53 protein-coding genes, 1 tRNA gene and 1 other RNA gene (2 of these 55 cut by a window edge) are annotated in these 57,671 nt (G+C 54.4%); 39 read left to right on the top strand and 16 right to left on the bottom strand.

Annotation, left to right across the window (positions count from 1 at the left end; all coding sequences use genetic code 11):
- From IPH75_15435 to IPH75_15380, 12 genes are all read left to right on the top strand, one after another.
- Positions 1-1,129, top strand: the 3' portion of a protein-coding gene (locus tag IPH75_15435) for an outer membrane protein transport protein (GenBank protein ID MBK7143463.1). Its footprint begins 242 nt before the window's first position; only the last 1,129 of its 1,371 coding nucleotides appear in the window; its start codon lies off the left edge, out of view; its stop codon occupies positions 1,127-1,129.
- Between the two features lie 102 nt (positions 1,130-1,231).
- Positions 1,232-1,915: a tetratricopeptide repeat protein gene (locus tag IPH75_15430; protein ID MBK7143462.1), complete on the top strand. Its 684-nt coding sequence runs from the start codon at positions 1,232-1,234 to the stop codon at positions 1,913-1,915.
- Positions 1,915-4,056 (top strand): glycoside hydrolase, encoded by a 2,142-nt coding sequence (locus tag IPH75_15425; GenBank protein MBK7143461.1) that lies wholly within the window; start codon positions 1,915-1,917, stop codon positions 4,054-4,056. Before IPH75_15430 ends, IPH75_15425 begins: the two co-directional genes overlap by 1 nt.
- A gap of 33 nt (positions 4,057-4,089) precedes the next feature.
- A complete protein-coding gene (locus IPH75_15420; GenBank protein MBK7143460.1) occupies positions 4,090-4,506 on the top strand; it encodes a hypothetical protein in 417 nt (138 codons plus the stop codon).
- A gap of 8 nt (positions 4,507-4,514) precedes the next feature.
- Positions 4,515-5,315: a M48 family metalloprotease gene (locus IPH75_15415; protein ID MBK7143459.1), complete on the top strand. Its 801-nt coding sequence runs from the start codon at positions 4,515-4,517 to the stop codon at positions 5,313-5,315.
- Positions 5,316-5,832: 517 nt separating this feature from the next.
- Entirely contained in the window at positions 5,833-6,777 is a 945-nt protein-coding gene (locus tag IPH75_15410) for a PorV/PorQ family protein (GenBank protein ID MBK7143458.1), read from the top strand.
- 427 nt (positions 6,778-7,204) lie between these two features.
- Positions 7,205-8,068: a sugar transferase gene (locus IPH75_15405; protein ID MBK7143457.1), complete on the top strand. Its 864-nt coding sequence runs from the start codon at positions 7,205-7,207 to the stop codon at positions 8,066-8,068.
- Between the two features lie 145 nt (positions 8,069-8,213).
- The gene (locus IPH75_15400; protein MBK7143456.1) at positions 8,214-8,948 is read left to right on the top strand and encodes a PEGA domain-containing protein; all 735 of its coding nucleotides are present in this window, start codon (positions 8,214-8,216) and stop codon (positions 8,946-8,948) included.
- A gap of 9 nt (positions 8,949-8,957) precedes the next feature.
- On the top strand, positions 8,958-10,214 hold the full coding sequence (locus IPH75_15395) for a fibronectin type III domain-containing protein (GenBank protein ID MBK7143455.1): 1,257 nt from the start codon (positions 8,958-8,960) through the stop codon (positions 10,212-10,214).
- Between the two features lie 11 nt (positions 10,215-10,225).
- Positions 10,226-11,068, top strand: coding sequence for a hypothetical protein (locus IPH75_15390; protein ID MBK7143454.1), 843 nt, complete (start codon positions 10,226-10,228; stop codon positions 11,066-11,068).
- A 246-nt stretch (positions 11,069-11,314) separates the two neighbouring features.
- Positions 11,315-12,745: a sigma-54-dependent Fis family transcriptional regulator gene (locus tag IPH75_15385; protein MBK7143453.1), complete on the top strand. Its 1,431-nt coding sequence runs from the start codon at positions 11,315-11,317 to the stop codon at positions 12,743-12,745.
- 49 nt (positions 12,746-12,794) lie between these two features.
- Positions 12,795-13,910 carry a metallophosphoesterase gene (locus tag IPH75_15380; protein MBK7143452.1) on the top strand — a complete coding sequence of 372 codons (1,116 nt, stop codon included), beginning with the start codon at positions 12,795-12,797 and terminating at the stop codon, positions 13,908-13,910.
- A 133-nt stretch (positions 13,911-14,043) separates the two neighbouring features.
- On the opposite strand, the gene IPH75_15375 is transcribed toward IPH75_15380, so the two are convergent.
- Positions 14,044-15,609: a sodium-dependent transporter gene (locus IPH75_15375; protein ID MBK7143451.1), complete on the bottom strand. Its 1,566-nt coding sequence runs from the start codon at positions 15,607-15,609 to the stop codon at positions 14,044-14,046.
- A gap of 229 nt (positions 15,610-15,838) precedes the next feature.
- On the opposite strand from IPH75_15375, the gene IPH75_15370 reads away from it, so the two are divergent.
- The 14 genes from IPH75_15370 (at position 15,839) to IPH75_15305 (ending at position 34,328) form a co-directional block, all read left to right on the top strand.
- The gene (locus tag IPH75_15370) at positions 15,839-16,480 is read left to right on the top strand and encodes a hypothetical protein (GenBank protein ID MBK7143450.1); all 642 of its coding nucleotides are present in this window, start codon (positions 15,839-15,841) and stop codon (positions 16,478-16,480) included.
- A gap of 45 nt (positions 16,481-16,525) precedes the next feature.
- Positions 16,526-17,299, top strand: a complete 774-nt coding sequence (locus IPH75_15365) for an undecaprenyl-diphosphate phosphatase (protein ID MBK7143449.1) — start codon at positions 16,526-16,528, stop codon at positions 17,297-17,299.
- Entirely contained in the window at positions 17,300-18,859 is a 1,560-nt protein-coding gene (locus IPH75_15360; GenBank protein MBK7143448.1) for an HAD-IIIA family hydrolase, read from the top strand.
- A 5-nt stretch (positions 18,860-18,864) separates the two neighbouring features.
- The gene (gene amrS / locus IPH75_15355) at positions 18,865-19,851 is read left to right on the top strand and encodes an AmmeMemoRadiSam system radical SAM enzyme (GenBank protein ID MBK7143447.1); all 987 of its coding nucleotides are present in this window, start codon (positions 18,865-18,867) and stop codon (positions 19,849-19,851) included.
- A 123-nt stretch (positions 19,852-19,974) separates the two neighbouring features.
- Positions 19,975-22,776: a PD40 domain-containing protein gene (locus IPH75_15350; GenBank protein ID MBK7143446.1), complete on the top strand. Its 2,802-nt coding sequence runs from the start codon at positions 19,975-19,977 to the stop codon at positions 22,774-22,776.
- Positions 22,776-23,930 (top strand): PQQ-binding-like beta-propeller repeat protein, encoded by a 1,155-nt coding sequence (locus tag IPH75_15345; protein ID MBK7143445.1) that lies wholly within the window; start codon positions 22,776-22,778, stop codon positions 23,928-23,930. Before IPH75_15350 ends, IPH75_15345 begins: the two co-directional genes overlap by 1 nt.
- The gene (locus IPH75_15340) at positions 23,902-26,124 is read left to right on the top strand and encodes a HEAT repeat domain-containing protein (GenBank protein MBK7143444.1); all 2,223 of its coding nucleotides are present in this window, start codon (positions 23,902-23,904) and stop codon (positions 26,122-26,124) included. Before IPH75_15345 ends, IPH75_15340 begins: the two co-directional genes overlap by 29 nt.
- 284 nt (positions 26,125-26,408) lie before the next feature.
- On the top strand, positions 26,409-26,843 hold the full coding sequence (locus tag IPH75_15335; GenBank protein ID MBK7143443.1) for an Hsp20/alpha crystallin family protein: 435 nt from the start codon (positions 26,409-26,411) through the stop codon (positions 26,841-26,843).
- A 99-nt stretch (positions 26,844-26,942) separates the two neighbouring features.
- Positions 26,943-28,847, top strand: coding sequence for a molecular chaperone DnaK (dnaK, locus tag IPH75_15330; protein MBK7143442.1), 1,905 nt, complete (start codon positions 26,943-26,945; stop codon positions 28,845-28,847).
- A gap of 111 nt (positions 28,848-28,958) precedes the next feature.
- On the top strand, positions 28,959-29,207 hold the full coding sequence (locus IPH75_15325; protein ID MBK7143441.1) for a hypothetical protein: 249 nt from the start codon (positions 28,959-28,961) through the stop codon (positions 29,205-29,207).
- Between the two features lie 308 nt (positions 29,208-29,515).
- Positions 29,516-30,409 (top strand): J domain-containing protein, encoded by an 894-nt coding sequence (locus IPH75_15320; GenBank protein ID MBK7143440.1) that lies wholly within the window; start codon positions 29,516-29,518, stop codon positions 30,407-30,409.
- A complete protein-coding gene (locus IPH75_15315) occupies positions 30,406-30,933 on the top strand; it encodes a DUF4375 domain-containing protein (protein MBK7143439.1) in 528 nt (175 codons plus the stop codon). The genes IPH75_15320 and IPH75_15315 overlap by 4 nt, the downstream gene beginning before the upstream one ends.
- On the top strand, positions 30,920-33,523 hold the full coding sequence (gene clpB, locus IPH75_15310) for an ATP-dependent chaperone ClpB (GenBank protein ID MBK7143438.1): 2,604 nt from the start codon (positions 30,920-30,922) through the stop codon (positions 33,521-33,523). The genes IPH75_15315 and clpB overlap by 14 nt, the downstream gene beginning before the upstream one ends.
- 274 nt (positions 33,524-33,797) lie before the next feature.
- The gene (locus IPH75_15305) at positions 33,798-34,328 is read left to right on the top strand and encodes a hypothetical protein (GenBank protein MBK7143437.1); all 531 of its coding nucleotides are present in this window, start codon (positions 33,798-33,800) and stop codon (positions 34,326-34,328) included.
- A 6-nt stretch (positions 34,329-34,334) separates the two neighbouring features.
- Here the strand turns inward: IPH75_15305 and IPH75_15300 are convergent, their stop codons facing one another.
- From IPH75_15300 to IPH75_15270, 7 genes are all read right to left on the bottom strand, one after another.
- Positions 34,335-35,003 carry a hypothetical protein gene (locus IPH75_15300; protein ID MBK7143436.1) on the bottom strand — a complete coding sequence of 223 codons (669 nt, stop codon included), beginning with the start codon at positions 35,001-35,003 and terminating at the stop codon, positions 34,335-34,337.
- Positions 35,004-35,020: 17 nt separating this feature from the next.
- On the bottom strand, positions 35,021-35,884 hold the full coding sequence (locus IPH75_15295; GenBank protein ID MBK7143435.1) for a DMT family transporter: 864 nt from the start codon (positions 35,882-35,884) through the stop codon (positions 35,021-35,023).
- Between the two features lie 99 nt (positions 35,885-35,983).
- Positions 35,984-36,248: signal recognition particle sRNA large type (ffs, locus tag IPH75_15290), an RNA gene on the bottom strand.
- Between the two features lie 20 nt (positions 36,249-36,268).
- Positions 36,269-36,341 (bottom strand) — tRNA-Ala (locus tag IPH75_15285).
- A gap of 123 nt (positions 36,342-36,464) precedes the next feature.
- Positions 36,465-37,097 (bottom strand): hypothetical protein, encoded by a 633-nt coding sequence (locus IPH75_15280; protein ID MBK7143434.1) that lies wholly within the window; start codon positions 37,095-37,097, stop codon positions 36,465-36,467.
- A 71-nt stretch (positions 37,098-37,168) separates the two neighbouring features.
- Positions 37,169-37,822, bottom strand: coding sequence for a hypothetical protein (locus tag IPH75_15275; protein ID MBK7143433.1), 654 nt, complete (start codon positions 37,820-37,822; stop codon positions 37,169-37,171).
- A 48-nt stretch (positions 37,823-37,870) separates the two neighbouring features.
- Positions 37,871-38,344: a thioredoxin family protein gene (locus IPH75_15270; protein ID MBK7143432.1), complete on the bottom strand. Its 474-nt coding sequence runs from the start codon at positions 38,342-38,344 to the stop codon at positions 37,871-37,873.
- 152 nt (positions 38,345-38,496) lie between these two features.
- Between IPH75_15270 and IPH75_15265 the strand changes: the two genes are divergently transcribed.
- Entirely contained in the window at positions 38,497-38,997 is a 501-nt protein-coding gene (locus IPH75_15265) for a PTS sugar transporter subunit IIA (GenBank protein ID MBK7143431.1), read from the top strand.
- A 269-nt stretch (positions 38,998-39,266) separates the two neighbouring features.
- On the opposite strand, the gene IPH75_15260 is transcribed toward IPH75_15265, so the two are convergent.
- Both IPH75_15260 and IPH75_15255 read right to left on the bottom strand, forming a co-directional pair.
- Positions 39,267-39,695 carry a C40 family peptidase gene (locus IPH75_15260; protein MBK7143430.1) on the bottom strand — a complete coding sequence of 143 codons (429 nt, stop codon included), beginning with the start codon at positions 39,693-39,695 and terminating at the stop codon, positions 39,267-39,269.
- Positions 39,696-39,819: 124 nt separating this feature from the next.
- Complete coding sequence (locus IPH75_15255; GenBank protein ID MBK7143429.1) at positions 39,820-40,392, bottom strand: hypothetical protein; 573 nt, start codon at positions 40,390-40,392, stop codon at positions 39,820-39,822.
- 283 nt (positions 40,393-40,675) lie between these two features.
- On the opposite strand from IPH75_15255, the gene IPH75_15250 reads away from it, so the two are divergent.
- From IPH75_15250 to IPH75_15240, 3 genes are read left to right on the top strand one after another with little or no spacing between them, the layout of a single operon-like run.
- Positions 40,676-41,725, top strand: a complete 1,050-nt coding sequence (locus IPH75_15250) for a hydroxymethylglutaryl-CoA synthase (GenBank protein MBK7143428.1) — start codon at positions 40,676-40,678, stop codon at positions 41,723-41,725.
- A gap of 13 nt (positions 41,726-41,738) precedes the next feature.
- A complete protein-coding gene (locus IPH75_15245) occupies positions 41,739-42,902 on the top strand; it encodes a thiolase domain-containing protein (protein MBK7143427.1) in 1,164 nt (387 codons plus the stop codon).
- Between the two features lie 2 nt (positions 42,903-42,904).
- Entirely contained in the window at positions 42,905-43,300 is a 396-nt protein-coding gene (locus IPH75_15240) for a Zn-ribbon domain-containing OB-fold protein (GenBank protein MBK7143426.1), read from the top strand.
- Between the two features lie 155 nt (positions 43,301-43,455).
- On the opposite strand, the gene IPH75_15235 is transcribed toward IPH75_15240, so the two are convergent.
- Complete coding sequence (locus IPH75_15235) at positions 43,456-44,472, bottom strand: hypothetical protein (protein MBK7143425.1); 1,017 nt, start codon at positions 44,470-44,472, stop codon at positions 43,456-43,458.
- 260 nt (positions 44,473-44,732) lie between these two features.
- On the opposite strand from IPH75_15235, the gene IPH75_15230 reads away from it, so the two are divergent.
- The 3 genes from IPH75_15230 (at position 44,733) to IPH75_15220 (ending at position 46,449) form a co-directional block, all read left to right on the top strand.
- On the top strand, positions 44,733-45,143 hold the full coding sequence (locus IPH75_15230; GenBank protein MBK7143424.1) for a DUF1801 domain-containing protein: 411 nt from the start codon (positions 44,733-44,735) through the stop codon (positions 45,141-45,143).
- A gap of 78 nt (positions 45,144-45,221) precedes the next feature.
- Positions 45,222-45,695 carry a VOC family protein gene (locus IPH75_15225; protein MBK7143423.1) on the top strand — a complete coding sequence of 158 codons (474 nt, stop codon included), beginning with the start codon at positions 45,222-45,224 and terminating at the stop codon, positions 45,693-45,695.
- Positions 45,696-45,753: 58 nt separating this feature from the next.
- Positions 45,754-46,449 carry an aspartate/glutamate racemase family protein gene (locus IPH75_15220; GenBank protein MBK7143422.1) on the top strand — a complete coding sequence of 232 codons (696 nt, stop codon included), beginning with the start codon at positions 45,754-45,756 and terminating at the stop codon, positions 46,447-46,449.
- A gap of 242 nt (positions 46,450-46,691) precedes the next feature.
- Here IPH75_15220 and IPH75_15215 read toward each other — a convergent pair whose 3' ends face one another.
- Positions 46,692-47,414, bottom strand: coding sequence for a hypothetical protein (locus tag IPH75_15215; protein ID MBK7143421.1), 723 nt, complete (start codon positions 47,412-47,414; stop codon positions 46,692-46,694).
- A gap of 206 nt (positions 47,415-47,620) precedes the next feature.
- On the opposite strand from IPH75_15215, the gene IPH75_15210 reads away from it, so the two are divergent.
- The 5 genes from IPH75_15210 to IPH75_15190 are packed head-to-tail and all read left to right on the top strand — an operon-like array spanning position 47,621 to position 53,846.
- On the top strand, positions 47,621-49,423 hold the full coding sequence (locus IPH75_15210) for a DUF1446 domain-containing protein (GenBank protein ID MBK7143420.1): 1,803 nt from the start codon (positions 47,621-47,623) through the stop codon (positions 49,421-49,423).
- Between the two features lie 5 nt (positions 49,424-49,428).
- A complete protein-coding gene (locus tag IPH75_15205) occupies positions 49,429-51,039 on the top strand; it encodes a methylcrotonoyl-CoA carboxylase (protein ID MBK7143419.1) in 1,611 nt (536 codons plus the stop codon).
- Between the two features lie 2 nt (positions 51,040-51,041).
- The gene (locus IPH75_15200) at positions 51,042-51,842 is read left to right on the top strand and encodes an enoyl-CoA hydratase/isomerase family protein (protein MBK7143418.1); all 801 of its coding nucleotides are present in this window, start codon (positions 51,042-51,044) and stop codon (positions 51,840-51,842) included.
- On the top strand, positions 51,842-53,356 hold the full coding sequence (locus IPH75_15195; GenBank protein MBK7143417.1) for an acetyl-CoA carboxylase biotin carboxylase subunit: 1,515 nt from the start codon (positions 51,842-51,844) through the stop codon (positions 53,354-53,356). The genes IPH75_15200 and IPH75_15195 overlap by 1 nt, the downstream gene beginning before the upstream one ends.
- The gene (locus IPH75_15190) at positions 53,349-53,846 is read left to right on the top strand and encodes a hypothetical protein (GenBank protein MBK7143416.1); all 498 of its coding nucleotides are present in this window, start codon (positions 53,349-53,351) and stop codon (positions 53,844-53,846) included. The genes IPH75_15195 and IPH75_15190 overlap by 8 nt, the downstream gene beginning before the upstream one ends.
- Here IPH75_15190 and IPH75_15185 read toward each other — a convergent pair whose 3' ends face one another.
- From IPH75_15185 to IPH75_15170, 4 genes are all read right to left on the bottom strand, one after another.
- Positions 53,847-54,413, bottom strand: coding sequence for an outer membrane beta-barrel protein (locus IPH75_15185; protein ID MBK7143415.1), 567 nt, complete (start codon positions 54,411-54,413; stop codon positions 53,847-53,849).
- A 159-nt stretch (positions 54,414-54,572) separates the two neighbouring features.
- Positions 54,573-55,166 carry an outer membrane beta-barrel protein gene (locus tag IPH75_15180; GenBank protein MBK7143414.1) on the bottom strand — a complete coding sequence of 198 codons (594 nt, stop codon included), beginning with the start codon at positions 55,164-55,166 and terminating at the stop codon, positions 54,573-54,575.
- Positions 55,167-55,336: 170 nt separating this feature from the next.
- Entirely contained in the window at positions 55,337-56,116 is a 780-nt protein-coding gene (locus IPH75_15175; protein ID MBK7143413.1) for a PorT family protein, read from the bottom strand.
- Positions 56,117-56,187: 71 nt separating this feature from the next.
- A complete protein-coding gene (locus IPH75_15170; protein ID MBK7143412.1) occupies positions 56,188-56,712 on the bottom strand; it encodes an outer membrane beta-barrel protein in 525 nt (174 codons plus the stop codon).
- Positions 56,713-56,973: 261 nt separating this feature from the next.
- Here IPH75_15170 and IPH75_15165 point away from each other — a divergent pair, with 261 nt between their 5' ends.
- Positions 56,974-57,671: the 5' portion of an acetyl-CoA C-acetyltransferase gene (locus tag IPH75_15165; protein ID MBK7143411.1), read on the top strand. It continues 493 nt past the right edge of the window; 698 of the gene's 1,191 nt are visible here — the first part of the coding sequence; it begins with the start codon at positions 56,974-56,976; its stop codon lies off the right edge, out of view.

Here is a 57,671-nt window from a genome sequence, read left to right as displayed (position 1 = left end):
GGCTGGCGCTAACGGCACTGAATTCAAGGTGAACGAAAGCTTCGGCAACTTCGCCTACTTGGCCTTTGTCTCGCCAGTCCGCATTCGCGGGCACCAGTTCGTGCTGGCCGCGTCCTACTCTCAGACTTCAGAAGATTTCCTCTATGGTTACTTTGAGCAGAGAGACACCAATCGGGCGCATGATGTGTTGCCTACCGAGACATACAAATATCAGGCGCTCGGTTCCACCGAGTATCACGCCAATCCGTATGTGATCAATTTCGGATTTGGTACTCCGGTCAGCGAAAAGATCGATATCGGCGTTTCGCTCAATGTCTACACCGGAAAATCGGTTCTGCGTAACCGGATCGATCAGGCGAGCTACGAGTACGAAGCGATCGATCGCCTCCTCCAGGAAGTGGATCGTGACTCCTCCCAGGCAATTCTCGATTCCACCTCTTTCTCCGGCGTCAATTTCACTTTGGCCGGAAAATACAAGAAAGACAAACTTTCTATCGGCGCTGTCGTTCGTACCGGATTCTCCCTGAAAACGATGGCCGACCGCAAACTTTCCGACTCCATCTGGTACAATGGCCAGCTCAAGTCTGGTAACACCCTGTACCTCGATGATCAGTTGACCAAGTACAATATCCCGTGGATCTTCGGCGTTGGCTTCGGTTACCAGATGTCCGAAAACTGGCTGCTTGCTCTCGATGCTGAGTATCGTGGCTATGCCAGTACCAAAGCCAAAGTCCGCACCTCGATCAAGATCGGCTCTGGCGGAAACAATGAAGAGATCTTCACCGAGATCGATCCCATGTTCTACGACTGCTTTGTAGTCCGGACAGGCACGGAATATCTCTTGAAGCTCAATAGCTCGATCTTCCCGATCGTCCCGCTCCGCGCTGGTGTGGCGTATGTGCCGCTCCCCACCCCGCAGCTGATGGTGGACAGCTCCACGGAAAAAATGACCATGTATCAGTTGACGGCCGGTACCGGCGTTCGCTGGAGTCAGATCTGGCTCGACCTGTCGTATGTTTACACTACCTACGATCAGAAAACTGAGACCGTGTACAATGGGCTCCTGGAAAAGGGAACGGTCTACAATCGCGCCCACCGTCTGAATTTGACCTTTACCGGCTATTTTTAGGCCGCAAGAGGTCTCTGTAGAGAAATTGCCCGCCGCTCGGGTTAAGTCTCGGGCGGCGTTATTCGATATACCAAGTAGCATTTATTTCGATCTGGAGAGGACATGCACGGCAAAGTCAAACTGACTAAACGAGAGATCAAAGAAGATAAATTCGCCACCTTCATGCTGACCGCCAAGGATCAGCTTACGGAGAACTGGCAATATGCCGCCATCGGCGTCGCCGCCGTGGTCCTGATCGTTGCGGCTTCTGTTTACTACTTCTCAAGCCGAACGACGGCGAATCTGGAAGTCGCCGAAAAACTGGCGACCGCCCAGATGGATTTCCGCAGCGGTAATACGCAGGTGGCCATCATGTCGCTGACGCAGATCGCCGATGAAGCCGGCGGCGCTACCGCCCGCCAGGCGATGTACCTCCTCGGCAAAGTCAATTTTGACACCAAAAACTACCCCGAAGCGATCCGCTATTGGGAGCAGTTCCTCACCAAATACAGCGATGACCCGTTCATGAAATCTGCCGCGCTTGGCGGTATTGCGACCTGCTACGAAAACCAGGGGCAGTTCGATCAGGCAGCGGTCAAGTATGCTGAAGCAGTGGACGCCGACAAAACCGGGCCATCCGCGGCCGAATACCTTTTTGGCGCCATGCGCTGCAACCTGCAGAACGGCGACAAGGCCAAAGCTCAGGCTAACCTTGATCAGATCAGGAGCGACTGGCCGGGAACTTCTCTCGAAACGCGGGCGCTCCGCTATCACGCAGAAAAGGATCCAACCGCCAGCGGGTCATAATGCCGACCATACGGAAAGACCAGCCTCTCAAGGTCGCCATCCTATGGCACATGCATCAGCCCAATTACCGCGAACCCAATTCCAATCGGCTCTCGATGCCGTGGGTTCGCCTTCATGCGCTCAAAGACTATCTTGATATGCCTCTCCTGGCCGGCTCTTTTGAGCAGGTCAAGGTGACCTTCAATCTCGTTCCTTCGCTCATCGACCAGATTCAGATGTATCTCGCCGGGGCGACCGATCGCCATCTGGAACTCTCCCGCATGCACGCGGAAGACCTCCCGCCGCAGCTCAAAATCGAGTTGCTCGAGACCTTCTTCAGCGCCAATCCGGCTATGATGATCAAGCCGTTCCCGCGCTATTGGGAGCTGTACAACAAGGCGAAACAAGGGGATGGCAACAAAGGAGTGATCGCCTCCGTTTTTTCATCCGCCGAGATTCGCGATCTGCAGGTCTGGTCCAATCTCGCCTGGGTCGATCCAATGTTCCGCACCGACCCGCTCATCAAATCGCTCCTCGCGAAAGGGAAGCAGTTCACCGAGGAAGAGAAGAATAATTTCCTGGCCTGGCAGATCACGCTAATGGGGCGCATCCTGCCGACCTATCGGCAGTTGCTAGAAGAAGGAAAGATCGACATTTCCTTCACTCCCTATTATCATCCGATCCTCCCGCTCTTGTGCGACACCGATGTTGCTGTTGAGTCGATGCCCGGCATCAAGCTCCCGGAGAAGCGATTCCAGCATCCCGAAGACGCTGAGACTCAGATCAGACTTTCCGCCGAATTGTATGAGAAATTATTCGACCGCAAAATGGTCGGCATGTGGCCATCCGAGGGTTCCGTCTCCGAGGACGCATTGCGTCTGATGATGAAGCACGGTATCAGTTGGACTGCTACCGACGAAGAAGTGCTCTACCATTCGGTGTTGAAGTCGCACCAGGATCGTGCGCACAGCCCAATTCATGCAGTGCACGAATTTGGCCCCGGCCTCAAAATGTTCTTCCGTGACCACGGCCTTTCTGATCGGATCGGCTTCGTTTATTCGAGCTGGTCACCCGAGAAAGCGGTGCAGGACTTCATCTCACACCTCCATCAGATCCGCAAGATCAATCAACCGCGATTGGCCGAAACAGTGGTGCCGGTGATTCTTGATGGTGAAAACGCCTGGGAATATTTCCCGGATGATGCGTATGAATTCCTGAGTCAGTTCTATCGGGCACTGCAGGATGATCCTTATATCGAAACGGTCACTATGACCGAAGCGGCCCGCACGATCCCACCCAAGCCGCTCCGTTCGATCTTTGCCGGCTCGTGGATCAATCACAATTTCCGCATTTGGATCGGTCATGACGAAGACAACCGGGCGTGGGATCTGCTCACCCAGACCCGCGATACGCTGGTGAAGTTTGAGCAAGCGCATCCGGCCTATGATCCAGCACGCATCGCCGCCGCCTGGCAGCAGATCTATATTGCCGAGGGATCCGACTGGTGCTGGTGGTACGGCGATGATCACCGCTCGGAATTCCGCGAACAGTTCGACCGCACCTATCGCCGTCATCTTGCGGCTGTTTTTGAATACCTCCAGCTCGAAGTTCCACGCGCCCTCATGCAGCCGATCATCCGCGGCATCGCTACATCGCCGCTGTTGCTCCCGGAGAATATCATCACGCCGGAGATCGACGGTCGGGTGACTGATTTTTACGAGTGGGCCGGCGCCGGACTCTATGATTGTCTTAAAGCTGGTGGCTCGATGCACCAGACTGCCCGCTATATCAGTTCGCTGCATTTCGGCTTCGATCGTCATCGCGTCTATATTCGCCTTGACTTCCACAATCGAATGGGCATAGACTTACTGGAGCAACCACGCTTCGTACTTGAGCTGCAGACACCGGAACGTTTGACCCTGGAATTAACACGCCAGAATGGCGAATTCCGCGCCAACAAGCCCGGCAGCTTTATCTACGCGCTGGATGATGTGTTGGAAGTGGCCATCTATCGATCGCTGATCTGGCCCCAGGGTGCCGGCACCCTCGGGTTGGTCGTCTACCTCTACCAGGGTGATGAACGGATCGAAGCGCCGACCGGTGATGAACCACTGCGTATTGAGATCCCGGAAAAGGCCAAAGAACTTTTCTGGCCGATCTAGGCGAACCGCCCACCCATGGCGATGGAGAGCGATATGACTGACTCATTCTTTCGCGATCAAACCGACCAATCCGCTGAAGTCCCACCGGAAGATACCAGCCTGCCGAAACAGGTCCCTCCGGAGAAGACTGAAAACGAGCAGATGCTGACCGACGACAGCCGGCTTGCGGCGATCATTTCGTATATCCCGTTTCTTTGTTTCATCCCGCTCGTTAATATCAACTGGCGGGAGAACGATGAAGCTCGCTTTCATGCCCGTCAGGGGATCATCCTGTTTATCATCGAGCTAGTGGCGGTAGTTTTGTTGATCGATGATCTGGCCAAGTTCGTGTTTAAAGCGGTCCTGATCGGCGCCGGTGCCCTCGCCGCCGCCGGGATCTATTTTGCCATGCAGGGGAAACGGATTCGCCTCCCGCTCATTTCGGATATCGCCGACAAAGCAAAATTGTGAGGAAAACCATGAAGCACCTGACTACTCTCAGCCTCGTCATAATGCTTCTCCTGGTCGCCTGCGTAACAACTGGCCCCGGAGGCAAAAAATCACTGATTCTCATGTCCACCGATCAGGAAGTACAGATCGGACTCGGCATGTCCCAGGAGATAGCCAAGTCGGAGAAACGCCTCGCCGATGATACCTGGCAACGCTACCTCAATGAGGTGGGCCAGAAGATCGTCAAAGTCAGCGACCGGAAAGACATCGAGTATCATTTCACAGTCATCGAATCCGACGAAATGAATGCCTTCGCCACGCCCGGCGGATATGTCTACTTCTATACCGGTCTGCTGAAATCAATGGCGAACGAAGGGGAGATGGCGGCAGTGATGGCCCACGAGATTTCCCACGTTGTCGCACGGCATGGCGTCAAGCGCGTACAGACGGCAATGGGCGCCGCGGTGGCGCTCGAACTGATTACCGGAGACAGCAACAGCGAACTAATGGGAGCCGCGATCAATGTCGGTATGGGATTGCTGATGGCCGGTTACTCGCGCGATGCCGAACGCGAAGCCGACAAGTATGGCATCATCTATATGAAAGCCGCCGGCTATGATCCGAATGCCGCTGTCACCATGTTTGAAAAACTGGCCGCCGCCGGTGATGGCGGTTCCTCCGGTGTTTTCGAATCAATGACTCGCTCTCATCCTGAGACCCAGGAACGGATCGCCAACGCCCGCGCAGAGATCACTCAGATCGGCGCTGGTTCCGGTTTGACCGTGAATGAGAAAAAGTACAAAGAGATGAAGGCGCGCCTTCCCAAGTGAAACTCATCATCCGCCTGATCAGCCAAAATCTCCGAAACGACTCTGCCAGCGCAGAGTCGTCTCTGTTTCTGGAAGATATTTCCCTCAGTGGGAAAATTCTTGTTGATATGTGATGAAAATTTCCTTGTTTGCCGATGAGAAAAATATAGGCAATCGCCCATGTTTGGTGGCCGGGCTGTTCAATTCACCAACAGAGCGAGGAGTCTAAGTCAGGAACTGACCGAGACGCGTAACGGTAAGTCTGATAAAGGGATAGTTGACCCGGAAGGGTCCTGCGGCAGGAAGCTGCTCAGGATGTGGTCAACAGGGAGCGTTAATTGGGCCGAGGAGGGGTCGCAAGACATCGGCCAGGCGCACATGGTTGGTGCGCTGTGTACATGGAAAAGAGTTGGGGTAGTTGAGGTTACAAACAACGGGCACTAGCCGCGGCAGAAACATCGTGCCGCCTCGTGACAGCCGCTTCTCGGGCATCCGCCTTGCCTTTACCTCAGGTCGAACCTGTTGCAAAGGGAACGCGATGCATAATAGAGTTGTCAAACGAATTCTGACCATCTGGATCCTGCTGATCGTCCTCGTGGCTATCTTTGGAAAAGTCTCGATCGCAGCGACCGATGCCGGTCAGACGGCCGCAGACTTCCTGCTCATCGGCGTAGGCGCCGGTGCTGCCGGAATGGGCGGCGCATATACGTCAGTCTCTCAGGGCGCCTCTGCCGCTTATTGGAATCCCGCCGCTCTCGTCGGCGCGGAACGAGCCGAAGTCTCCTTCAGCCATTTCGCCTGGTATCAGGATATTGCTCTCGAGCATGGTGCTGTTGCGTTCCCGGTGAGCGAGAAGTTCTCCCTTGGCGCTGCCATTACATTCCTCGACTATGGGACGATCGATGGCTACGACGCCAATGGCCTCTCTATAGGTGAGATCACCTCGTACGACTGGCAGGGAGGCATCTCTGCGGGCTATCGCATCAATGACGACATCTCTGTCGGTCTGACCACCAAATTCGTCAATCAGAAGCTCGCTGATCTGACCGCTTCGACCTTTGCCGCCGATCTTGGTTTCCGGTACCAAGGGAATAAGTTCGCGGTTGCGGCTGTTATGGCCAACTTTGGCGGGTCGATGACTTTTGATCAGGAATCCGAGAAACTCCCCAGCGCCGCCCGCCTGGCGGTCTCGGCCGTTCCGTTTGGCTCCCGTTTCCTTACATCGGTAGAGCTGGAAAAGAAGATTTACGGGGATATCACGATTCGCCACGGTGTCGAGGTCAATTTCGAGAACCGCTATTTCATCCGCGGCGGTTACAACTACAACCCAAGCGATGATGTCCGCCCGTTCGGTACCGGAATCTCATTTGGCGCGGGCCTCCGCTTCTCCAGCGCTGGTCTGGACTACGCCTACACTCCCAAAGATTCGTACACGTCTGAAGACTTGCACAGGTTCTCGCTGAGCATCGGGCTCGGCAAGTAGCTCCCCCAGAACAGGGTAAGGGAACAAACCGGCGATTGAATCGCCGGTTTTTCTTTGTTATGTGGATAACTGTACCTTCCGGTGCGCAATCTTGCGCAACATGTTGCATGAAGTGTGACCACATTTGGTTCCAAAACGGTTAAAGCACCTCAAACCGTCGGAACGGCGACAAGAAGAATCTGGATTATCCACGATTACCATGGTTAACTGATTGGCATACAACAGTACAAAATCATTACGAAGCTGCGAATTTTAACGAATTTCGCACCGGACCAATTCTGGAATTGGCAATGCATTTGCTCATAGGGCTGCTGTACGTCAACTAAGTTCAATCTAATAGGGAATATTCGGTACAGCACATATGGACAAAGTCACAACCAACCTCCAAAGTCCTACGGACGCCACGGTCGCTTTAGAGACCCGCAGCATGCAGTATGGAGTCGCTTCCAGCGCCACCCTGCCTGCTCCGGCCTCATATCCGACCTTGACCCCAGATTTCGGCCTGAAGCTCCGCTTCTTCGCCGGTGAGACCTTTGGTTTCCTGTTTGTGATGCTGTCGACCCTCTATATCTTTGTGGTGCCGGCTTCCTTGAGTCGTCCGGCGCTGATGAAGGCTATGGTCAACAAGGTCCTCAAGAGATCGCTCGACATCGTCGGCTCCATTGTTGGGTTGCTTCTGACCTCCCCGCTGTGGCTGATGGTTCCTATTGTCATTAAGCTGGACTCTCCGGGTCCGGTCTTTTATACCCAGACGCGCGTTGGCATCAATCGCCGCAAACGGGATCGCCGCTGCTTTAACCGCACCGCCGATGATAACCGTCGGGCTCGCGACCGTCGCCGTGTCGATTACATGGGAAAGCCGTTTGAAGTCATTAAATTCCGTACCATGGTTCAGGATGCTGAAGTGAACAGCGGACCGGTTTGGGCGACCAAGGGTGATGCGCGGATCACTCGCGTCGGCGCATTCCTCCGTCGGACTCGAATCGATGAGATCCCGCAGTTCATCAACGTTCTCAGAGGTGACATGGCCATGGTTGGCCCGCGCCCTGAGCGCCCCAACTTCGTCCGTGACCTCTCCACCAAGGTCCACGGATATGCCTCACGTCTCGATGTTAAGCCGGGTCTGACCGGTTTGGCGCAGATCGAGAATGGCTACGATTCGTCTATCGCCAGTGTCGCTGAGAAGGTCCGCTTTGACCTCCAGTACATCAAGAACTGGTCGATCCTCTCCGACGTAAAAATCATGTTGCGGACCGTCGTCGTGGTCTTTACCGGCAAGGGCGCGCACTGATTGGTGCCCCGCTAAAAAGCCTTCTGAGCCGCGAACTCTCGCGGCTCTTTTTTTGGAATGTTTTTGGCTTGTGTTGATTATCCCACCCTCATACTTTGGCGGCAGTGGTATAATCAGTGAAAACTTACGAGGAGAAAGGGTTAGAGTGGTAAAACGATTCCTGTCCTGTCTGGCGGTCTGCCTGGTGCCGACCCTGCTCGCCGCTCAGGATTCAGCTTCCGCTGGTGGACTGACCGTCCGCTCGACTCCCTCTGCTGCTCTGGTGACGCTGAAAGGGACCGTCACGGTTACCGGCATTACCCCGACCACGTTGCAGCATCGACTGGCTGGACCCTTTGATGTTGCCGTCAAAAAGCCGATGTACGAAACGTACAAGACCTCTGTCTTTCTTGAGCCGGGGAGAAGTCAGGCATTGGATGTCAGACTCTCTCCCAAAACCCGCTTCAAAGGCGCTGTCCGTTCCATGTTCATTCCGGGATGGGGACAGAAGTACTCCGAACAGAAAGGTAAGTCGATCCTCTTCGGCGTACTGGCCGTTGGATCTGTTACCGCCTTCGTCATTGCCGATCACAATTTCCAGATAAAGTATGATCGTTTTCAGGATAGCGAGAATGCCTATCGCGAGGCTCGCGACACGGCTGACTTCGCCACCCTCCAGGTCCTCGACCGTCAGCGCCGCCTTCATCAAGAAGAGGCGTTTGATTCCGAAGATATACGGAGAGGAACTATCGGCGCCATGATCGGCGTCTGGGCGATCAACGTGCTCGATGTTCTCTTCTTCTTCCCGGAAAACAAAGGGAACGTGACCATTCAGGGGATCACGGTGACACCAACCGCCGACCAGAACAGCTTTGGTCTGGCGCTTTCACGGAATTTCTAGGAGTAGTACATGTTTGCCAGGAAAACCTACGTTGTATTGGGATGTACTCTCTTCGTGCTTTTGCTGATCATCGGTTGCGATCGTTATGTCGATACTCGCGACCCGGTCAGCTCATTGCCGACTCCACCGCCGACTCCGGTCAATCTCTCCGCCATAATTGACACGACCTCGGTCACGTTGAGTTGGGAAGTGATCGACACTACCGCGGTACGTCGATTCCGTATCTATACTACCGACTCGATGACCGGCGTCACCCGGCTGCGCGACTCGACCACTGATATCTCGTTCACCAGAACTCTGTCTGGCCTTCGTCTGAATCAAGCCTATGCGTTTCAGGTAGCGTCAGTAGGGGCCACGGGTGCGGAAGGGTATCGGTCCGAGGCTATTATCATCAGTCTGCAGGTCCTGGGCATTACCATCGATAACAACGCCATCTATACTCGCGACTGGGATGTCAGCGTGAATATGGTCGCCCCCAGTACTACCACCAATGTCATGCTCTCCGAGGATCCCGGATTCGCCGGGGCGGTTTGGCAGACGTTTGCCGCAAGTCGAACCTTCAAACTCTCCGATGGAGAAGGTTCGAAGCGGGTTTATGCACGTTTCCTTCTTGCCGGTGGTATCGAAACAGGTGGACTGCTGACTGACAGTATCATCGTTGATTCCCGCGCCTTCATCGACTCAGTCTACTTCACGCCGACCAGCGGCACGATCCAGACTGGCACCGAAATGTTTTTCTATCTGAAGACATCTGATGTCGGCGGCGCCGCGGCGGTTAATATAGATAACGATTCGCTCCGTCTCTTTGACGACGGAACCAATGGCGATGCCACAGCCGCTGACGGGCTCTTTTCCTATCGCTGGATCGTTCCGCTCAATGCCAGCGCCAACGAGGCGCAGGTGCTCGGACGATATGTTGATGCTGCAGGGAACCGTGCCCCGAACCTGCCGTCGCTATCGTTGCTGACAATTCTCAGCGACCCGCCTGACCCGGTCATTCTCGCCGCAACAGATGCGGCAGGGGACACCGTCCGCGTTACCTGGTCGGTCAGCAGAATTGATGACTTCACCGAATATCGTCTGTATAGACAACTCGGGAACGGAACGGTCGATGAAAACGACCAGTTGGTGACCGTAATAAGCCAGCAGAATACGAACCAGTTCTCCGATGTCGTTTCCGGTGCCGGGACCTGGCTGTACCGCATTTTTGTCGTCGACGCCAACAACCAGTCGGTCGGTTCAAATACCGTGACAGTTGTAAAGTAGCGGGAGTACGAATGTCGTTCTTGAAGAACCTGAACCATCTTGCCTCGGTACTGGTCGACGTACTCAAGAACCTCGGCCGTGGCAAAGCTTGGCTGGCGTTATTCGTATATGCCTCGGTCCTCGGACTGGTCCTGATCGCTCATTACAAGCATTTGACCCCGCTCTTTTATGGTCCGATCAAGACGGTATCGTCGCTGATCAATCCTGACCTGTCCGAGCGGTTATATCACTATCCCAGCCACTTTCTTTATCTCCCCTGGTTTTATGGCTGGGCCAAGCTGGCGATAAGCGTGCTCATCGAAGGGATCTTCCTCGGCACCGCCGCGCTGGCGTTCTGGCATGGGTTCCAATCGACTCGCCCGAAGGGAAGTCTGTTCAAGTCAGCCCTTCGTCTCTGGCCCCAGTTTATCATGATCTCCATCATCTTTAATGGCCTCATTACGGCGGCGAGCTTTTTCCTGCCGGAGATGCTTCACAGCATGCTGATCAGCTCACCCCGTCGACAGCTCGCCTTCGAATTTGTCTTCCTCCCGGTCATTTATTCTGTGCTCCTGGCGCTCTTTTTCACCGCCATACCGTCAGTCGCCATTCATGGCGATTCGTTCTGGAAGGCGATCAAGCGGTCTTTCTCGCTGGCGATTCGACGCCCGATCTCGATGTTCATCCTTTCCCTGTTGGTACTGATCGTTCCTCTGCTTCTCTCGGCCGCAGCGAATCGTCCCGAGATCCTGATCGAGAAATTCCGCCCCGAGCTGGTCTTCTGGGTGCTTTTTATCGGGCTTTTTGCTGAGATGGTCGCCAACTACGTCTGGATCTGTGCATCCGTACGGTTCCTGGTCGACGACGAGCAGTAGACCGATTTCCCCCTATGGGGAGAACTCCATACGCCTCTCCGCCACTAGTTCTGTTCCAGCGTTGCTTCAATCTGCAACAACCGGACTTTTCATTTCTATAGTCGCTTTCCCGCAGTGTTCAATTTCTACAGGAAAATCTGATATTTCCCTGATCTTCTGCCCTTTTTCCGTTCAGCACTGACTCCAAACTGTTCAAGTTTTTCAATCTGCGCCGATACATTGATTGAACTGCTAAGGGCGAGAAATATGAAGAATATTTTACTGGTGGATGACGATCGGGACGTTTCACAGTCCCTCGCGAATCTCTTCGATTCGGACAAGTTCCGCTTCAATTTCCTTGAAGACGGCGACAAGGTCACCGTCTATCTGGCGGAGCATGGCGATGTCGACTGCATCATGCTGGATGTCAATCTCCCGACCCTCTCCGGTCTCGAGGTACTCAAGCAGATCAAGCAGTTAAATGACAACCTGCCGGTCATTATGATCTCAGGGTTTGTCTCGACAGAAAACGCCATCGAAGCGATGCGCGAAGGAGCGTACGAGTACCTGACTAAACCGTTTGAGATCGAGAAATTGGTCGACACGGTCAACAAGGCCTGTGGCTACAGCCAGCAGCAGCGCAATCCGTTTGCGCAGCCCAAGGAAGAAGCCGCCGTCACGTTTGTCGACGAGATCATCGGCAAGTCGCCGGAGATCGTCGAGATCGCCAAACTGATCGGCCAGGTCTCCAAGACGGATGCTGCCGTATTGATCTTTGGCGAATCCGGTACCGGCAAGGAACTGGTCGCGCGGGCGATTCATCGCAATTCCCGCCGCAAAGGAGCCGCATTCCTTTCGGTCAACTGCGCCGCTCTTCCCGAGACACTTCTTGAATCAGAGCTGTTCGGCCACGAAAAGGGAGCCTTCACCGGCGCCTATTATAAGCGGATAGGAAAATTCGAACAGGCCGATGGCGGCACGCTGTTCCTCGATGAGATCGGGGATATGTCGATGCTGACGCAGTCAAAACTGCTCCGCGTCCTGCAGGAAAAACGGTTTGAGCGCGTCGGCGGCAACGACTCGATTAAAGTCGATGTCCGGATCATCGCCGCGACCAACAAGTCGCTGGTCCAGGCGATGAAGGAAGGATCCTTCCGCGTCGACCTTTTCTACCGCCTCAAAGTCGTCTCCATTTTCATTCCGCCGCTTCGTGAACGACGTGGCGATATTCCGCTTCTGGCGGAACATTTCTGCACCAAGTTCGGCAAGACCCTCGGCATCACGCCGAAGCAGATCTCCAAAAAGGCGATGGCCCTGCTGGGCAAATACCAGTGGCCCGGCAACGTCCGCGAACTGGAGAACAATCTCCATACCGCCATGGTGATGTGCAAGAATGACGCGCTGCAGCCGGAAGATTTCCCATCTCTAATGGAAGACTCTCCCAAGCTGGAGCTCGACCTCAATACGTTGCAGAATGATTACACCGAGACCTTTAAGAAGATCATTGATCCGATCATGCCGCGCCTGATCGCCAACTCTCCCGGCCAGATCTACCACTTCCTGGAATCAGCCCTGGAGAAAGCGGTATTGGCGGCTTGCCTGAAGCATTTCGAGGGGAACCAGGTCAAAACCTCCGAAACGCTTGGCATCTCACGAAATACGCTGCGCGACCGGATCGCCAAGTACAACCTGTACTAAGTTTCGATTGCGATTTACCTGAGGCCTCATCCCGGCTATATTGACCGGGATGAGGCTTTGTCATTTCTCAGATAGTCATTTAGGGGCAGGGGAGAGTCACCCGAGACGCGGTGAGTCCGGCCTGACGCTCCGCCAGGAAGATATTGTCGCCAGCTTCCTGCAAGCGGTCGACAAGATCATAGCGCTCAAGCCTGATCTCTGCATTCACTCCGGTGATCTCTTCCATTCCGTTCGCCCATCAAACAAAATTCTGGCGATCGCCGGACAACAACTCTATCGACTGGCAGTGACTCACAAAATTCCGACAGTAGTCATCGCGGGCAACCATGATAGCCCAAAACAAGCTCACCTCGATGCCGCGCTCCAGATCTTTGCCGGTATCGAGAATCTTTCCATTGCCGCCGACGAAAAGTGCGAAGAGTTTCTGATCGGCTCGGCTCGGATACTGGCAGTGCCTCATGCCAACGATGCTTCGGCCATGAAAGATATCATTCGCGACTGCCGCCCGGACAGGTCGTGTCGCTACAATATTCTCGTCACGCATGGCGTCGCCTCCGGGATGGAGCAGTTCTCCATGGCTGAACTGGGGGAGATGGAACTACCCATCGAATCGCTGAAGGCATTCGATTATACCGCGCTCGGGCACTATCACAACTATACCTGCGTCGCCGAGCGCGTATACTACGCCGGCTCTACCGATCGGTTGTCGATGTCTGAACGTGATGCGGCCAAGGGGGTAATCGAACTGAGCCTTGACCCCTTCACCGTGACCTTCCACGAATTGAAAACCCGCCCCATGATAGATCTTCCCGCTCTCGATGCTACCGGTCTACGCGGTGACCAGGTGGCCGATCGAGTGGCAGCCAATGTTGCGGCTACCGACCCCGCGGATAAGATCATCCGCCAGGTGATCACTGGCCTCACCCCGGAGATACTCAACACTATCCCGACGCAATTCTTCCGGGAACTGAAGCAGACCGCCTTTTCGCTCGATCTGCGAATGATCCCGGCGGCGCCGCAATCCGGACTATCGCAATTTGGAAGGACTGCCTTTGGACGGCTCGACAAGGAATTTGCAGATTATCTGTCGCAGACCGGGATAGCCGGTCCGGACAAAGAGGCTTTGCTGGCCGAGGCAAGCCGGCTGCTTGCCCCGGATGAATGACAATCGATTATCGTTTCGACTTTGCGTGCGAATCTTCTCTATGTCGCAACGTGCGCCAGAGCGTGTAAGCAAGCAGGGTGGTGATCCCAACGATCGAGACCAGCATGAATATCCATCCTCCGGTCGTCATGGCTTAACGCTCCTTTGAGACATAGGTTTTCGGGTCGCGCCCTTTCCAGGCGATTTTGACGGCGATCACCAGCACCACCGCCAGCACAACCAGGATTATGCGTATTCCCAGGACCCACGGCTTGTTGTCGTCCGGGACCCCTTCCATCGTGATCACATTCCACCACTCCTCGATCATCCACCAGGTGAACATGACCACCAGAATGGTTGGCGTCACGTATTTCATGACAAACTTGAACAGACGCGGGATTCGGATCAGGCTCCCTTCATGCATCTCATGCCATATCTTGTCTATGCCGACTACCCAGGCGAGGAAGATCGCTTCGAAAGTTGCTCCTGCCACGATCAGGACTGTGCCGCCCCAGAAATCGAGGTCATCCAGCACTCCTTTGTTGAGAAGCCAAATCGCGGGTTGACAGAGCAGGAAAGTGACCGCCGCAAATATTGCCACCGCCTTTTTTCGGGATATATTGAATTCATCTTCCATGAATCCGACCGCCGGTTGGGCCAGCGAAATCGATGACGTGATCCCGGCCAGAAACAGCATAAAGAACCAGCAGAAACCGTAGATATTTCCACCCGGCGTCCCGGCGAAGATCTGCGGCATCGTAACAAATCCGAGATTGAATGTCCCCGAGCTTGCCACCGCTGCAATACTGGCTGAACCAAAAAAGACAAAGGCCGCTGGAATGACGATTGAACCGCCCAAGACCACTTCGGCAAATTCATTCGTGGCCGAGGCTGTCAAGCCGGAGAGGGCGACATCATCCTGTTTCTTGAGATAACTTGCATAACTGATGATCACGCCCATTCCGAGAGAGAGAGTAAAGAATATCTGTCCTGCGGCAGCCAACCAGACTTTCGGATTGGCCAGTGTGGTCAGGTCCGGATTCCAGAGGAATCCCAATCCATTGATCGGGGTTTGATCTGCCGGAGCGCCGGGCGGAGGATCAAGGGTTAGCACGCGAATTGCCAGGACAATTCCCAGCAGGAACAAGATCGGCATTGCGACATTACAGATCTTTTCGATCCCTCCCTTGATCCCGTTTTTGGTCACCCAGATATTAGCGGCGAATGTCAGCATGAAAAAGAGAAACGCTGCCGCCGACCCGGCCAGATAACTCCCGTCGCCGACCCCCTGGTGACCCTGAAGAAAACTGAGATACTGATTTGATTCACTGAAATTGAGCGAACCGCTCAAAGAATACCAGGCGTACGCCAAACACCATGATTCCACATAGACATAATAGATATAGATGATGAATGGTCCGAGGATCCCGGCAACACCGAAATACTTGATGAACCGATTTTTATTGCGAAGCGAATGAAATATCCCGGGCGATGATGAGTGTCCGTAGCCGCCGCCAAATCTTCCGGCGGTCCATTCCATCCACATCAGAGGGATCCCCAGCAACAGGAGCGCTACAAAGTAGGGGATCATAAAAGCGCCGCCGCCATTCTGGGCCGCCTGTGATGGGAACCGCAAAAAATTACCCAATCCGACGGCTGATCCGGCCACTGCCAGAATTATTCCGAGTCGGCTACCCCACTGTTGACGGTTTTTTGTCATACAAATGCTCCGCAATCACGCTCTTTGGGTACAATGGATATTGGTCCGGATATCCCCTCGAACCACGAGTGGTCATCTCCGGACATCCGGTTGTCCCCAAAGTGGTTACCTGACAGCCGTCTGTCAACTTTTATTGATGGTCCGGAGATTTGACGTTGACACCCTTTTCCAAGTCCCGTAGCTTGCAAACACTTTCGCATAACAACGCCAGAAAATAAGGAATGGAGCGATGAAACACCTATTACTCATAGTTATGCTCGTGGTCTGCCTGGTCGCTGCTCAGGCCACTGCCGGAGGAGTCGGCTCCGCGTTTGGTACCATGACCACCGCTTCCGCAATGGGGCAGGGGAAAGCCAATTTTGGCGCCGGTGTCGGCATTGCCGATGCCACCACCGTCTTTGGTACTCTCGAATACGGACTCTCCCGCTATACCGATGGCCGCCTCAAACTCGGCCTATATGATGCCGATGACGACCTGAAGTTCACTATCGGCGCTGATCTGAAATGGCAGTTCTGGGATATGAATCAGGGACGTCGCGAACCATTCGATATGGCCTTCGGTGGCTTTTTCGAATATCTCTCAGTTGAGAATTTTTCTATTTTTCAGGTTGGAGCAATGGCGATAGGTTCCTATCCGATCGCTCTGAACAACGGCGGCACTCTCTCTCCGTATGCCAAGCTGAATGTGCGCCTGGAGTCACTCAGTTGGGATGATGCCCCGGCTGGCTATGATGATTCTGAATCAGATATTCGCTTCGGGCTTAACGGCGGCGTCTGCTGGCAGGCCACTTCCGTTATAGGTCTATTTGGCGAATTCCAGCTTGATGGAAACGATGGCATCTTTCTCGGCCTTAATTTCAATATTCAATAAGAAAGCAGATTTCAGGGGCTTCGTCTTCGCGAAGCCCTTCTCCTTATGTCATTCATAGATGCCTTGATCCTCGGGATCGTTCAGGGACTGACCGAATTCCTCCCCGTTTCGTCATCGGGTCACCTCGTGATTGCGGAAGCGGTCCTCAAGGTCAAGCAACCCGGGATCACGCTGGAACTGCTGGTCCATCTCGGGACTCTGCTTTCCGTCATTATTTATTTCCGCACCCAGATATTCACTTTGATCAAAGCGCTTTTCGTGCGCGAGATGACCAAGGAACGCCGGATCATCCTCTTGCTGATTATTGGCACAATCCCTGCCGGACTCGCTGGAGTGTTGCTCAAAGATTTCTTTGAGAGCACTTTCTCGAATCCACTGGAGACCTCGATCGAGCTGATCATCACCGGCGGAATTCTTTTTCTGCCGCGTCTGGTGAAGCCGGGCACTGCCGGAATGACTATTCCCACCGTGATCTGGATGGGAATCGGTCAGGCGATCTCGATTCTGCCCGGAATTTCCCGTTCCGGTTCGACCATCGTTGCCGGACTGCTCGCCGGAGTGAAACCGGCCGAAGCCGCCGAGTTTTCGTTTCTGCTCTCGATACCGGCCATCGCAGGTGCTATTGTTCTTGGGATCCCGGATATGGCGAATATCGCCAGTGACCTGGTCATGCCTTATCTGGCGGCCACTATTGCCTCATTCGTGTGTGGTCTGGTGGCGGTTTATTGGGTACTCAGTGCCGTGAAGAAGGGGAAGTTCGAGTACTTCGCCTACTATTGCTTTGCCATCGGCCTCTTCGGTCTGTATCTTTTCTGGTAAATGGTCCACCGTATTCTGGTCATCCGTCTGGGTTCACTGGGGGATGTCATCCTGACATCCGCTACAGTTCTGAATCTCAAGATCGCACATCCCAACTGTCGCCTGAGCTTCCTGACCAAGGCCCGCTTTGCCCCGATCGCCAAAATGCTCACCGGCGTTGATGAAGTGATCACTCTACCGGAGACCGCTTCAAATCACGATTACTTCCAACTGCTGTTGGCGCTGGATAAACAGAATTTCGATCTGGTGGTCGACCTGCACGGAAATTTGCGCTCATGGCTTGCACGTCGAGTAATCTCATCGGGCAATACTTCGGCTTATCCGAAACGCCGGCTCAGTCGATGGCTCTCCGTCCGTCACCTGACCACGCCCGATGATGTCCCGCATACGATCGATCTGTATAACCGCGCTCTCAGCGAATTTGAGATCACGCCATATGTCAGCCGCCCGGTGATCCATCGCGAGCAACTGCTTCCGGTCTCCCCGGATCTGGCAAGTCGAACAAATCTCGTCGCAATCGCTCCGGGCGCGGCGCATGCAACCAAGCAGTGGCCGATCGAGCGCTTTCAGCAAGTCGCCCGATTGCTGATCGAACGGCACGCGTGCCATATTCTCTGGGTGGCAGTCGGAAGTGACCAGCTTGCGCCAAACACCGAAGCCTCGTTCGGCGATTCCCTGACCGAACTGATCGACTGGCCGCTCGAACAGCTTGCGCCTCTGCTTGCGCGCGCCAGCGTCACGATCTCAAATGACTCCGGCCTGATGCATCTCGCTTCCGCAGTCGGCACGCCGGTGATCGCTATCTTTGGTCCGACTCATTCCACACTTGGATTCTCTCCGCGCGGCCTGCATGACCAGATGATTGAGGTCGATGAGTACTGCCGGCCCTGTTCGTTGCATGGCAACAAACCGTGCTTCCGTACCGAGCAGTTCTGTTTCACCCGGATTACTCCCGAGACAGTCGCTGCCGCCGCAGGGGAGAGGCTCACCACGCCCCTGACCAAGGCGGTCTTTTTCGATCGCGACGGCACCCTTATCTATGACAAGCACTATCTCTCTGACCCTGATCAGGTCGAACTGATTCCCGGCGCCGCTGAAGCACTCCGAACCGCTCACCAGCTTGGCTACAAGCTGGTTTCGCTCTCCAATCAATCCGGAGTGGCGCGAGGCATCTTTCCAGTCAGCGCCATGCGAGCAGTGCAAAAACGATTCGAGGATAAACTGAGATCGGCCGGGGTTACTCTCGATGCTTCCGCTACCTGCCCCCATTACCCGTTTGGGATCATCCCCGAATACACCTGTACCTGTTGCTGTCGCAAGCCTCATCCGGGTATGGCGGAACAGGCCGCGCGTAATCACGCTATCAATCTGCATCAGTCGATAGTTATCGGCGATAAATTGGATGACCTCAATCTCGGCATGGTGATCGGCGCATCGCCACTTCTGGTGCGCACGGGGCATGGCAAAACGACGGAACAATCGCTCATCTCCGGCGATCTATACACTAGGATCGAGCGGTTCGATTCGGTGGTCCAAGCAGTCGCATCGCTTCAGGGGTAATTGGCATGATCAAACCAGCCGCATACTTTCGCACATCGGGCGCGGGTGCGTTGGTCTGCGAACTTTGCCCCCTCGAATGCCATCTCACCGAAGGGAAGACCGGAATATGCGGCAGCCGCTTTAACCGTGGCGGCGAACTATTCACCGACAACTATGCCGAGCTGGTCACGTTCGCTCTCGACCCGATCGAAAAAAAGCCGCTCTACCATTTCTATCCTGGCTCATCGATCCTCTCGACCGGCCCGAACTGCTGTAATCTTGGATGCCTCAATTGTCAGAACTGGACGATCTCTCAGGAGAAGTCCCCGACCCTGCACTTCACACCCGAACGTTTGCTCCAGTCGGCTCTTGATCACCGGAGTCTCGGCGTTGCCTTCACCTATTCTGAGCCGATGATCTGGTTTGAGTATATCATGGATGTCGCCCCGCTCCTGCGCGCCGCCGGTCTCAAGACCGTGCTGGTCACCAATGGTTTCATCAACCCCAAGCCACTTGAGCGGCTCTTGTCGGTGACAGACGCGATGAATGTTGACCTGAAATCGATTCGCGAGCAGTTCTACCGGCATATCTGCAAAGGGGAACTCCAGCCGGTGCTCGACACGATCCGGCAGATCGCATCTTCACCAGTTCACCTGGAACTGACCAATCTGGTGATACCGGGGGAGAATGATTCCGATAGCGACCTGAGCGACCTGATCGATTTTGTGGCCTCAGTCTCAGTGTCGATCCCGCTTCACTTTTCGGCTTATCATCCGGACTTCAAGATGAACCGCCCACCCACCCCGGTCGCCACGCTGAACCATGCCCGCCAATTGGCTGTTACACGATTACAGTATGTCTACCTCGGAAACGTCGTCAGCGATGGAGCGGACACCCACTGTCCCTCATGTAAAGCGCTCCTGATCCGCCGCAAGGGGTTCCGGGTGACTATTGAGGGTCTGGAAGCCGGGCTCTGCAAGGGGTGCGGATTCGAGACTGGAATTCGTCAGTAAGGGCAAAGTACGCTAACAATTCGACCGATATAGAGATATCGGTCCCCGGCATCGGCTGGACAAATCCCCGTGCCGGAACGTCATAGAGTATAAAGAGGCAACCTCCAACCCACAGGGCTACAGGTGTCATCAACTACCGGAAAGCGAGCCTATCCCTATATCTTCCTTGGAGCTATCATAGTCTCCATGGCTCTGCTTTTGCCTGTTTCCGGCCATGCCCAGTATTACTTCGGAAAAAACAAAGTCCAGTACACCACGTTTGACTGGCAGGTCATGACCACCGAGCATTTCCGGATCTACTTTTATAAAGATGAACTGGAGATCGCCCAGATCGCCGCTCATACAGCCGAGGTAGCCTACCGCGAACTGGCCGCCAAATTCAACCACGAGGTCCGCCACACCATCCCGCTGATCATCTATTCTTCGCCATCCTACTTTGCCCAGACCAATGTTACATCCGGGCTGGTCGGCGAATCGGTCGGCGGTTTTACCGAATTTCTCAAAGGGCGCGTTGTTGTCCCCTTCCACGGTTCCTATTTCGACTTTGAGCATGTCATCCGTCACGAAATGGTCCACGTCTTCCAGATAGATAAACTGGAATATATCGCCAGTCGCGTTTCCAATCGCCAGATGGGCTATCCGCCGCTCTGGTTCACCGAAGGACTCGCCGAGTTCTGGTCGAAAAAGTGGGATACCGAGGCCGACATGATCATCAAGGATATGGTGATCGATGGCAATCTGCTCCCGATCGACCGCCTCTATATCGTGCAGGGGACCTACTTCATGTACAAGCTGGGTGAGTCGATCTGTTCCTTCATCGATTCCACCTACGGTCCCGACAAACTCGTCCAGATCTACGAAAACTGGCCGAAAGGGAAGAGCTTCGAAGAAGTCGTCCAGATCACCCTGGGTGATGATATCAACGAAGTCTCCCGCAAATGGGAATATGCGCTCAAGAGAAAGTACTTCCCCGAGGTCAAAGACCTTGGCCTCCCCAAGATGGAATCCAAACAGGTCAGTCCCCGCGGCTACGCCGTTAAGGGAGTGACGATTCGCTGGGATTCCGGCCATGGCCCCGAAGATCATGTTGTCTTCATGGCCAATCGGATGGGTTACACCGGCCTCTACATGATGGAGATCGGCAGCGACAAACTGCACACGCTGGTCAAGGGTGAACGCTCCTCTAAGTTTGAATCACTCTACCTGCTTCGGTCGGGGATCGACGCCAACGATTCCGGCAAAATTGTCTTCGCCAGCAAATCGAAAGAGACCGATAAGATCTATCTCTATGACCTGAACGAGCGAAATGTCACGAGAGAGTTCAAATTTGACGATCTGATCGCGGCTCGCTCGCCGCAATTCTCGCCCGATGGCAAACAAGTGATTTTCTCCGGTGTCCGACGTTCCGGCTATGCCGACCTCTACCTGCTTGATCTTTTGTCGGGCGACTATCGCGCCCTGACCGATGATATCTATTACGACACTGATCCGACATTTTCTGTCGATGGCTCCCGTATCCTGTTTGCTTCCGACCGGGGTGAACATGGCAAGACCGGTTCACTGAATATCTTCCAGCTCGAACCAGCCACCCTCGCTATCCAACAGCTGACTCACGGTGCTTTCCATGACCAGACCCCCGAAGCAACCGAGAAAGGGATCTATTTCTCCTCTGATCGAGAAGGGACCTACAATCTTTTCCTGCTCGCCGATGATGGCACCATGTCGCGGCAGTCGACCTATGTGACCGGTGCTTTTGATCCCCGCATAAATGCCGACGGCACCAAGCTTCTCTACACCGGCTACCAGGACCAGGGATTCCAGGTCTATCAGATGGATCTTCCCGAATATGCCAAACCGCTGGAGTATCCGCCCGATACTGCTACGCTGGTGTGGGAACCGGTCTCCATCAGCAAGGAAGTGACCGATGCCTCGATCTCGTACGACGCCGACTACTCCTTTGATATAGCGCAGTCCAACGTCGGCTATGATCCAGTCTATGGTTCGGTCGGTGGCTTCCAGGGTATGGTTTCGGATATTCTGGGCAACAAAGCGTACTATCTTTTCCTGTCCAATACCTCAAGCAACAAAGATGATTTTCTGACCTCGTTTAATGTTGGCGTCACCTATGTCAACCGGACACACCGGATGAACTGGGGAGTTGGCGTCTACCATCTTTTTGATGAGTATTACAACGATTACGATCTCTACTACGACGAGCGGCAGGTGGGCGGTGTCGGACTGATCAGCTATCCGTTCTCCAAATTCAGCCGGATGGAATTCACCACTTCACTCCGCTACTCCAAGAAGGAACTTGAGTACGGCCGGAAACCGCGCGAGGGAGTGCTCGGCTCGAACTATCTCAGTTACATTTTTGATAATTCGTATTGGGATATCTCCGGCCCGATCGAGGGGAGAAGGTACAATTTCACGATCGGTCATACCGGATCGCTCTCGGACTTCCGTTCGTACAGCCGGATGGGGTTTGCCGATGTCCGCCACTATTTCAGACTCGGGCAGAGTTCGGCTGTTGCCAATCGGATGTTTGCCTATGCCTCCGACGGAGTGGAGCCGCAGCGCGCCTATCTCGGCGGAAGCTGGTCTTTCCGCGGCTTCAAACGCAACTACTGGTACTCCAAGAATATCCTCTTCGCGTCGAACGAACTCCGTTTCCCGTTGGTCGATGATCTGGTTATCGGCCTACCGTTCGGCGGTATGGCTTTCCGTGGAATTCGCGGTGTACTCTTTTTCGATACCGGCGCCGCTTGGGATGACGAATTCGACCAATTCTATGGCTCATTCGGCACCGGCTTCCGCGTGAACCTGGGCTATATCGTGCAACTCAGATTCGACTTTGCTCGAACCACTGATTTCGAGTCTATCTCACCGCGGACCGATTTCGATTTCTTCTTTGGGTGGAATTTCTGATGAACCGCCTAAGGGTATCCCTCCTTCTATTCGTCTTGCTGGCGGTCTCTTGTTCCAGCCGGGTGAAGTACACCCAGGAATTTGCCGAGAGATCGAGCGCCTGGCCCTACCATAGGGGAGACCTCCAGTCATCAGGGGCTGCTGCTGAAGCCAACTTCTCAGGCAAACTCAATCTGCTCTGGTCTGACAAGTACGGCTACCGCCCGGCCGCCCCGCTGACGGTCTACCACGGCCATCTGGTGGTCACGACGACCGGGAAGAGGGTACATTTCTACGATGTCGCCAACGGCAGCCTCTACGGCAAGCTACGGCTTTCTGGCACCGGCCAGACTGCGGTACAGATGCAGGATAGCCTGCTGTTCATAGGCTTGTCCCCGGCTCGGAACCGGGTCGACGCCATCAATCTGAAGACCCGCAAGACTATCTGGAGGGCGCCGGTAAAGGATGCCGCCCCCGCTCCGATAATACTAAATGACCGACTAATAATCAGTTCCAGCGATGGCACGGTGTCGGCTCTTGAGCTGACCACCGGCAAGCATCTCTGGGATTTTTCCGGCTCCGGAAGATTTGTCGCTCCGATCGCTTACAGCGACGGACGGATCTTCCAGCCCTCGGATAATGGCCATCTCTTCGCACTCGCCGATTCGACCGGCGAATTGCTGTATGAGGTGAAACTGGATGGTCCTCTTGTCGGCGGTGTTGCTATAGCCGACCTCCTGTATGTTGCCAGCATGACCGGTGAGGTCTACGGCATTCAGGCAGAGACCGGCACCGTCCTCTGGCAAACCAGACTCAAAGGGCCGATCTGGAACGCGCCGGCTATCAGTGGTGATATGATCATCCTGGGACACTCCGGTGGCGAGATCGTCGCTCTCAGCCGGAACAACGGCGCGCTGATCTGGAGCTATCCGATCGTCGATGTAGTCAAGGCGTCTCCGTTATTGGTTGGTCAGTTCGTGGTCGCCGGGACCATGTCCGGAAAGCTGGTGGTGTTGAATTCGCACGACGGTTCCCACGTCGCTGAGACGGAAGTAACCGGAGCGATCGCCTTCCCGCCAGTCACCGATGGAACCCGTATCTTTGTCGCGACTCAGTCGGGAAGGATCCTCTGTTACGGAGATGAGCATGCACAACTCACCCAGGACCGTCAGTGAAGCGCTGCTGCGCACCAATCTCAATGAACTGAGCCATCTGCTCGCCAGCGAGCTGGCCATGTCCTGCAAGAAGATCGCTATCTACTCGCCGGACCATCCGGTCGGACAGAAAGCGCTCGAAAAACCATTCCTTCTCTTAGCCAAGTACTTCCAGTTCCGCTCGACCGTGACCATCGCGATCCAGCGCACCAATCTGATCATTTGCAATATCGCGCTCAAGGATGCCGTCTACCATTCGCAGATCATCCAGCCGATGCAGATGAACGATATCACCGTCCTGCTGTTCGACCAGAATATCTCAATGAAAGAATTCGGCGTTTTCATGGAACGCTTCGTCAAACGTGTCAAGCAGGATGACCCCAATTATCACTTCATGACCTTTCTTTCGCGCCGCAATATCAAGACCGTCGAGGCCAACACTGAGCGCGCATTCAAACTGTTCGAAGAACAGCGCCAGTATCGCGGGGAAGTGGATGACGACTTTTCTGTTCGACGGTTCACCCTTGATCAACTCGGCACCGATCCATCCGTCCTGGCCCAACTCGCCGAGACTCCGGACTCGGAACTGATCACGCACTGCATTGACTTCCATCCAAATCTGGTTCGCTACTTGATGCCTGAGCGGGTCACCTCTCTGCCGACTCGCGAATTTCGCAAGGAGCTGGAGCGACTTTCATCCGTCATCTCCGGCCAGCCGGAATCCGATCCGGACCGCGAGAAAAATGTCCGAAAGTTTGTCTCCTTGCTGAAGCTGGCTGAATTGCACCCGGAGTCGGCAAATATCCTCAAACAGCTCTCTACCTTTGACCTTGTCCCGGCAGTCGGATCCGCTCCACCCAAAGTCGACCCCAAAAGTTCTACCGGGAAGATCAAAACCGAGGCGCTCAGTCAGATCGAATCACTGCTTGAAGAATACTGTTCCGACGGAAGCCAGTCGTATGAGATCACGCCGTTCTCCGACGCTTTCGAGCGGCTTCTCAAAACCGGCCTGAAAGAGAAGGCGAGCTCGATCCTGACTCGCTTGACCGAACTGCTTTCGGACTCCAATCCCGGCCGCCGCCAACAGGCACTGAGCCTGCTCTCTCGCGCGATCGATCAGCTCAATTTCCAGACTGACTTCCGCCTCTTCGAAGATCTGGTCAAGCAGGTCGTTGTCCAATTGACTGCTCGTCGCGAAACTTTTGAATATTCAGAACTTATCTGGCGCGTTTGCGATCGCGCTATCCGCGAACGGAAGTTCTCTCTGATGGCCGAGATCAGCGCCTGTATGGCGACTCGTCGCTATCAGGATGGAAGCGTCACCGTCTATGATTCCATGGCGGTCAAGAAGGCGTTTGAATCCCTTAACCGACCCGAGATCATCGATCGCCTTATCAAAGAGACGATCAACGCTGACCACGAAATTGGCAATCAGTTAAAGCGGATCATGGTTTCGATCGGCTCCGAAGAGATCGCCTTCGCCCTCTCCCAGATCGTCGCACACCCACTGCGTCAGGTTCGCCAGCAGTCGCTTCGCATCCTGGCCGAAATGGGGAAATCTGCACTGGTCGTTTTCTCGCGCATTGTTAATGATGACAACTGGTTTGAACGGGAAATCGGACGGCAGGAACTCCCCGATGCCAAATGGTATCTGATTCGCAATTCGATCTTCGTCCTGGGCAATTTGAAGGATCGCGATGCGGTCGCACCACTGCGCCTCCGCATCTCCGATAACGATATCCGCGTCCGCCGCGAAATCGTCACCGCTCTCGAAAAGATCGGCGGGGAAGAAGCCGTTGATCTCCTCCTGCTCATGGCCGAAGATTCCTCACATGAGATTCGCGAAACCGCTGTCGCGGCAATCGGTGTTATCGGCACCCCAGAGGTTGTCCCGATGCTCACTGACCTGCTCAACCGCAACTCCAGTGAAGCGATCAAGGTTATATCGGTACTCGGCAAATTGGGCGGGGAAGATGCCCGAGCCTATCTCAGCCGGATCCTCAATAGCGAGGATGACCTGAACACGATCTCCGCGGGCCGTCACTCTAAAGATGACCTCCGCCTGGCTATCGTCAAGGCGCTGGGGACAATCGGTGACCGTCCCGCCCTAAATCAGATCAGGGAGTACCGCGACTCTCTTTCAGCGGCCCAGAAATTTCTCTTCAAGAATTCGCCGCTCCAGCGGACCATTTCAGAAATTCTCTCCAAAAGCTGATAACTGACAGTCAATATGGCATTTCCACGATGCCATATTGACTCTCGTCTGCCTATTTGACTGCCAATCTCTGCCATTCTGACAAGCGCTCCGTCACTATATTCTCCATAGATTTCGTAATCTATTCTTTATCAATGCGTTAGCTGCTTTGGCACAACGCTTGTATTACCTACCTGCAGAAGTAAACAAACAGAAATAACGGAGAGAGTAAGATGACCTGCACAGTTCGAATCGCCCGAAACGCTGAAAACAACAACCAAGCATACAGACGAGGAGGTTCAACGATGAACAACGTATTAGTTCGCCCCGACAGCCGCTTTGGCGGCGAAATTGACCGCATGGTCTCGGATATCTTTGGATTCCCGCATCTTCGCTCGGAAGGTGAAGCTGAATTCCACCCGCGCGTCAATATCAAGGAAAGCCGCGATGGGATCGCCCTGCTGTTCGAACTGCCGGGTCTGGATAAGAAAGATATCAAAGTGACCGTCAAGGATGGCGACCTGATCGTCTCCGGCCAGCGGGAATTCCGCGCTGAGTCGGAGGAAGCCAACTACATCCGTAGCGAGATCCGGACCGGACGATTCTCCCGGAGCTTCACGCTCCCTGAGACGCTCGACCAGAACTCGATCAAAGCGGAGTACAAAAACGGCATTCTTGAGGTGAAGTTCAACAAGCGCGAGGAAGTCAAACCGCGCGAGGTTGAAGTCACGATCGGCTAACCAGCCGACCTAACCAGTACCGTTAACAGTCAGTTGCGATGTGGAAGAGAAAGGCTGGTCCTCGCGACCAGCCTTTTCTACTGAACAGGAGAACGAGATATGAGCAAAACTATTGGAATAGATCTCGGCACCACTAACAGCGTGGTCGCCATCATAGAAAACGGCAACCCGGTCGTCATCCCGAACGCCGAGGGTGGACGAACCACCCCGTCGGTGGTAGCGATCGATCGCGCCTCTGAACGTCTGGTCGGCACCGTAGCCAAACGCCAGGCGGTCACCAACCCGATGAATACCGTTTTCTCCATCAAGCGTTTGATGGGACGGAAATTCGACGAAGTCCGCCAGGAGATCAAGAATTTCCCTTACAAAGTCACCGCCAACAATGCCGGTGAACCGACTGTCGAAATGAACGGCAAACAGTACACGCCGCAGGAGATCTCGGCGATGATCCTCGCGCGCCTGAAAAAGACCGCTGAGGATTACCTTGGCGAGACTGTCCGCGATGCTATCATCACCGTCCCGGCCTACTTTAATGACCGCCAGCGTCAGGCGACCAAAGATGCCGGACGAATCGCAGGACTCGATGTCAAACGGATCATCAACGAGCCGACCGCTGCCGCCCTTGCCTACGGCATGGACAAGAAAAAGACCGGCAAGGTAGCCGTCTATGACCTCGGCGGTGGAACGTTTGATATCTCCGTCCTCGAACTGAGTGAAGGAGTCTTCGAAGTTCTCTCCACCAATGGTGACACCCACCTCGGTGGCGATGATTTCGACAAACGGATCATCGACTGGATGACCGAAGAGTTCCGCAAATCCGACGGGATCGATCTTTCGAAAGATCCGATGGCTATGCAGCGTCTCCGTGAAGCGGCTGAAAAAGCGAAGATCGAGCTTTCCTCGACTATGCAGACCAGTCTCAATCTGCCGTTCATCACGGCCGATGCATCCGGACCGCGTCATCTGAATCTGACGCTCACCAGAGCCAAATTCGAGCAACTGGTGGATGACCTGATCGAACGCTCCATGGCGCCGGTGCGCCGTGCGCTCGACGACGCCAAACTGCAGCCGTCGCAGATCGATGATGTCATTCTCGTCGGCGGCATGACCCGTATGCCGAAAGTCTATGAGTCGGTTAAAAGCTATTTCGGCAAAGAGCCGAATCGCTCGGTCAACCCCGATGAGGTCGTCGCCGTCGGCGCGGCGATTCAGGGTGGCGTTTTGACCGGCGATGTCAAAGAAGTGCTCCTTCTCGATGTCACTCCTTTGTCGCTCGGTCTTGAAACGCTCGGAGGCGTGATGACCAGACTGATCGACCGGAATACCACTATTCCGACTAAAAAGTCGCAGACCTTCTCGACCGCAGCGGATAACCAGCCGCAGGTCGATATTCATGTGCTGCAGGGTGAGCGCGAGATGGCGAACGACAACAAAACGATCGGACGGTTCATTCTCGATGGTATCCCTGCTGCGCCGCGCGGCTTGCCGCAGATCGAAGTGACCTTTGATATCGATGCCAACGGTATCCTGCATGTCACCGCCGCCGACAAAGCGACCGGCAAATCACAGAATATCCGGATCGAGGCTTCCTCCGGTCTGAACGAAACGGAAATCCAGCGGATGGTCAATGATGCCAAAGCGCACGAGTCCGAAGACAAAGAGAAAAAGCGGAAGGTCGAGATTCGCAATCTCGCCGATGCTGCTCTTTTCCAGTCTGAAAAACAGATGCGCGATCTCGGCGACAAGCTGTCCGCCGAAACGCGCGCTAAACTGGAGGCCGCCGCGTCTCGTGTCAGAGAATCGATCAAGAGCGATAATCTGTCCGAGATCGAATCGGCCACCAATGCGTTGAATCAGGTCTGGCATGAAGCTTCGGCCGAGATGTATAAATCAGCATCAGGCTCAAACGGCAGCAGCCAGCAATACCAACGCACGTCGCCGACCGACAGCCCGACCGGCGACTCCAAACCGGTCGACGCCGAATTCGAGGAGGTGAAGGAGTAGTCACGTTGTGTGCCCCACCCATTGGGTGGGTTCATGGAGAATAATTGAAAGAGGCGGGTTCGGAGACGGACCCGCCCTACAAATTATTAGATGATGCCTATGTTGGATGATATGACATCCTGGCTCGTTCTGGCCGGACTGCTCCTGGCGATTTTTGGCGGAATGGCCTACGTGGTAAAGCGCGTTTTCATCGATAAAAAGATGTTCGGTGAATCACGGATTGTCTCTATGTCGGCCTTCCATTCATTCCAAAATGCCGACCGCCAGAAATCGATTGAACACGTTATCTATATGGAGCAGGATGAAAAGGAACTGGACTTCGTAGCGGACGACAAGGAGAAACCGCCGTCTGAAGTGTAGAGTGGGGTAGGGCAGGTGGCAGGGCAACTTGTAGGGCAGGATCCTCTGTCCGCAAGGAACGGATGGATCCTGCCATTTACCTCGCCAACAATAGAACGTCATTGCGAGCGCAGCAATCAATATGTGCCCCACCCATTGGGTGGGTTCATGGACAATGATCGAAAGAGGCGGGTTCGAAGATGGACCCGCCCTACAAATCTTGCCCTGCAGGAGCCGGGGCAAATGTGCAATTAGTCCCTAAGAGCGATTGACATAACTGTCCAAACGCTGCATATCTATACCGGGCGTGGAGCAGAGAGAAAGAGAGCATGGCCAGAGACTTCTATCAAATCCTCGGTGTCACCGAAACCGCCTCGCAAGACGAGATCAAAAAGCAGTTTCGCAAACTGGCCAAACAGCACCATCCCGATCGCAACAAGGGAGACAAATCCGCCGAAGCGAAGTTCAAGGAGATCTCCGAGGCATACGACACCCTCTCCGATGACAAAAAACGCGCGGAGTACGACACCCTTCGTCGCTATGGCGCATTTTCCGGCCAGGGTGGGCCGCAAGGTGGGTTCGATCCCACGCAGTTCCGTCGAGGCAATCCCGGCTCGGCAGGCGAAGAAAACTGGGAAGAAATTCTCTCCCAATTTTTCGGCGGCGATTCGCCGTTCACTGGTGGCGGAAGTCGCACCCGTCGACGCAGTTCCCGCCAGATGCCCCCTCAACCGGGGCGAGATATCGAAGCGGAGATCATCATCCCGTTCATGGAGGCGGTCACCGGCACCACCCGGATCATCCAGGTCGGCTCCAAAAAGCTGAATGTCCGTATCCCCGCCGGTATCGATGACAACGGCCGCATTCGTCTGGCGGGGCAGGGAGAGCCGGGAGTCAACAACGGCCACAGCGGCGACCTTTTGATAACGGTCCATCTCTCGCCAGACCCATATTTCACGCGCAAGGGGGACGACATTTATAGTTCGATTGAGATTCCGTTTACCGAGGCGATTCTGGGTGCGAAACGGTCGGTCCGGACATTGACCAAAACGGTGACGCTGACTATCCCGCCGGGAACACAACCCGGCGCCATGTTGCGTCTCAAAGGGCAAGGGATTAACGCGAACGGCACAGTCGGCGACCAATATGTCGAGGTGAAAGTAACGATCCCGAAGAACCTGACGGATAAACAGAAGAAGATGATAGAGGAGTGGGAAGGGTGAGCGGTTTGGGTCTAAACTCTGTTCCCTGCACGTATTCGCTGATTTGTCAGCGAATACAGGTTGGTCAGGTAGAACAACTCACCGACTCCGAGTTGGCGCTGTTCTTGGCCTTTGAATGCTGTTCTGAGTTATGCAATGGAGGCTTTTGGCAGTTTTTTCTAAACACTCGGAATCGCCACACTCCAGATACGATAAGAGCGCTGAGAATGACTGGCTTGGATATAGCGGCCTCCTCACTGGAAAGGGCATTTCAATCCCTAACTATCAGCGGTAACATCGAAAAGAATGCTATGGACTGGGAGTTCGCAGAGCAGTTCTCAATCGACAATTCGGAGTCATTCACATCACTGGAGAGAGAGTGGTATGAAAGCGATGAATGCCGGCAATTTGTTGACATTCTCGAACGATTTCTCGAGAAGAACCAAGACGATTTTACTGAGATCGAGTATGAGGCGAGTCTCGACGCCAGTAAAAAACACACTGTAAGGATTCGCAATCCAAGGTCACCCCATGAACCTCAATAAATTCACCCAACGCTCGATTGATGCCATCCAATATGCCCAGCAATTGGCCCAGGCAGAATCACACCCCCAGGTCGTCCCGGAACATCTCCTCCTGGCCCTCCTCAAACAGGAAGATGGCCTCGTCGCCCAGATTGTCAAACGGATCGGCGCATCAGTTGACACCATCGAGGCCGAGGTCGATGACGAACTGAAACTGCTCGCCCGCCAATCCGGCGGCCAACTTTATTCCTCCAACGAACTGACGCAGCTTCTCTACAAAGCAGAGAACGAACTAAAGCAGTTCGCCGATGAATATGTCTCCGTAGAACATCTGCTGTTGGCGATGCTCGAGGTCAAAAGCAAGGCGCAGGAAATTCTCAAACGCAACGGCATCACCCGCGACGAAGTCCTCAAAGCACTTTCGACCATTCGCGGCAAGTCCCGCGTCACCGATGAAAACCCCGAAGCAAAATATGCCGTGCTCGAAAAATACTCGCGCGACCTGACCAAAGCTGCCCGCGATGGAAAACTCGACCCGGTGATCGGCCGCGATGATGAGATCCGACGGATTATCAAAATCCTCTCCCGCCGCACCAAAAACAACCCGGTCCTTATCGGCGAGCCGGGGACCGGCAAAACCGCCGTGGTCGAAGGTCTGGCGCAGAAGATCGCTATTGGCGAAGTCCCTGAGACGCTCAAAGACAGGACACTCGTTGCGCTCGACCTTGCCGCTCTTATCGCCGGCTCCAAATTCCGTGGCGAATTCGAAGAACGGCTGAAAGCAATTCTGAAAGAGGTCGAAGAATCCGCCGGAAAGATCATCCTCTTTGTCGATGAAATGCACACTCTCGTCGGCGCCGGAGCCGCCGAAGGCGCGATGGATGCTTCCAACATGCTCAAACCTGCGCTCGCGCGCGGCGAGATTCGCTTCATCGGTGCCACGACTCTCGACGAGTACCGCAAGCATATCGAAAAAGATGCCGCCCTCGAACGTCGCTTTGCGGTGGTTACTATCGAACCGCCGACAGTTGAAGAAACCGTCTCGATCCTGCGCGGTCTTCGAGAAAAGTACGAAGTTTTCCATGGCATCAAAATCTCCGATGCTGCCATTGTCGCCGCCGCTAAACTCTCGGACCGCTATATCGCCGACCGCTTTCTCCCGGACAAAGCGATCGATCTGATTGACGAGGCCGCCGCCGAACTCCGCATCTCGATCGACTCGATGCCCGAAGAACTAGACGCTGTCGAAAAGCGCATTCGGCAACTTGAAATCGAAAAGGAAGGAATCAAGCGAGAGCGCGATGCCGCCGAACGACTCAAACCGATCGAGGAAGAACTGAAAGAGCTGTTTGGTCAGCGCGAAGATTTGCGGAAACAGTGGGAAAAAGAGAAAGAGACGATCGGCTCCATCCGCGACACCAAAGCGGAGATTGAATCACTCAAGCTGAAAGCGGCCGAGGCGGAACGAAACGCCGACTACGGCGCCGCCGCCAAAATCAAGTACGGCGATTTAGTTGAGGCTGACAAACAGCTTCAATTTCTGACCCATTCGCTGGTCGCGATTCAGGAAAAGCGCGCACTGCTCAAAGAAGAGGTTGATGCCGACGAGATCGCCGAGGTCGTCGCCAAATGGACCGGCATCCCGGTGACCCGCCTGACCGAATCTGAGACCGAAAAGCTGCTTCGCTTAGAGAATGAACTTCACAAGCGGCTAGTCGGACAGGATGAAGCGGTGATCGCGATCGCCAACGCGGTCCGTCAATCGCGCGCCGGACTCTCCGATCCCAATCGTCCAATTGGCTCATTTATCTTTCTCGGCCCGACCGGTGTCGGCAAGACGGAACTTGCGCGGGCGCTGGCCGATTTCCTCTACGGCACCGAGGATGCCGTTGTCCGAATAGACATGTCGGAATATATGGAGCGTCACTCGGTCTCACGCCTGATCGGCGCGCCGCCGGGGTATGTCGGCTACGATGAGGGAGGGCAGTTGACTGAGGCAGTCCGCCGTCGCCCGTATGCAGTGGTACTGCTGGATGAGATCGAGAAGGCGCACCCCGAAGTTTTCAACATCCTGTTGCAGGTACTCGATGATGGCCGATTGACCGACAACCGCGGCCGGACTGTTTCGTTCAAGAACGCCATTCTCATCATGACCTCGAATATCGCGGCGGAATACATCATGCAGCAGTCTGCCTCGATGGGCGAGTTCAACCGGGATATTATTTTCGAGGAAATGAAAAAGACCGTTCTCGAGCGGCTCCGCCAGACCCTTCGTCCGGAATTCATCAACCGGATCGACGAGATCATCGTTTTCACCGCGCTGTCGCAACCGGAAATCGCCAGCATTGTCAGACTGCAGCTCAAACGTCTCGAACGGTTGCTGCTGGAGCGCGATATCACGCTTGAAGTCACTGATGGTGCCGTCAAGTTTATCGCCGAGACCGGCTATGACCAGGCATTCGGCGCCCGCCCGATCAAACGGCTGATCAACAAGGAACTGAGCCAACAAGTAGCAAAACTGCTCCTCGCCGGCGCCTTGAAACCCGGCCAGAAACTGAAAGTGGAGATGGTCGAGGACGACCTCAAGCTGACTCCGGTAGAAGCGAGCTGATATTTCATACGGGTTTCGACTACGCTCAACCCGACGGCCCTTCTAACCGTACTTCGAAAGTGCGGAATGCTAGACTCAAAGAGACGCACTGAGCGAAGTCGAAGTGCGTAAGGATTCGTAAGGCAGGATCTTCTGTCCGCCAGGAACAGATGGATCCTGCCATTTACCCCGCCTAACACCTTCCTAACACAATCCTATCCTCTCCGGAATATCGCAGACCACACACTCCACGTATAGTAAAGCGAACCCAATAACCTTGAAGAGTGAGGGAATCATGGGATCAACGCTAAAAACACCTGCACTGCTCTCCTGCCAACATGTCAAATCCCGAGATTGGGACATGACGGCTGATGGCATCACCCATGCCAGTCTCCGCTTCGACAATATGTTCGGCTCCCGCGCTGTCGCCGAGGCAGTCGATGGTCGGTGGACATTCAAGCGGAACGGATTTTTCAACACCTGGGTCGGCGTCCGCAAAGCCGGAAGCGAGACTGATATCGCGGCGATGCGTCGCAAAGGCTGGTCCGCCGCAGAAATAACTTTGCTATCCGGGCCGCAGTACGCATGGCGCAAGACAAAACGGGTGAGGGGAGAGTGGGGGCTTTACGATCTGCGCGACCGGTTGGTCATGACTGCGCTATTTAAGAGACACTTTCTCAAGGTCGAAGGATCCATCATGATCGAGCCGGCTGGAACCGACAATTCCGACCTGCCGATGTTGATGCTTCTCTGCTGGTATTGGCTGGTGCTTCGCGATGCCGATGAACAGGCATCGGTAGTAAGCATAGTCGCGGTGAGTGGATGACCACCGCTAATTGCGCAGCGGTCGACGGCTGGCATCCATCCAGCCACCGATAAAGATCACGATCAAAAGCAACCCGAGCGAAGAACCGGCGACCATGTCGCTCTCAACCGGTGTTGAACTGACTGCCTGACCAACCAGACTGACTATCGCCACAATTACGAACAGAATCGCCGGACCGAACCGTCCGGTGTTATTTTTTGGGCGTGTGCCGCGGTAGTACATTATTAAGCCGATCACGAAAATCAACGCCTCGAGTGCCAGCGCCGCTGGAAGCGTATTCCAGAGTCCCAGTCCAACTTTGGGAGAGGTTTCGCCGACAAGCGGAAGCTGCTCCGGGTGAACCAGGAAATCCAGCACCCAATGAGAAAACATCGCTATGAACATCACGGTCGCGGAGACCGCGCGCGATGATCGGCGGGTAAAGAGATAACCGAGGATAGCAAATAGTATGGAGTAGGCCACCACTCCCGCCAGGCTGTGCGAGAAAGGGAAGATAAACTGCAGGTAATGGAGCTGACCGTAATTCTCCGGCGTGATCACCGTCTCGACACCGGCCAGCACCAGGATCCAGAGCAGCAGATCTATGCCGGTTGCCGCGATCGACAGCCAGATGAGATTTATTGTTGGGGCGAATCGTTTCAACCCCAATGCGACGCCAAAATGTCCGATCAACATATCATTGAATTCCCAAACTACTTTTTCCGTTCAGCCAGATAAACCCCCGCCAGCACCATCAGCCCGCCAACAGCGGTGAAGATACCAAACGGTTCCCCCAGGTAGGCGACCCCCATAGCGGTCGCCGACAAGGGCTCAAGATAGAGAAAAATCCCCGATTTGGCAGCACCGATCTTTGCCACCCCCATCTGCCAGAACCACTGCGCCAGCGCCGTCGCCAGGACCGCCAGAAGCAGCAGGGAGACAACTGCATCAAGCGGCAGTTCAAGATAGACCTGCCACTGGTTGTGCCAGACCAGGTAACCGACCATCAGCACAAATGTAGGGAAGAGGACCGCAAAGGTCACTGCCAGAGGGTCCTTCGTCCGAGTGACCGTCCTGATGACAGCCGTATATATCGCCCAGGTATGCGCAGAGACCAGAATCAACCAATCGCCGGTCGATTTCAGCCAGCCGATCGAGCCAAAATCCCCTTTGGAAAAGAGGAGCAGCACCCCCAATGTCGCCACCCCTATTCCAACTACCACCCCCCGGTCAAGCTTCTCTTTAAGGAACAGATAGCTGATCACCGCCAGGATGAGCGGCGTCACCGAGATTATCCAACCGGTATTGGTGGCAGTGGTGTACTTCAGCCCGGTTATCTGGATCAGGAAATGCGCTGTCAAGATTGCCGAGCCGATCATCAGCGAAACCCATTCACTTCGCGAAAAATCGAATTTTGCTTTTCGTGCGAAGACGATTCCCCCAAGGATCGGCAAACCGATCAACATGCGAAGTCCCAGCAGTTCAGCCGGGCTGATATAGGGGAGAAGGACTTTGGTGGCGACAAATGTCGACCCCCAGAGAATGACAGTGAAGAGGAGCAGCAGCCGGATCAGCATAGGGGAATATATGAGAGCCAGGTGGATCGGCAATACTCAAGTGACCGCGATATTTTCTGGCAAGAAAATGCCCCCTGTCACCAGGGGGCATTCAAATTAGTGTGCACCCACCTCTGAATCGCGCTCGATCTATCGCACAGCCACACAACTCAGGTCGGGGAAACCTGCAACACACGTTGGACACTTCATGCCGTTGCTACCTTCCGGTCCTGGCGGGGTTAGGAGGCCGCTGCTGTACAGGACCCGGCCCTCAACGCCGGACAGCTGCCGTACTAAACCGATTGCTAAACCCTCGGGTGGGAATTCAATCCCGGTAGAGCGGGTTCCGGGTTACAGGGCACCGCTAACTCCCCATCTAGCACTCGTTCGAGTAACCATAAAAAATGGAGCAGATCGGGATCGAACCGACGGCCTCCACGTTGCGAACGTGGCGCTCTCCCAGCTGAGCTACTGCCCCAATTAGAGACGGTTTATGCAATCTGCCTGTTTCCAGGCAGACCCGACTATACAAAGAATCCGCCATCCTGCCAAGCGGTTTTTGTCCGGGAAGAACACTTTGCGCCACAATTCATTAGACGGTTCACCGAAACGCGATACCGGCTCGAACAAACGGCCGCGGTGACATACTGAAGGTATCCCCTTCGGATCGCCCTATCACCGAGCCCATCATGCCGAAATCGGCAACGAACCCGATGCCGCGAGGGCTCGGGAACGTACATAACTCAAGACCACCCTTTAATATCAGACAATTGGCCGCCCGAACACCACCGATTTGCGGCACTGCTCCATAGGACACTCCTCCGAAAAATCGAACCGCGAGCTTCTGATTAGGATCCCGTACCGCGCTTTTCAACTGCAAACCGACCTCAATCAGATTCTTGTATTCTTTCAGATCCTCTGGCGACATCCTGTGGAAATCCAGAATGAGTGCGAAACATGTCGAGTGAGTAGTTGGAAACTCAAGGGACAGCCCCCCATTCAACCCGGATTTGGTCGTAACATCACTGCCTGGCGTCCCAAAATATACCGTCCGCTCTGACTCCGAAGAGAAGTCGCCCGAACCGGTCAGTCCGAGCTTTATCTCAAAGATCACTTCGGAACGATCGTGCACTTTTGTCGGGTTAGTATTTGAAGAATCTTCAGCCTGAGCGTACAGACTGATCGGCCAAAGTACAGACCAAAGCAGAACGACTGAAACTATTCGGCAGAACATAGAAATCCTCGAATCAGATTGTCACTGGGCCAATTCCCGGCAACCTCAGCGCATCTATCTCATCCCGATGGTCATCGAAACACGACCCCCAGTCGCACTAACGGCCGCGGACGGGCCGCTATGTCGTACCGGTCATCCTCATCATCTGAAAAGGCTCGCCCGAACGGCGACGCGATAAAGCAGGTTTCCAGCGTGATGCCCAGTCTGCTCGAACCCGGGAAGTAGACTGTCTCGGCCCCCAACTTGGCGACCATAAAGCTCCCCGAAGTTGTTCTCCCTTCCAGCGCCGGAATATACCCATATGATATCCCGATCAGCGGACGAAGAGCGAAACGCTGCCCCGGTTTGCGCATCGATGACTTGATAACAACCCCAACATCGATCATCCACTTAGATTCGTCCAGATTTTCCGCCTTGATCCGATGCAGGTCTAGGCTGATCCCGGCAGTGGTCCAGACCGGGGAAGAGAACTCAAAGTATGCTCCAAGACTTGTGCCTGCCTCAAGATTCCGGATAAACTCATAGGATGACAGCGTGTCGACATTCTCAATGTTGACCTTTCCGCCAAAGATCGAGCCGACCTTGAATCCAAACATCGGTTTGGAACGCGGTTTGGCCGGCGCCGCGGTACTGTCCGGGGTACCAGCTTGGGCGAATACTCCCGTTGCCGCCATCAGCACAATACAAAGAATGATAATCAACGAACGGCGATAGTCTGTTTGCATTGGTCTAATAAGTACTTTGGCAGAAGTAAAGTCAATATGGGGAATGACCTACTGAGCTCCCCGCAGCGCCTGCAACCAGCCGAGAAAAGAGGCGGCATCATGGAAGCCGACCAAACGGCTCATCACCTGTTCATTTGAATCGAGCGCTATGGTCGTCGGATAGCCGGTCACCCCGAAGTAGGAGGGGAGATTCCCGGCGAGCACCGTGGTGTCGAGATAACAGACCTGCGAATCAGCAGTCACTTCGATCATCACGGGATTGAAGTACTCATTCATTTCATCCTGAACCGATGAATTGCACAGGGTCTCGTTTTTCAGCTTGTTGCACCACCCGCACCATGAAGCGCCAATGAATACTAATGAGTGCGCTTTGTGCGATAAGGTGTCATCGTAAATCGAGCAAGCAGAGACCCACTGGACATCTGCCAGGGTCCGCGCCTTAGGTGCCGTTGGAGCCGGATCATCATCACACACAACCAAAGTCAGGCAGATGATCGCAAGGAATGGCAGGAGTAGTCGCATAGCTATTTCCCCCGATCTTGCATAAGGTAGAGAAATATACCGATGTTTTGAGCCGTGTCAAGGGTGTCGCTGCCATGCGATCTCTTGACAAAAGGGGACTTGAGAAGCTATCTTTACTCAATTCGTAACTAAACGCGCCGATATTGCACACTATGAACTTGTCTCGTTATCTGACGGAAGATCTGGTCAAACTTGAGATGACCACTGAGGTCGAACCTCAGCCGGAGAATGGGTCAGTCGAGAAGTGGCGTCTTCGCACCAAAGAAGCGATCCTCTCGGAACTGGTCGATCTTCTCGATGCCGGCTCGCGGGTGGGGAATCGTTCCAAACTGCTGCTGGATTTTGTCAATCGCGAGAAAAAAGCGACAACCGGCATCGGCCTCGGAGTGGCGATCCCGCACATTCGCTCCATGCAGGCCAAAGAGTTTATGCTCGCTTTCGCTCGTTCCCACGTAGGGTATGAGTTTGAATCGCTCGACAGTCAGCCGGTCCACCTCTTTTTCGTCATGGCGGCGCCCCCCTACGACGATAACATGTACCTTCGAGCATTCAAATCGCTCGCCGAAATGCTCCAGCACGAGGCGTTTCGACATGAACTGATGACCGTCAGTTCTCCCGGCGAGGTGATTCGCGCTCTCCGTTCCCGGGAATAACAACCGTCAGGCACGTATTCTCAGCGACAGCAATCTTAACTGCATTTTAACCGCACGCTCGACAATCCAAAACGCGCCATGGGCAAACTGGCTTCGCGTGTTGTTGATTGTTTTTCCCCTCGCAGTCGGCGATACCATGACATCTGCTATCCACTATGGGTAACTCGCGACCAACTGCTGTCTGCGAGTGCCAAACGAGGGCTTTCCTCGCAGGGACTCTCACGAGTCCCATCCCCGCGAAGTCCACCCGCTCCAACCCGGGTGGATTTTCATTTGAACGGATCAACATAGACGGACTTTAACTTCTGACTAATCGGCCGGATCTTGATATACGCATTTTGCCGCCAGGCATCTGGTGTCGAGAGTGTCCTGGAATCTCCTCCCGATGCCCCGATCTGGAAATGCTCGTCCAGACAAATGACCACGTGATACGCACATCTGGTTTTATCGCATAGAAATTGAAGAGCACCCGGTCTGGCGGACTCAATCTGTGATGCTGAATACCTTGCCAGAAGTTGATTGGCCGTGAAGTCATCCTTCTCGCCGATCAAACCGGCAGATTTCAGACATTCCAGCACAAAACCGGAGCAGTCAAAGCCAGAGGGATCATCCCCACCCCAGCGATACGGTGTCCCTATATAGGCCAGTGCGGTTGTCAGTAAATGTTTCCGTGAAAGTAATTCAATCTGTTCAGGCATAATGTCCCCTCTATGTGAGGCCCTTTATTAATGGGGAGGGGAGGATGAGCACTAGCAAACGTATGACGCCGCAGACCTCACGGAGCCGGAAGAAGGGGAGAAAGAATGATCAGTCTGGTACGGTTTACTCGAAATCGAGCGAGCCCTGCTTCAGGGGGCGGAAATGCTTGACGCAATCTGCGAACAGCTCTTCGGCCTTGAACCGAAGGATATCCTCGCTGATCACCAACTCGAAAATAACGATTTCGGTGCCGCCATCGAAGTAGGCCATCGCCGCGTTCGGGATAAACCCGCGGTCGATATTGAGATAAAATGTGGTCAAGGGATCCATTGTTGACGAGGTCAACGGTTCTACCGGGCGGATCGTCACCGATGGCCCGTAATGCTCGCGCATCGACGAGGTATCACTGACAATTACGGCCTCGAATTTCATCCCTCGGATCTTGTAGATATTGACCCCGATCATCACCGAGGCGGAATCATATGCGTCGACCTTTGGAATGAAAGCAAACGAGTAGCCATCATCGGCCGCTTCATCCGTCACCATCTTGAAGTGGCGTGGCGCCGGGATGATATATCTCAGGGATTCCCCTTCATAAAATGCGGTATTGGAGTCGAGTAATTCTGCACCAGTTCCGGCCAGAATAGGGGAGGCCAGGAGCAGAACGAAAGCGGCGCCGAAGAGTATTTGCTTCATGTGAGAGATTATCGACAAAACCGAACTGCTTCTTGAGAGCTAAATTACACTGCCGCAGACTGATATAGGGGGACAAAAGGAACCATTTTCTCCCTTGTTTTCCCTAAATCGACTCGATATATTCGAAATCGACAATAATCGTCTAACTTGTCGGTTTTTTTGCGGGAGCTGCAGTGAGTACGATCTATCGACCGTCTCAAATTATGTCCTCTTTTCCGGCCGGCGCTCCCGTCTGCCTTGTACCCAAATCCACCCAACTCATAGATTCAAAGGATGAAAGCCTATGGCAGGAATAGTCGGCTATGGAGCGCATCTACCCAGACATCGCATAAAAGTCGAAGAGATAGCGAAAGTCTGGGGCCAGGATGCTGAAAGCTACAAGAAGGGGCTGATGCTTCGTGAGAAGTCTGTCCCCCCGCCGGACATGGATACCATCACGCTGGCAGTCGAGGCCGCTCGCCGTGCCCTGAAACGCGCGATTGTCGTCAACCCGGTTGATATCGGCGCCATCTACATTGGCTCGGAATCTCATCCGTATGCAGTGAAACCGTCCGGGACGACCGTTGCCGAAGCGATCGGTGCGACTCCGGACATTCATTGCGCTGATTTCGAGTTTGCCTGCAAGGCCGGCTCTGAGGCGATGTTTGTTGCGCTGTCGCATGTTGCCTCCGGATACATGAAATACGCGCTCGCTATCGCCGCGGACACCTCGCAGGGTGCTCCTGGCGATGCTCTCGAGTTCTCTGCCGCGGCAGGAGCCGGGGCATTCATTATGGGGATGGACAACCTGATCGCCGAGTGCACCTACACTCATTCATTTATGACCGACACCCCCGACTTCTGGCGGAGAGAACATCAGTTTTATCCCCAGCATGGTGGACGGTTCACCGGCGAGGAGGCCTATTTCAAGCATACCAAGGGAGCGTCCAACGCAATCCTGAAGAAATCCGGCATGAAGCCGAAGGATTTTGCTTACGCGATTTTCCACCAGCCGAACGGGAAGTTCCCGCAGAAAGTTGCACTGGAACTCGGCTTCACCCAGGAACAGATCAATCCGGGCTGGCTCGCTCCGACTCTTGGCAACACCTACTCGGGTGCCTCGCCGATCGGCTTGACCGCCACTCTCGATATCGCCAAACCGGGAGACCAGATCTTCATGTGCTCCTATGGCTCTGGCGCAGGCTCTGATGCCTTCATCTGGAAAGTGACCGACCGGATCGATCAGGTCCGGGACCTGGCCGTTAAGACGCGGAAATTGCTCGAAGAGAATGTCATGTACATTCAATACGGCACCTACGCGAAATTCCGTCACAAAATCATCAAAAACGACTAGGGAGATGATCGACATGAGAGATGTATACATTGTCGGCGTCGGAATGAGCGAATGGGGCGAGGTATGGCAAAAGTCATTCCGCGAACTGTTCGTTGATGCTGCCCGCGCCGCTATCAAGTCGGCTGGAGTCGATCACCTCGATTCACTGTATGTCGGCTGTATGTCGGGCGGATTATTCGTCGGACAAGAACATATCGGCGCCTTGATGGCTGACTATCTGGGGATGCGCGGTCTGCCCGCCACCCGAGTTGAGTCCGCCTGCGCCTCCGGCGGAATGGCGATCCGTTCCGCGTTTCTTGAAGTTGCCTCGGGTGCATCGGATATCGTGATGGCATCGGGCGTCGAGAAGATGACCGATATCTCCGGCGATGACTGCACCGATGCTCTGGCCGCTGCCGCGGATCAGGAATATGAAGTATTCCATGGCGCGACCTTCCCCGGTCTTTACGCCATGATGGCTCATGCGCATATGGCGAAATATGGGACTACTCGCGACATGCTCTCGGCTGTCGCGGTGAAAAACCATCGCAATGGCGCAAAGAACCCGGTAGCGCAGTATCCGTTTGAGATCACGGCCGAGACAGTCGCCAAATCAGTAATGGTCGCCGATCCGCTTCGGATCCTTGACTGTTCTCCTATTACCGATGGTGCCGCGGCGGTGATCGTCACCACCAAAGAGGTCGCGCAAAGCCTGAAACGTCCGTACATAAAGATCATCGGTTCCGCTATCGGCACCGATTCGATCGCTCTGGCGCAACGGGCCGATATGACCACCATCAAATCGGCAACTCTCGCGACCAACAAGGCGCTCAAGATGGCGGGGAAGAGCATCGACGATATCAAATTCGCCGAAGTACACGACTGCTTTACGATCGCCGAGATCATCGTCGCCGAATCGATCGGCAAGTACGCTCCCGGCAAAGCCGGACAAGCGATCCTCGCCGGTGAGACCGCGCGTGAAGGGAAATTCCCGATGAACCCATCGGGTGGTTTGAAGTCGAAAGGTCATCCCGTCGGCGCAACCGGCGTTGCCCAGATCGTCGAGATCTACAAGCAACTGACCGGTCAGGCGGAGAATGGGCGCCAGATCCCGAATTCGCCGAAGGTCGGCATGTCCCAGAATATGGGCGGTTCCGGCGCATCATCTGTCGTGCATATCCTGGAGGTGGCGTCATGAAGATGTTTTCATCACGTAACTGGCGCGAGTACCCGCAACGGTATCGCCTCGAAGCGGTGAAATTCAAGAAGAGCGGCAAGACCTATTTCCCGCCCCGTCAGGTCGACCCGGAAACGGGTGACACCGAACGGGAAATGGTCACTCTTCCTGATACCGGCAAGGTCCTCACCTACACGGTCATCCGGACTCCCGGCCCGATGTTCAAAGATATGGCGCCGTATGCGCTGGCGATCGCTGAACTGACGGACGGTACCCGGTTGATGGCGCAGTTGACCGACTGCGATGTCGACAACCTGTCGATCGGTATGGAGGTTCGACTTGAGTTCCGGCGAGTGCAATCCGAGGGTGCCTCGGGTGTTATCTCGTACGGCTACAAGTTCGTCCCGAAATGGTACTAGGCAGGCGATAATGATCAGGCGGCCCTAAGACCGCCTCATTCCAGCGAAAGCATGCCCCGGGCCTGAACCGGGGCTGGAATCCAGTACAATAGCAAGGCAGGACTCTTCGCTCGTTAGCGCAAAGAGTCCTGCCATTTCTTCATTATCACACATCATCACTTCGTCTTCAGCACATTCTTGTGGATCCAATTGACAAGGTCCCCCTCGACATAGGTCTCAAAATTCACTTTGTCCTTAAAAGTATAGACTTTGGTGATGATCCCTCCATCGATGCGCCGAATATTCGGCAGGGAGATCGGCGTCGAATCAAGCCATGCCTGGACCACCGAGATCGTCGGAATCTCTCCTTTTACATTAACCGAGCTCAACGAAAGGGCTTCCGCAGACGCCGCTTCAATCAACTTCCGGTAGAGTTTCTGGAATAGGCGCGGGCTGTCATACAGGTCCGCGGAAACGATCTCGTTATTAATGACCACCACAAGGCCCACGGCGTCACTGCTCAGTCTGATTCTCTTGAGGATCGAGTCCACCGGACTTTGCATCGCCTCTTTAACTTCGTTCTTTTCCATGGTCATCGGCAGGCTGGTGCTGTAGGCGACATCGGTCGATCGCCCGCCTCGCACTTTGGGAGCGATCTTCGTTTGAAACTTCGCTACATTGTCCCAGACACCCGTTTGCGATTGCGACACCTTGGCCGCTACCTTCAGGTCGGTTGTCGGAAGGAAATTAGTAGAAGATTCAAACCGATCATGGTCGGCGTCCGCCCGTCCTGACCATCGTCCCGCCTCTACGCAAAAGGAAGAGAGAGGGAGCTTGCCCGACTTCGCCGCCAACAACAGGTCATCCCGAATGACACGGTCTTGCTGCCCCCCTTTGACGATACTGCCCGACTGCACATAGACCGGAAAATCCGAGTGATTCTCAATCGCCAGTTCATCGACATCGCCGGTCTCAAACACGGTGACATACTTTTTGGCCAGTGCCTCGTCCAGCGTGACGAGGCCATCATGTGGGCCGGACGGGCTCCCATGCACAATATAGATGCTGAGATTCTGGTAACTGAACGGTCCTTCGATCTGTCGGCCGAGGTCGGCCGACCGGCTGGTGTATCCGAAAGAGAGCAGGACTGCGGCCATGACAGCCGCATACCGAGTGTTGTGGACCCATCGCATGGGTACCTCCCTCGCCTGATGGCGCGAAATCGGCGGTGAATGTGAGGCTCCTATCTTCGAGACGTTCTACCCCGACAGAATGTGGAGTCAATCATGAAGTGACTACTCGACTCCGCACAAAATCTTCCCGCGGTTTTTCAGGCTTCGCTTCCCGAAAGTGATATGGCCCGTTTGCGACAGGCTTGACTAATGAGGTTTCCCTGTTCATCTTATCGCTATCCCCGGGTGTAAAACATGAATCAGAATATTGAGGTGAGGTTATGCGTCCCGCAGCTTCCAGTGTTGATGCCTACTTGGCGGATCTTCCTGATGATCAGCGCAAAGCGCTTCAGAAGCTCCGCGCCACCATCAGATCTGCCGCCCCCAAAGCGGAAGAGACCATCAGCTACTCCATGCCGATGTACAAGCAGGATGGCCAACTGGTCGCCTTTGCCGCCTTCAACAATCATTGCAGCCTGTTTGTCTGCAGCGGCTCGTATTTGAGCCGACATGCGAAAGAGTACGGCAAATACCCGCAGGCTAAAAGCGGGCTTCACTTCACGCCGGACAATTCACTCCCGGCTACGCTGGTGAAAAAGATCGTCAAAGATCGCCTCGCTGAAAACGCCGCAAAGGTATCAGCCCGCACGAAGAAAAAATCATCAAGCAAGACCACCGGGAAGAAAAAGTAGATTTGCGCGGCAGACCTCCCGGTCTGCCCGGGCCTGGCGTCGCCGCTTGCCGCGCTCATATCAAGAGGAGAAACTCGCATGCAGAAGATCATCACTTTCCTGGCGTTCCAGCAGGATCAGGTCGAAGAGGCGGTCAAGATGTATACCTCCATCTTCAAGAACTCGAAAATCATCGAGATGGCCACACTTGACCACAACCCGCCGGGAACGGAGCAAAAGCTCAAGGTCGCGACTTTCGAATTGGATGGTCAGCGCTATATGGCGATGGATGCCGGGCCGTTTCCCCAGTTTTCGATGGCTATCTCACTCATGGTGAAGTGTGAGGATCAAGCCGAGATCGACTACTACTGGGAGAAACTAGGCGATGGGGGAGAGATCCAGGCCTGTGGATGGCTCAAGGATCGGTTCGGCGTCTCATGGCAGATCGTGCCGAAAAATGTCGAACAACTGATCACCGACAGCAAAAACGGCAATACCAAAGCAGTGATCGAGGCGGTGGAGACAATGATCAAGCTCGATATGGCCGCGTTGGAGAAAGCGTATAAAAGTTAAGAGGGACACGCATAGTCATTGCGAGCGTAGCGAAGCAATCAATTCAACAAGGAATGACATGAAAACAATCGGTCTGCTCGGCGGTATCGGACCCCATGCCACCATGGATTTCGAACAGCGCATCCACCGTGTCTCCCAGCGGCTCATCCCGCCGAACGCCAACTCCGGTTATCCGCGATTGGTGGTCTGGTATCACCGCAATCCACCGTTTGTGATGGATGAACACAACATCCCGAAACTTCCGCTCACCATCCATCCCGAAATCGCCCATGGCGCACGATTCCTCGGACAAGTGGCCGATATCCTGATCGTTATGGCCAATGGCCCGCATTTTATACTCGACCAGTTCGAGAATGCCGCGGGGAAACCGTTCCTCAGCATAATAGACTCTGCCCTTGCTGAAGTAGATCGACGTGGCTGGAAACATGTCGGGGTGATGGGATTCCGTGACCCCAGAGTACCGGTCTACACGATTCCGCTTGAAAAGCGGGGGATACGTACCGAAACGCTTGGCGACGACCAGCAGGCATTGATCCTCGATGCTGTCCCGCACCTGATGGCTGGTATCGAAACCGATGCCGACCGGATGGCCGTCCGCAATGGAGCGGAGCAACTTCGAGCGCGCGGTGTGGATGGCATGATACTTGGTTGCACCGAGTTTGCATTCCTGTATGGCGAAGGGACCGATGCTCCCGACCTGATCAATCCCGCCCAACTTCTCGCCGAAGCGGCCGTGAGAAAAGCGATAGAGTAGAGGTCGACTTTGATGACATTTTGATTGTCATCACGAGCTTTGCCTTGACCGTTTGACAGGGGCAAAGCGTCGTGATCTCGGTTTGTGTTCGGGTTTCGACTCCGCTCAACCCGACGGTCCAAGGGACAGTGAATTTCTCAAAATCCGTCCATCGTCATTGCGAGGAGCATGGCCGCGTCGCGGCCGGTCAACGAAGCAACCTGGGATAACCCACCATAAATGGTTGGCAACTCGGTCAGTGCCTATGCTATTTCAAAATCTCCGGGTACAAGCGTTGCTTTTCTGGTCGATTCGACTGCCATCACAGCAAGAAACTGCCGTTTATTTAATGTGACATTGCAGTAAGATTTGTGATTAGACCGCTCTTCCCAATTTGGCAGGCTCGTGTAAATTTCAAATACGTAACCATTGTCTTCAGTTGGTCCGCCATTCGGACTGTAGAAAAACTGGTGGGGGATCTTTATCATTGTGGGAGCTCTGGGCACCCATCGCATTCCTGGGAGTGGAACCATGCCCCATGCCGTTAGCTTCTCATTGAATATCCACTCTACTATAGTCTGTTGCATTTGCGAGCCAGTACATTCGGTTGCCCGATAGAATTGATGAGCTAGGGTCATTGCATCTTCGAATGGTAGATCAGGCTCTCCAGCGCGCTGATAACCATCGATAATCGTCTGCGCAGCCTCAAGTTTCTTTGCTGTAGATTGAACAAGCTTGAAAGGCGAGATGAAAATTGCCTTTAAAGCGAGCAAGACAATGAAAACGATAACCGTGTCAGTCAGAAACAGCAATGCGCTGGCCAACCAAGCACTCGAGAGTTCAAGAAACTCTCGAATTCCTGCATCTATTGAAAGCGAACCGAGAACGGTCAATACAAGAGTACCCGTGGTTCCCCCAACCGAGTTCCAAGAACTCTTCCAAGAGAGTCTCACACAGGCGATGCAGTATTGAAATATTCTTCCCATAAATTCTGTGGCAAGTTAGCATGGATACATGCGAACCTCATATCACATTTCATGTGTACAGCCTCACTTTCTGATATCCTACAGGCTTGGAGAACTCTACTCCCCCCTTTACAACCCGCTTTCCATCCCCTATATTAACCCCTTCATCGACCCAGAGGGGCGATGTAATTGCTATTTCAGAAACAACTTACAGGACTAACACGACCTTGAAAAAGAAAATCCGTATCGGCAACGCCGGTGGCTACTGGGGAGATGACCTCTCCGCCCTTAAACGTCAACTGACCGGCGGTCATCTCGATTATATCACCATGGATTTCCTCGCCGAAATCACCATGTCTATCCTTCAGAGACAACGGGCCACCAACTCGGAGCTTGGCTATGCGGTCGATTTTCTGGACCAGATGGCCGACTGCCTCCCGCTGATCGTGAAGAAGAATGTCAAAGTTATCTCCAATGCCGGCGGCATCAACCCGATCGGCCTTGCCCGCAAGATCATCGAGCTCTCCAAAAAGATGAAGCTCGATATCAAGGTCGGCGTCGTGTACGGCGATGATATCGTCAACAACCTCTACGAGCTGACCGCCGCCGGTGAACGGTTCACCAATATGGAGACGGGCGAAGATTTCCTCAAGGTCCGCTCGCGTATCACCTCGGCCAATATCTATCTCGGCGCCGAGCCGGTGGTCCGCGCGCTGGATGCGGGTTGCCAGATCGTGGTGACCGGGCGTGTGACGGATACGGGCATCACGCTCGCCCCGATGATCCATGAGTTCGGCTGGGCTATGGATGACTGGGATAAGATGGCGGCGGGAATTATCGCCGGCCATATCATCGAATGCGGCGCCCAGGCGACCGGCGGGAATATCACCGACTGGGAAGAGGTCAAGAATTACCACAATATCGGTTACCCGATCATCGAGATGGAACCGACCGGCGAGTTTGTCGTCACCAAACATACCAAAACCGGCGGCGCAGTGACAGAAAAGACCGTCAAAGAGCAGTTGGTCTATGAGATGGGGGACCCGGCGAATTACATCTCTCCCGATGGTGTCGCGCGCTTTGATTCCATCCGCCTCAAGCAGGATGGGAAAGACCGCGTGCGAGTCTACGGTATCCAGGGGAAGCCGGAGCCGGACAATCTCAAAGTTTCAATGTCGTTCGAGGATGGCTGGAAAGCTTCCGGCGAAGTGCTCGTCTCCGGCCCGAACACATTCAAGAAAGCCAAAGTCATCGCGGATATCTTCTGGGAAAAGCTGCAGCATAAGTTCGAAGCTACCGACACGGCTGTGGTCGGTTCCGGCTCCTGCTGGCCCGCGCACCTTTCGACCTACGAGCCAAACGAGATCATGCTGAAGTTCTCAGTGCGCGACAAATCCGTTTCAAAGATCAAAGATTTCGGCAAAGCACTCTCGACGCTCATTCTCTCCGGTCCTGCCGGAATGGCTGTCACCGGACGTGGCCGTCCGAAACCAGTGCCGGTGATCGCGTACTGGCCGGCGCTAATGCACCGCACGCGCGTCCAGGCGAAAGTGCTGACTGTGACGACGCGAGGCGATGAAGAATTTTTCGAGATCAATTTTCCACTCCGTGTCCGAACCAGCATGGAAGAGAAGTCCGCCAAGAAAGTGGCTGCGGCTCCACGCAAATTCGTCAAGCCGGCTGGGAGGATGGTCAAAGTGAAACTGCAGGAGATCGCCTACGCCCGCTCCGGCGACAAGGGGGATACCTGCAATATCGGCGTCCTGGCCCGCTCCCCCGAGATCTACGAATTCCTGCGTTCAACCCTGACTCCGGAAAAAGTGAAGACCTTCTTCAAGGGGATCACCAAAGGGAAAGTTATCCGGTATGAACTGGATAACCTGCACGGGCTGAATTTCCTCCTCGAGGAGACACTCGGCGGCGGCGGCACCCGCGCGTTGATTATCGACCCGCAAGGGAAGACCCTCGCTCAGGCATTATTGCAGATGACTCTCGACGTACCACAATCGCTGCTCGGGAAAAAGAGGTAATTGGTATGTTTCGACTGGAATCCAAAGCGGATACATCGTCGGTTCAGTTCAAAGAGAACGCCGAGAAAAATCGCGCTCAGCATGCGCAGTTCAAAGAGCGCCTCGAGAAGATCAAATTGGGTGGCCCGGAGAAATCCCGCCTTCGCCACACCGAGCGCGGCAAATTGCTTCCGCGTGAACGTCTCGCCAAACTACTCGACCGCAACACACCCTTTCTCGAATTGAGCCCGATGGCCGCGTACGATATGTACGACAACGATGCCCCCGCCGCAGGGGTTATCACCGGAATCGGCGTGGTGCATGGCCGCGAGGTGATGGTTGTGGTCAACGATGCTACCGTCAAGGGCGGCACCTACTATCCGATGACCATTCTCAAGCATGCCCGCGCGCAGGAGATCGCGCAGACGAATAATCTGCCGTGCGTGTATCTCGTCGACTCAGGCGGCATTTTCCTCCCGCTGCAGTCGGGCACATTCCCGGACAAAGATCATTTCGGCCGGATATTCTACAATCAGGCCCGCATGTCTGCACTCGGCATTCCCCAGGTTTCGGTCGTGATGGGGTCATGTACCGCCGGTGGAGCGTACCTTCCGGCGATGTCCGATGAGACCGTGATCGTCCGCAAACAGGGGACGATTTTTATCGGCGGCCCGCCGCTGGTCAAAGCAGCGACAGGTGAGGTAGTGACGGCCGAAGAACTCGGCGGCGCTGATGTACACTGCCGAACCTCCGGTGTCGCCGACCATTATGCGCAGAATGATGGGCACGCGTTGCAGATGACGCGCAACATTGTCGAAAATCTTAATCGCGCTCCCCAGTGGGAGTTGGATCGCTCTGCCCCCGAAGACCCGTACTACGACCCCGAAGAACTCTACGGCGTCGTCTCGAACGATATCCGCAAAGCGTTTGATGTTCATGAAGTGATCGCGCGGATGGTCGATGGCTCCCGCTTCCACTCTTTCAAAGAGCTGTACGGTACGACTCTCGTGTGCGGATTTGCACGCATCATGGGATACCCGGTCGGCATCCTTGCCAACAACGGTGTACTCTTTGCCGAGTCAGCGCAGAAGGGGGCGCACTTCATCGAGCTTTGTACACAGCGCCGTATTCCGCTGATCTTCCTGCAGAATATCTCCGGCTTTATTGTCGGACGGCAATACGAGGCCGGCGGTATCGCGCGTGATGGCGCCAAGATGGTGCATGCCGTCGCCAACGCCGATGTCCCCAAGTTCACCGTCGTAGTTGGCGGCTCATATGGTGCAGGCAACTACGCCATGTGTGGGCGAGGCTATTTCCCGCGTCTGATGTGGATGTGGCCGAACTCCAAGATATGCGTGATGGGGGGAGAGCAGGCGGCTGATGTTTTGGCGCAGGTGAAGATCGAACAGCTTGAGAAAGAAGGTGGCACCAAGTTGACCAAAGAACAGGTCGACGCTATCCGTCGCCCGATCATAGAGAAATACGAGTCGGAATCGACGCCGTATTACTCCGGCGCTCGACTCTGGGATGACGGCATGATCGGTTTCACCGACACGCGCCAGGCGCTGGCGTTGGGGATATCAATGTCACTCAATGCGCAGATCCCGGAACAGAAATTCGGCATATTCAGGATGTAAGCATGAATTACACGACTCTGACATATACCTCGAATGGGCCGGCGGCGAATGTTTTCTTCAATCGGCCGGATATTCACAACGCCTTCAACGCAACCGTCATCACCGAGATGCTCGACTGCTTTGCGCATATCGGCAAAGATAAATCGATTCGGGTAGTTGTTCTCTCCGGTACCGGCAAATCATTCTGCGCGGGGGCCGATCTCAACTGGATGCGCGGTGTGGCGAAACAGTCTTTCGATGAAAATCTCGGCGAGGCCAACTCACTAGCCAGACTATTCTATACGATCTACTCACTCCGCCAGCCGGTCATTGCGCGCGTTAACGGAGCCGCGATAGGTGGTGGGACCGGATTTGTGGCGGTCTGCGATTTTGCTATCGCCGCCGAATCCGCCAAGTTTTCATTCTCGGAGGTCAAGATCGGCGTAGTCCCGGCCTGCATTGGGCCGTACGTGGTGAAGAAAATTGGCGAGGGAAAGTCGCGCGAACTGTTCATCACCGGTGAGCGAATGGGCGCAACTCGTGCCCTCGAAGTCGGCCTGGTCAACAAGGTTGTCGCCGATGACCAACTCGACGCCTCCGTAGCTGAATATGTCAATGCCATCCTGTCGTCCGGCCCCGAAGCCGTCGCCATGGCCAAGCAGTTAATCGGCGCGGTCCCGACGATGGCTCCTGAGGAGTTCATGCCCTACACCGCCGAGATGATCGCCAAACTCCGCATCTCCCCCGAGGGCCAGGAAGGGATGGATGCGTTTCTGAATAAGCGGACGCCGAATTGGGTGGCCAATCGAGAGGGGAATAAATAGTGTCAGCACCTCTTTTCAGGAAGATTCTCGTCGCCAACCGCTCCGAGATCGCGGTCCGCGTCATGAATGCCTGCCGCTCACTAGGTATCCCATCGGTCGCGGTCTATTCCGAGGCAGACAAAAACAGCAAGCACCGCTGGCATGCCGATGAATCCGTCTTTATCGGACCGCCCCCGCCGCGAGAATCATATCTGGATATCGACAAGATCATCGGTGCCGCCAAACAGACTGGCTGCGATGCTATCCATCCCGGCTACGGTTTTCTTGCCGAGAACCCACTTTTGCCAAAAGCCTGCGCCGATGCCGGGATCACGTTCATCGGCCCCGGCCCTGAAGCAATGCGACTACTCGGAAACAAAGTTGAATCCCGTGTCAAGATGGCTGACGCAGGTATTCCGCTTATTCCCGGCATGCGCGCGAGCGGCGACAAACTCTCTGAATTCGAAGATGCCGCCAAAAAGGCTGGCTACCCGGTGCTCATCAAAGCTGCCGCCGGAGGTGGAGGAAAGGGTATGCGCGTCGTGCAAAACCCCGCCGACCTGGCATCCTCTATTGATGCTGCCCGTCGCGAAGCAAAAAACGCTTTCGGTGATGAGACCGTCTATCTCGAGAAATACATCTCGAATCCACGACACATTGAATTCCAGGTCCTCGGCGATCATCACGGTAATACCATTCACCTGTTCGAGCGTGAATGTTCCATTCAGCGCCGCCATCAAAAGATCGTCGAAGAAACCCCGTCAATCGCCCTGACACCGGAGCTTCGCGCAAAAATGGGTGCCGATGCAGTCAAGGTCGCGCAGGCAGCCAACTACACCAATGCTGGCACAGTCGAATTTCTCCTGGATGAATCCGGTCACTACTACTTCCTCGAAATGAACACGCGCATCCAGGTGGAGCATCCGATCACTGAAATGGTGACCGGAGTTGATCTGGTCGTCGAACAGATTCGCGTCGCGGCCGGCCTTCCGCTCTCGAAAGAGCTGCAAAATCTCTCGCAACGCGGCCATGCCATCGAATGCCGCATTTATGCCGAGGACGGTGAAAACAATTTCATGCCTTCCACCGGCACCGTGCTATTGTACAATGAACCGGTCGGCCCCGGCATTCGCGTTGACAGCGGCATTGACCACGGCTCGGAGATCACGATCAACTACGACCCGATCATGGCCAAACTGATTGTCCACTCCTCCAACCGCGAATCTGCGATCAGCAAAATGATCGATGCTCTCAAGCAGTACAAGATCCTCGGCGTCAAGACCTCTCGGAAATTCATGATCGAGGTCTTGGAACATCCCGATTTCGTGACTGGTAAAACTTATACGAATTTCATCGAAAAGAATATGTCAACCCGCGCGACCGAGTGGCCCGAGATCGGCCCGCTTGCCGCCGCCGCAGCATCTATCGCCGCCGAGACTTCACCAACTGCAGTTGCCGCCACCGGCAAAGCAAAACTCCCATCCCCATGGCAACTTTTGGGCGACTGGCAGGTAGGAGGCTCCATCCGTGGCTAAATACGACTTCCGCTTTCAGGAAACCGAGCACGCGGTCGAGCTAAAATCGACCGACTCCGGCTATGCCGCCACAGTCGCAGGCAAGGAACTTCTGTTCACCCCTCACGGTGACTCAACCTTCGCAGTTCTCATCGATGGCAAGCGGTCACTTGTGGCCGCGATCAAGCATAAGGGGATATTCTACGTCGATATCGATGCCATGCAGGTCGAATTAACGGATGCCTCTGATGCGACGATCTCCGCCGGCGGGGGAGACCATGCCGGTGAAAAAGACAAGATCTTCGCGCCCATGCCCGGCAAGATCGTCAAAATCATGGTCGCCGTCGGTGATGCGGTGGAGATCAAACAGCCGATGGTGATTGTCGAAGCGATGAAGATGGAAAACCAGGTCAATGCCCGTGCCAAAGGGAGAGTGAAAGCGATCAACTTTGCGGCAGGCGATCAGGTCGATACCGAAAAGCCGATCATCGAATTGGATTTGAGTGAGTAGTTAAAAGATCAGGCCAAACGTCAGCCGTCCGTAGCGGTAATCGCCGAAACGGTCGCTGATGAGATTGACTCCCGCGATCTCGACAAAGTACCCCAACCCCGAACGACCCTTTCGTTCCATTCCGATACCGACCTCAACCAGCGGTTTCTCCTCGGAACTGAGACTGTCCACCAGATAGTCGCCGACACCGGCATCCTTCAATTCAATTGTGCCGTATCCGCCCCCTGCAAATAGATAGAGATGCGATTCAGACTGCCATGAGGGGGTCAATTTGAGGTCGAAAAGACCTGATGAAAGCGTTACATCGGGATCCCCTTCTGCCCGCGCTTTCAGCATCAGGTAATTTCCGTTGATTTGAAAAGATACCTCAGGTATCCCGGAGAAGGGACGAAACTCAAGTGCCAGCATCGCGCCGCCGCCGTAATCAGCTTTGTCGCCGAGACGGTCGATCGCGTAGGCAGGGGAGAGTCCGACCTTGATCGCCAGACGGTCCGCTCCATTCGGCTGCGCCTGAAGAGAAGCCGCGACCAACACCAACGCCGAAATGAGTATTACGATCCGTTTCATAAGCAAGCCACGAGAAACATCATTGAGACACTATACCCGTGCGAGACGAATATACACAAGTCGCGGATGTGGCAACAGAGAAAAAAGGGACCGCCGACCACCAACAAAAACGGGCCGAGGAAAACCTCGACCCGTCACAGTGCACGATTTCGCGCATGCCTAGAACTTTATACCCAGGGTGATCGGAATGGCGTTGTACTTGACCTCATCTCCGCTGATGCTCAGATACCGAGCCTGCAGGAAGAAACTGAACGCCGGCCCCGACCCGAGATTCAGCCCGCCGCCGACATTCCAATAGAACTTGTTCTCCTTGGCAAAAACGATTGTCCCCTCACCAAGCGAGTTTTCATAGTCCAGATCCGAAGGCTGCAGTCTGGCCCAGCCGCCACCACCAAACAGATACGGCTTGAGCGGCGCACCCGGAAGCGGCGGAGTCAACTTCAGATCTGCCCCCACCAGAAAGGCGTTGAATGATCCCCCACTTACCGAGAGATAGTCATTCTCTTCCATCAAGGCGTCGGTATCAGCCGAGAACGTGTGGAACTCCCCTTTGGGGACAAATTGCAGACCAGGACCAAAATTGAGCCCCAAACCAAGCGTGGCATGGAGTCCCATCTTGTATTCGTTGGAGAAGTCGCCATTTGGCAGCGAGGCTCCACCACCCAGATAGAGGGTAAATGGCTTCACGCCTTGAGCGGATGCTGAAATCGCCAGTAGCAACAAGGCCGCCACAATCAGGAATATCCGTTTCATCGTATATCCTCCTTCAGAGATTATACTCATTCACGACATACCTAGTCTATTATCGGCCCCTTTATAGGGCGTACTTAGGAATAGTTTGGCAGGGGCGGAAAAAGAAAAAGGGCCGAACAAGTCGGCCCTTCAATGACTTAGCTGACTGATGGGTCAGCGTTGCTCACGATTTATAGGAAGCTGAAACCAACCAGGAAGCCGATGCTTCCGGTCTTGGCATCGCCTGCAACAGTCTCGTCTTCAATGACCATATCTTCGGCAACGTTGGTCAGACCCATATCATAGCGGACTTCGAAAGTCAGCTGACCGGATGCCCCCATCGGGAATCCCGCGCCCAGTCCAAGAACTGCAGTGATATCTGTGCTCTTGAATGAATCCTTGATATCTTCATCGTAATCTTCGTCGGTGCCCTCGAGTTTGTCATTCGCTGAAAGCAGAATGCCAATCGACGGACCGGCGTAGATGAACGGATCGAATTTACCGGCGGTCGGGATGTTGAACTTCAGCAGAACGGGGATCTGCATATAGGTCGTAGTGATCTTATCGGTAACGTCAAATTCGTCTGATTTGAATTTCACACCCTTAGTGTTGTAAAGGATTTCGGGCTGAATAGCAAAACTTGGGCTGAACGAATATTCAATGAAACCGCCCACGGCAAATCCCATCAAATAACTCGCATCGATACCACTCTCTTCTTCGGCCATGTCGATATTGTCGCCCGAAGCTTTCGCCATTACGACGCCAGCCTTAAATCCGGCACCAGTCAAGCCCTTGACCGGATCCTGCGCCGAGGCACCGATTGCCAGCGCCATAACCAATGCCAATACAAAAAGAACCTTCTTCACAAAAACCTCCATGGTTGAATTTTCGATGACTATCTCCACCCGCGCCTTAAGCGTGCAGAGCCTTAGCTCGATTTCTACATTTTTAAGATGGAGAAGTTCAACCATATTAGTCAAGCGTGAAAACAAAAAGGGCCAATCTATACGATTGGCCCTCAGAAAAAAGCTACGAATTTAGTTTAGAATCGAACTCCGACAGTCACCGGAATGAACGCATCGGAACCGCCGTCTCCACTGATCGACACATAACGTCCCTGCAGAAACCAGGACATGGCCGAATTTGAAACGAGATCAACACCGCCACCAAACTCAAAATAGAAGTCAGTGGAGCTGAAATCTTCAAACTTGGACGATGCAAAACCGAGACCGCCCAGAAGGAACGGGGCCATCTTCTGGCCTTCTTTGGCGAAGCTGAAGCGGCCGTCAGCACCGAACATGATTATGTTGAGGGAGCCGTCGACTCCGTCAATGTCCGATCCAAACGTGTGAAATTCCACTTTGCCGCGCGGCTGGAATGTCGGGGAGACATTAAATCCAATGGCGCCGGCGCCATGCAACCCCATACCAAACGCATCGCCAAAATCACCCATCGGCAATCCAAGTCCGGCGCCGAGGTAGAAGTTGGTTTTTTTCGCCGCATCCTGGGCCTGGGCACCAAGCGCGAACAGCATCACGAGTCCAAGTGTGAGTAGGACTTTCTTCATTAGTTTCTCCATTCGTCTGTTGCCCATTCGCGCACCCTTAGCATGGTCTATTGATACTGTGCACATCCTTGGGCGATTAGCAGCGAAAAGGTAGAAAAATAGAGAATAGACTGTAAAGATAAAAAATATCCCCTATTGGCGCCGGGCAGGGTGGCTTGTCGCCCGAGTTTGTGAATTGATTCGCTTGATTTGCCCGGAACCGTTTGGTATATATTTCACTTATTGGATGATTACTGCACTCTTCAAGGAGGTCTTTGACTCATGGCGTCTCGCAATGAAGCATATATCGTTTCCATCTGTCGTTCTGCGATAGGTGTTCTCCATGGCGGATTAGGCAGTATGACTGCCACCCAACTGGGCGCTCATGCCGTCCGTGAAGCCGTCAAACGCGCCGGCATAAACTCGGCCGAAATCGATGAAGTCATTATGGGACAAGTCGTTCAGGGTGGCGCCGGACAGGCTCCTGCTCGTCAGGCCGCTATCCACGGTGGCATTCCGCCGGAGGTCCCGGCCCTTACCATCAACAAAGTTTGTGGCTCGGGTCTGAAGGCGGTGATGCTGGCGGCGCAGTCGATTCGCGCTGGTGACCAGCATCTGATCGTAGCCGGTGGCATGGAATCTATGTCCCACACGCCGTACGTCATTCGTGGCGCCAAACAGGGGACCAAGTTCGGCCACCAGAAACTCGATGATATCATGATCTCCGACGGACTCTGGTGTTCCTTCAAAGATTGGCACATGGGGAATGCCGCCGAGCTGACCGCCGTCAAAGCCGGTATCGGCCGCGATGAACAGGATCAGTTTGCTTACAACTCACATCGCAAAGCGGTTGCCGCCTGGACCGCCAACAAATTCGCCAACGAGATTTTCGCCATCCCGGTCCCGCAGCGTAAGGGAGACCCGGTGATGTTTGCCAAAGACGAAGCTCCGCGCGCGGATGTCTCAGTAGAATCTCTCGC

The sequence above is a fragment of the bacterium genome (genome assembly GCA_016708025.1).
Classification (GTDB): Bacteria; Zixibacteria; MSB-5A5; order GN15; family FEB-12; genus FEB-12.
Note: the sequence above shows the minus strand (reverse complement) of the source record. Positions and strands in the feature narration are given on the sequence as shown.

Coding starts and splice junctions, on each gene's coding strand:
- IPH75_15430 (MBK7143462.1), top strand. CDS start 1,232: ATGCACGGCAAAGTCAAACTGACTAAACGAGAGATCAAAGAAGATAAA.
- IPH75_15425 (MBK7143461.1), top strand. CDS start 1,915: ATGCCGACCATACGGAAAGACCAGCCTCTCAAGGTCGCCATCCTATGG.
- IPH75_15420 (MBK7143460.1), top strand. CDS start 4,090: ATGACTGACTCATTCTTTCGCGATCAAACCGACCAATCCGCTGAAGTC.
- IPH75_15415 (MBK7143459.1), top strand. CDS start 4,515: ATGAAGCACCTGACTACTCTCAGCCTCGTCATAATGCTTCTCCTGGTC.
- IPH75_15410 (MBK7143458.1), top strand. CDS start 5,833: ATGCATAATAGAGTTGTCAAACGAATTCTGACCATCTGGATCCTGCTG.
- IPH75_15405 (MBK7143457.1), top strand. CDS start 7,205: ATGCAGTATGGAGTCGCTTCCAGCGCCACCCTGCCTGCTCCGGCCTCA.
- IPH75_15395 (MBK7143455.1), top strand. CDS start 8,958: ATGTTTGCCAGGAAAACCTACGTTGTATTGGGATGTACTCTCTTCGTG.
- IPH75_15390 (MBK7143454.1), top strand. CDS start 10,226: ATGTCGTTCTTGAAGAACCTGAACCATCTTGCCTCGGTACTGGTCGAC.
- IPH75_15385 (MBK7143453.1), top strand. CDS start 11,315: ATGAAGAATATTTTACTGGTGGATGACGATCGGGACGTTTCACAGTCC.
- IPH75_15380 (MBK7143452.1), top strand. CDS start 12,795: ATGAGGCTTTGTCATTTCTCAGATAGTCATTTAGGGGCAGGGGAGAGT.
- IPH75_15375 (MBK7143451.1), bottom strand. CDS start 15,609: ATGACAAAAAACCGTCAACAGTGGGGTAGCCGACTCGGAATAATTCTG.
- IPH75_15370 (MBK7143450.1), top strand. CDS start 15,839: ATGAAACACCTATTACTCATAGTTATGCTCGTGGTCTGCCTGGTCGCT.
- IPH75_15365 (MBK7143449.1), top strand. CDS start 16,526: ATGTCATTCATAGATGCCTTGATCCTCGGGATCGTTCAGGGACTGACC.
- IPH75_15360 (MBK7143448.1), top strand. CDS start 17,300: ATGGTCCACCGTATTCTGGTCATCCGTCTGGGTTCACTGGGGGATGTC.
- amrS (MBK7143447.1), top strand. CDS start 18,865: ATGATCAAACCAGCCGCATACTTTCGCACATCGGGCGCGGGTGCGTTG.
- IPH75_15345 (MBK7143445.1), top strand. CDS start 22,776: ATGAACCGCCTAAGGGTATCCCTCCTTCTATTCGTCTTGCTGGCGGTC.
- IPH75_15340 (MBK7143444.1), top strand. CDS start 23,902: ATGCACAACTCACCCAGGACCGTCAGTGAAGCGCTGCTGCGCACCAAT.
- IPH75_15335 (MBK7143443.1), top strand. CDS start 26,409: ATGAACAACGTATTAGTTCGCCCCGACAGCCGCTTTGGCGGCGAAATT.
- dnaK (MBK7143442.1), top strand. CDS start 26,943: ATGAGCAAAACTATTGGAATAGATCTCGGCACCACTAACAGCGTGGTC.
- IPH75_15325 (MBK7143441.1), top strand. CDS start 28,959: ATGACATCCTGGCTCGTTCTGGCCGGACTGCTCCTGGCGATTTTTGGC.
- IPH75_15320 (MBK7143440.1), top strand. CDS start 29,516: ATGGCCAGAGACTTCTATCAAATCCTCGGTGTCACCGAAACCGCCTCG.
- clpB (MBK7143438.1), top strand. CDS start 30,920: ATGAACCTCAATAAATTCACCCAACGCTCGATTGATGCCATCCAATAT.
- IPH75_15305 (MBK7143437.1), top strand. CDS start 33,798: ATGGGATCAACGCTAAAAACACCTGCACTGCTCTCCTGCCAACATGTC.
- IPH75_15300 (MBK7143436.1), bottom strand. CDS start 35,003: ATGTTGATCGGACATTTTGGCGTCGCATTGGGGTTGAAACGATTCGCC.
- IPH75_15295 (MBK7143435.1), bottom strand. CDS start 35,884: ATGCTGATCCGGCTGCTGCTCCTCTTCACTGTCATTCTCTGGGGGTCG.
- IPH75_15280 (MBK7143434.1), bottom strand. CDS start 37,097: ATGTTCTGCCGAATAGTTTCAGTCGTTCTGCTTTGGTCTGTACTTTGG.
- IPH75_15275 (MBK7143433.1), bottom strand. CDS start 37,822: ATGCAAACAGACTATCGCCGTTCGTTGATTATCATTCTTTGTATTGTG.
- IPH75_15270 (MBK7143432.1), bottom strand. CDS start 38,344: ATGCGACTACTCCTGCCATTCCTTGCGATCATCTGCCTGACTTTGGTT.
- IPH75_15265 (MBK7143431.1), top strand. CDS start 38,497: ATGAACTTGTCTCGTTATCTGACGGAAGATCTGGTCAAACTTGAGATG.
- IPH75_15260 (MBK7143430.1), bottom strand. CDS start 39,695: ATGCCTGAACAGATTGAATTACTTTCACGGAAACATTTACTGACAACC.
- IPH75_15255 (MBK7143429.1), bottom strand. CDS start 40,392: ATGAAGCAAATACTCTTCGGCGCCGCTTTCGTTCTGCTCCTGGCCTCC.
- IPH75_15250 (MBK7143428.1), top strand. CDS start 40,676: ATGGCAGGAATAGTCGGCTATGGAGCGCATCTACCCAGACATCGCATA.
- IPH75_15245 (MBK7143427.1), top strand. CDS start 41,739: ATGAGAGATGTATACATTGTCGGCGTCGGAATGAGCGAATGGGGCGAG.
- IPH75_15240 (MBK7143426.1), top strand. CDS start 42,905: ATGTTTTCATCACGTAACTGGCGCGAGTACCCGCAACGGTATCGCCTC.
- IPH75_15235 (MBK7143425.1), bottom strand. CDS start 44,472: ATGCGATGGGTCCACAACACTCGGTATGCGGCTGTCATGGCCGCAGTC.
- IPH75_15230 (MBK7143424.1), top strand. CDS start 44,733: ATGCGTCCCGCAGCTTCCAGTGTTGATGCCTACTTGGCGGATCTTCCT.
- IPH75_15225 (MBK7143423.1), top strand. CDS start 45,222: ATGCAGAAGATCATCACTTTCCTGGCGTTCCAGCAGGATCAGGTCGAA.
- IPH75_15220 (MBK7143422.1), top strand. CDS start 45,754: ATGAAAACAATCGGTCTGCTCGGCGGTATCGGACCCCATGCCACCATG.
- IPH75_15215 (MBK7143421.1), bottom strand. CDS start 47,414: ATGGGAAGAATATTTCAATACTGCATCGCCTGTGTGAGACTCTCTTGG.
- IPH75_15205 (MBK7143419.1), top strand. CDS start 49,429: ATGTTTCGACTGGAATCCAAAGCGGATACATCGTCGGTTCAGTTCAAA.
- IPH75_15200 (MBK7143418.1), top strand. CDS start 51,042: ATGAATTACACGACTCTGACATATACCTCGAATGGGCCGGCGGCGAAT.
- IPH75_15185 (MBK7143415.1), bottom strand. CDS start 54,413: ATGAAACGGATCGTAATACTCATTTCGGCGTTGGTGTTGGTCGCGGCT.
- IPH75_15180 (MBK7143414.1), bottom strand. CDS start 55,166: ATGAAACGGATATTCCTGATTGTGGCGGCCTTGTTGCTACTGGCGATT.
- IPH75_15175 (MBK7143413.1), bottom strand. CDS start 56,116: ATGGTTGAACTTCTCCATCTTAAAAATGTAGAAATCGAGCTAAGGCTC.
- IPH75_15170 (MBK7143412.1), bottom strand. CDS start 56,712: ATGAAGAAAGTCCTACTCACACTTGGACTCGTGATGCTGTTCGCGCTT.